60 protein-coding genes and 1 tRNA gene (2 of these 61 running past the window's edge) are annotated in these 57671 nt (G+C 35.2%); 35 read left to right on the top strand and 26 right to left on the bottom strand.

Going from position 1 to position 57671, the window contains the following annotated elements; all coding sequences use genetic code 11:
- Window positions 1-367, top strand: partial view of a xylulokinase gene (locus tag MJQ71_RS17760; protein WP_238808173.1) — the 3' portion only. It extends 1112 nt beyond the left edge of the window; the window shows 367 of its 1479 coding nt (coding positions 1113-1479); its start codon lies beyond the left edge, outside the window; it ends in the stop codon at window positions 365-367.
- Between the two features lie 87 nt (window positions 368-454).
- On the opposite strand, the gene MJQ71_RS17755 is transcribed toward MJQ71_RS17760, so the two are convergent.
- Window positions 455-1030, bottom strand: coding sequence for a thymidine kinase (locus MJQ71_RS17755; RefSeq protein WP_238808171.1), 576 nt, complete (start codon window positions 1028-1030; stop codon window positions 455-457).
- Window positions 1031-1194: 164 nt separating this feature from the next.
- Between MJQ71_RS17755 and MJQ71_RS17750 the strand changes: the two genes are divergently transcribed.
- The 6 genes from MJQ71_RS17750 (at window position 1195) to MJQ71_RS17725 (ending at window position 6576) form a co-directional block, all read left to right on the top strand.
- Complete coding sequence (locus tag MJQ71_RS17750) at window positions 1195-2454, top strand: DUF8457 domain-containing protein (RefSeq protein WP_238808169.1); 1260 nt, start codon at window positions 1195-1197, stop codon at window positions 2452-2454.
- 106 nt (window positions 2455-2560) lie between these two features.
- Entirely contained in the window at window positions 2561-3415 is an 855-nt protein-coding gene (locus tag MJQ71_RS17745; RefSeq protein WP_238808167.1) for a PorV/PorQ family protein, read from the top strand.
- Window positions 3416-3467: 52 nt separating this feature from the next.
- On the top strand, window positions 3468-4448 hold the full coding sequence (locus tag MJQ71_RS17740) for a 2-hydroxyacid dehydrogenase (protein WP_238808165.1): 981 nt from the start codon (window positions 3468-3470) through the stop codon (window positions 4446-4448).
- Between the two features lie 104 nt (window positions 4449-4552).
- On the top strand, window positions 4553-5224 hold the full coding sequence (locus MJQ71_RS17735) for a DUF2461 domain-containing protein (protein ID WP_238808163.1): 672 nt from the start codon (window positions 4553-4555) through the stop codon (window positions 5222-5224).
- Between the two features lie 78 nt (window positions 5225-5302).
- On the top strand, window positions 5303-6019 hold the full coding sequence (locus tag MJQ71_RS17730) for a pirin family protein (protein ID WP_238808162.1): 717 nt from the start codon (window positions 5303-5305) through the stop codon (window positions 6017-6019).
- Window positions 6020-6027: 8 nt separating this feature from the next.
- Window positions 6028-6576: an NADPH-dependent FMN reductase gene (locus MJQ71_RS17725; protein WP_238808160.1), complete on the top strand. Its 549-nt coding sequence runs from the start codon at window positions 6028-6030 to the stop codon at window positions 6574-6576.
- A 45-nt stretch (window positions 6577-6621) separates the two neighbouring features.
- Here MJQ71_RS17725 and MJQ71_RS17720 read toward each other — a convergent pair whose 3' ends face one another.
- The 11 genes from MJQ71_RS17720 to MJQ71_RS17670 form a co-directional block, all read right to left on the bottom strand.
- Window positions 6622-7104, bottom strand: a complete 483-nt coding sequence (locus tag MJQ71_RS17720) for a DinB family protein (RefSeq protein ID WP_238808158.1) — start codon at window positions 7102-7104, stop codon at window positions 6622-6624.
- 11 nt (window positions 7105-7115) lie between these two features.
- Window positions 7116-7571, bottom strand: a complete 456-nt coding sequence (locus tag MJQ71_RS17715) for a YdeI/OmpD-associated family protein (RefSeq protein ID WP_238808156.1) — start codon at window positions 7569-7571, stop codon at window positions 7116-7118.
- 15 nt (window positions 7572-7586) lie between these two features.
- Window positions 7587-8282: a YjjG family noncanonical pyrimidine nucleotidase gene (locus MJQ71_RS17710; RefSeq protein ID WP_238808153.1), complete on the bottom strand. Its 696-nt coding sequence runs from the start codon at window positions 8280-8282 to the stop codon at window positions 7587-7589.
- A gap of 4 nt (window positions 8283-8286) precedes the next feature.
- Complete coding sequence (locus MJQ71_RS17705) at window positions 8287-8607, bottom strand: (2Fe-2S) ferredoxin domain-containing protein (RefSeq protein WP_238808151.1); 321 nt, start codon at window positions 8605-8607, stop codon at window positions 8287-8289.
- Window positions 8608-8695: 88 nt separating this feature from the next.
- The gene (locus tag MJQ71_RS17700; protein WP_238808149.1) at window positions 8696-9121 is read right to left on the bottom strand and encodes a hypothetical protein; all 426 of its coding nucleotides are present in this window, start codon (window positions 9119-9121) and stop codon (window positions 8696-8698) included.
- Window positions 9122-9246: 125 nt separating this feature from the next.
- Window positions 9247-9996, bottom strand: a complete 750-nt coding sequence (locus tag MJQ71_RS17695) for a shikimate dehydrogenase family protein (protein WP_238808147.1) — start codon at window positions 9994-9996, stop codon at window positions 9247-9249.
- A 65-nt stretch (window positions 9997-10061) separates the two neighbouring features.
- Window positions 10062-10502 (bottom strand): PPC domain-containing DNA-binding protein, encoded by a 441-nt coding sequence (locus tag MJQ71_RS17690; RefSeq protein ID WP_238808145.1) that lies wholly within the window; start codon window positions 10500-10502, stop codon window positions 10062-10064.
- 43 nt (window positions 10503-10545) lie between these two features.
- Entirely contained in the window at window positions 10546-11190 is a 645-nt protein-coding gene (locus tag MJQ71_RS17685) for a VTT domain-containing protein (RefSeq protein WP_238808143.1), read from the bottom strand.
- A gap of 77 nt (window positions 11191-11267) precedes the next feature.
- Entirely contained in the window at window positions 11268-12092 is an 825-nt protein-coding gene (locus tag MJQ71_RS17680) for a phosphosulfolactate synthase (protein ID WP_238808263.1), read from the bottom strand.
- A 245-nt stretch (window positions 12093-12337) separates the two neighbouring features.
- A complete protein-coding gene (locus MJQ71_RS17675) occupies window positions 12338-13864 on the bottom strand; it encodes a pseudouridine synthase (protein ID WP_238808141.1) in 1527 nt (508 codons plus the stop codon).
- Window positions 13865-14010: 146 nt separating this feature from the next.
- Window positions 14011-14628, bottom strand: a complete 618-nt coding sequence (locus MJQ71_RS17670; RefSeq protein ID WP_238808140.1) for an inorganic pyrophosphatase — start codon at window positions 14626-14628, stop codon at window positions 14011-14013.
- A 261-nt stretch (window positions 14629-14889) separates the two neighbouring features.
- Here MJQ71_RS17670 and MJQ71_RS17665 point away from each other — a divergent pair, with 261 nt between their 5' ends.
- On the top strand, window positions 14890-16176 hold the full coding sequence (locus tag MJQ71_RS17665) for an amidohydrolase (protein WP_238808139.1): 1287 nt from the start codon (window positions 14890-14892) through the stop codon (window positions 16174-16176).
- A gap of 107 nt (window positions 16177-16283) precedes the next feature.
- On the opposite strand, the gene MJQ71_RS17660 is transcribed toward MJQ71_RS17665, so the two are convergent.
- From MJQ71_RS17660 to MJQ71_RS17650, 3 genes are all read right to left on the bottom strand, one after another.
- Window positions 16284-16667: a hypothetical protein gene (locus MJQ71_RS17660; protein ID WP_238808138.1), complete on the bottom strand. Its 384-nt coding sequence runs from the start codon at window positions 16665-16667 to the stop codon at window positions 16284-16286.
- 10 nt (window positions 16668-16677) lie between these two features.
- Window positions 16678-17904, bottom strand: a complete 1227-nt coding sequence (locus MJQ71_RS17655) for a tail fiber domain-containing protein (protein ID WP_238808137.1) — start codon at window positions 17902-17904, stop codon at window positions 16678-16680.
- An 86-nt stretch (window positions 17905-17990) separates the two neighbouring features.
- Window positions 17991-19508 (bottom strand): glycoside hydrolase, encoded by a 1518-nt coding sequence (locus MJQ71_RS17650; protein ID WP_238808136.1) that lies wholly within the window; start codon window positions 19506-19508, stop codon window positions 17991-17993.
- Window positions 19509-19682: 174 nt separating this feature from the next.
- Here MJQ71_RS17650 and uvrB point away from each other — a divergent pair, with 174 nt between their 5' ends.
- Complete coding sequence (uvrB, locus tag MJQ71_RS17645) at window positions 19683-21707, top strand: excinuclease ABC subunit UvrB (RefSeq protein WP_238808135.1); 2025 nt, start codon at window positions 19683-19685, stop codon at window positions 21705-21707.
- 58 nt (window positions 21708-21765) lie between these two features.
- On the opposite strand, the gene ssb is transcribed toward uvrB, so the two are convergent.
- Together ssb and mutY are read right to left on the bottom strand one after the other, a co-directional pair.
- A complete protein-coding gene (gene ssb, locus MJQ71_RS17640) occupies window positions 21766-22239 on the bottom strand; it encodes a single-stranded DNA-binding protein (protein ID WP_238808134.1) in 474 nt (157 codons plus the stop codon).
- Window positions 22240-22309: 70 nt separating this feature from the next.
- On the bottom strand, window positions 22310-23374 hold the full coding sequence (gene mutY / locus MJQ71_RS17635; protein WP_238808132.1) for an A/G-specific adenine glycosylase: 1065 nt from the start codon (window positions 23372-23374) through the stop codon (window positions 22310-22312).
- 293 nt (window positions 23375-23667) lie between these two features.
- Here mutY and MJQ71_RS17630 point away from each other — a divergent pair, with 293 nt between their 5' ends.
- From MJQ71_RS17630 to MJQ71_RS17615, 4 genes are all read left to right on the top strand, one after another.
- Window positions 23668-23952, top strand: a complete 285-nt coding sequence (locus tag MJQ71_RS17630; protein WP_238808131.1) for an HU family DNA-binding protein — start codon at window positions 23668-23670, stop codon at window positions 23950-23952.
- 92 nt (window positions 23953-24044) lie between these two features.
- Complete coding sequence (locus tag MJQ71_RS17625) at window positions 24045-24869, top strand: tetratricopeptide repeat protein (protein WP_238808129.1); 825 nt, start codon at window positions 24045-24047, stop codon at window positions 24867-24869.
- Window positions 24870-25211: 342 nt separating this feature from the next.
- Window positions 25212-26762 (top strand): Rne/Rng family ribonuclease, encoded by a 1551-nt coding sequence (locus MJQ71_RS17620; RefSeq protein WP_238808128.1) that lies wholly within the window; start codon window positions 25212-25214, stop codon window positions 26760-26762.
- Window positions 26763-26932: 170 nt separating this feature from the next.
- On the top strand, window positions 26933-27793 hold the full coding sequence (locus MJQ71_RS17615) for a 3-keto-disaccharide hydrolase (RefSeq protein ID WP_238808127.1): 861 nt from the start codon (window positions 26933-26935) through the stop codon (window positions 27791-27793).
- A 63-nt stretch (window positions 27794-27856) separates the two neighbouring features.
- Here the strand turns inward: MJQ71_RS17615 and MJQ71_RS17610 are convergent, their stop codons facing one another.
- Window positions 27857-29779: a c-type cytochrome gene (locus MJQ71_RS17610; protein ID WP_238808126.1), complete on the bottom strand. Its 1923-nt coding sequence runs from the start codon at window positions 29777-29779 to the stop codon at window positions 27857-27859.
- A gap of 86 nt (window positions 29780-29865) precedes the next feature.
- Window positions 29866-31689, bottom strand: a complete 1824-nt coding sequence (locus MJQ71_RS17605; protein WP_238808125.1) for a 3-keto-alpha-glucoside-1,2-lyase-like domain-containing protein — start codon at window positions 31687-31689, stop codon at window positions 29866-29868.
- Between the two features lie 197 nt (window positions 31690-31886).
- On the opposite strand from MJQ71_RS17605, the gene MJQ71_RS17600 reads away from it, so the two are divergent.
- Window positions 31887-32945, top strand: coding sequence for a DNA/RNA non-specific endonuclease (locus tag MJQ71_RS17600; RefSeq protein WP_238808124.1), 1059 nt, complete (start codon window positions 31887-31889; stop codon window positions 32943-32945).
- Window positions 32946-33003: 58 nt separating this feature from the next.
- Here MJQ71_RS17600 and MJQ71_RS17595 read toward each other — a convergent pair whose 3' ends face one another.
- Window positions 33004-34272: an aspartyl protease family protein gene (locus MJQ71_RS17595; RefSeq protein ID WP_238808123.1), complete on the bottom strand. Its 1269-nt coding sequence runs from the start codon at window positions 34270-34272 to the stop codon at window positions 33004-33006.
- Between the two features lie 303 nt (window positions 34273-34575).
- On the opposite strand from MJQ71_RS17595, the gene MJQ71_RS17590 reads away from it, so the two are divergent.
- The 15 genes from MJQ71_RS17590 to MJQ71_RS17520 all read left to right on the top strand — a co-directional run bounded on the left by MJQ71_RS17590 (window position 34576) and on the right by MJQ71_RS17520 (window position 47831).
- Window positions 34576-35565 carry an NAD-dependent epimerase/dehydratase family protein gene (locus tag MJQ71_RS17590; protein ID WP_238808122.1) on the top strand — a complete coding sequence of 330 codons (990 nt, stop codon included), beginning with the start codon at window positions 34576-34578 and terminating at the stop codon, window positions 35563-35565.
- A complete protein-coding gene (locus MJQ71_RS17585) occupies window positions 35552-36400 on the top strand; it encodes an MBL fold metallo-hydrolase (protein ID WP_238808121.1) in 849 nt (282 codons plus the stop codon). Before MJQ71_RS17590 ends, MJQ71_RS17585 begins: the two co-directional genes overlap by 14 nt.
- Window positions 36390-37682 carry a F390 synthetase-related protein gene (locus MJQ71_RS17580; protein WP_310587542.1) on the top strand — a complete coding sequence of 431 codons (1293 nt, stop codon included), beginning with the start codon at window positions 36390-36392 and terminating at the stop codon, window positions 37680-37682. The genes MJQ71_RS17585 and MJQ71_RS17580 overlap by 11 nt, the downstream gene beginning before the upstream one ends.
- Window positions 37660-38655: a 3-oxoacyl-[acyl-carrier-protein] synthase III C-terminal domain-containing protein gene (locus tag MJQ71_RS17575; protein ID WP_238808119.1), complete on the top strand. Its 996-nt coding sequence runs from the start codon at window positions 37660-37662 to the stop codon at window positions 38653-38655. The genes MJQ71_RS17580 and MJQ71_RS17575 overlap by 23 nt, the downstream gene beginning before the upstream one ends.
- 46 nt (window positions 38656-38701) lie before the next feature.
- Window positions 38702-39739, top strand: coding sequence for a Rieske 2Fe-2S domain-containing protein (locus MJQ71_RS17570; RefSeq protein WP_238808118.1), 1038 nt, complete (start codon window positions 38702-38704; stop codon window positions 39737-39739).
- A gap of 22 nt (window positions 39740-39761) precedes the next feature.
- Window positions 39762-40850 carry a DUF3419 family protein gene (locus MJQ71_RS17565; protein ID WP_238808117.1) on the top strand — a complete coding sequence of 363 codons (1089 nt, stop codon included), beginning with the start codon at window positions 39762-39764 and terminating at the stop codon, window positions 40848-40850.
- Window positions 40851-41105: 255 nt separating this feature from the next.
- Window positions 41106-42443 (top strand): site-specific integrase, encoded by a 1338-nt coding sequence (locus MJQ71_RS17560; protein WP_238808116.1) that lies wholly within the window; start codon window positions 41106-41108, stop codon window positions 42441-42443.
- An 11-nt stretch (window positions 42444-42454) separates the two neighbouring features.
- Window positions 42455-42919: a DUF6932 family protein gene (locus MJQ71_RS17555; protein WP_238808115.1), complete on the top strand. Its 465-nt coding sequence runs from the start codon at window positions 42455-42457 to the stop codon at window positions 42917-42919.
- A gap of 5 nt (window positions 42920-42924) precedes the next feature.
- Window positions 42925-43161 (top strand): hypothetical protein, encoded by a 237-nt coding sequence (locus MJQ71_RS17550; protein WP_238808113.1) that lies wholly within the window; start codon window positions 42925-42927, stop codon window positions 43159-43161.
- Between the two features lie 11 nt (window positions 43162-43172).
- Window positions 43173-43415, top strand: a complete 243-nt coding sequence (locus MJQ71_RS17545; RefSeq protein WP_238808111.1) for a hypothetical protein — start codon at window positions 43173-43175, stop codon at window positions 43413-43415.
- Between the two features lie 199 nt (window positions 43416-43614).
- Complete coding sequence (locus MJQ71_RS17540) at window positions 43615-45120, top strand: hypothetical protein (RefSeq protein ID WP_238808110.1); 1506 nt, start codon at window positions 43615-43617, stop codon at window positions 45118-45120.
- Window positions 45121-45243: 123 nt separating this feature from the next.
- Window positions 45244-45564 (top strand): helix-turn-helix domain-containing protein, encoded by a 321-nt coding sequence (locus tag MJQ71_RS17535; protein WP_238808109.1) that lies wholly within the window; start codon window positions 45244-45246, stop codon window positions 45562-45564.
- Complete coding sequence (locus tag MJQ71_RS17530; protein ID WP_238808108.1) at window positions 45561-45962, top strand: hypothetical protein; 402 nt, start codon at window positions 45561-45563, stop codon at window positions 45960-45962. The genes MJQ71_RS17535 and MJQ71_RS17530 overlap by 4 nt, the downstream gene beginning before the upstream one ends.
- Window positions 45963-46129: 167 nt before the next feature.
- On the top strand, window positions 46130-47392 hold the full coding sequence (locus MJQ71_RS17525; protein ID WP_238808107.1) for a hypothetical protein: 1263 nt from the start codon (window positions 46130-46132) through the stop codon (window positions 47390-47392).
- Between the two features lie 13 nt (window positions 47393-47405).
- Complete coding sequence (locus tag MJQ71_RS17520) at window positions 47406-47831, top strand: hypothetical protein (RefSeq protein ID WP_238808106.1); 426 nt, start codon at window positions 47406-47408, stop codon at window positions 47829-47831.
- Window positions 47832-48094: 263 nt separating this feature from the next.
- Here MJQ71_RS17520 and MJQ71_RS17515 read toward each other — a convergent pair.
- Window positions 48095-48169 (bottom strand) — tRNA-Arg (locus tag MJQ71_RS17515).
- 112 nt (window positions 48170-48281) lie between these two features.
- Here MJQ71_RS17515 and MJQ71_RS17510 point away from each other — a divergent pair.
- The gene (locus tag MJQ71_RS17510; protein ID WP_238808105.1) at window positions 48282-48584 is read left to right on the top strand and encodes a hypothetical protein; all 303 of its coding nucleotides are present in this window, start codon (window positions 48282-48284) and stop codon (window positions 48582-48584) included.
- A gap of 79 nt (window positions 48585-48663) precedes the next feature.
- On the opposite strand, the gene MJQ71_RS17505 is transcribed toward MJQ71_RS17510, so the two are convergent.
- From MJQ71_RS17505 to MJQ71_RS17495, 3 genes are all read right to left on the bottom strand, one after another.
- Window positions 48664-49179: an acyl-CoA thioesterase gene (locus MJQ71_RS17505; RefSeq protein WP_238808104.1), complete on the bottom strand. Its 516-nt coding sequence runs from the start codon at window positions 49177-49179 to the stop codon at window positions 48664-48666.
- A gap of 22 nt (window positions 49180-49201) precedes the next feature.
- Entirely contained in the window at window positions 49202-49813 is a 612-nt protein-coding gene (locus MJQ71_RS17500; RefSeq protein WP_238808103.1) for a methyltransferase, read from the bottom strand.
- Window positions 49814-49887: 74 nt separating this feature from the next.
- A complete protein-coding gene (locus MJQ71_RS17495) occupies window positions 49888-50385 on the bottom strand; it encodes a rhodanese-like domain-containing protein (RefSeq protein ID WP_238808101.1) in 498 nt (165 codons plus the stop codon).
- Window positions 50386-50514: 129 nt separating this feature from the next.
- Here MJQ71_RS17495 and MJQ71_RS17490 point away from each other — a divergent pair, with 129 nt between their 5' ends.
- From MJQ71_RS17490 to tatC, 4 genes are all read left to right on the top strand, one after another.
- Entirely contained in the window at window positions 50515-52977 is a 2463-nt protein-coding gene (locus MJQ71_RS17490) for a penicillin acylase family protein (protein ID WP_238808100.1), read from the top strand.
- Window positions 52978-52988: 11 nt separating this feature from the next.
- Complete coding sequence (locus tag MJQ71_RS17485) at window positions 52989-53345, top strand: hypothetical protein (protein ID WP_238808098.1); 357 nt, start codon at window positions 52989-52991, stop codon at window positions 53343-53345.
- A 152-nt stretch (window positions 53346-53497) separates the two neighbouring features.
- Window positions 53498-54100 carry an OmpH/Skp family outer membrane protein gene (locus MJQ71_RS17480; RefSeq protein WP_238808096.1) on the top strand — a complete coding sequence of 201 codons (603 nt, stop codon included), beginning with the start codon at window positions 53498-53500 and terminating at the stop codon, window positions 54098-54100.
- A 69-nt stretch (window positions 54101-54169) separates the two neighbouring features.
- A complete protein-coding gene (tatC, locus tag MJQ71_RS17475; protein ID WP_238808094.1) occupies window positions 54170-55033 on the top strand; it encodes a twin-arginine translocase subunit TatC in 864 nt (287 codons plus the stop codon).
- Between the two features lie 31 nt (window positions 55034-55064).
- On the opposite strand, the gene MJQ71_RS17470 is transcribed toward tatC, so the two are convergent.
- Window positions 55065-55493, bottom strand: coding sequence for a (4Fe-4S)-binding protein (locus tag MJQ71_RS17470; RefSeq protein ID WP_238808092.1), 429 nt, complete (start codon window positions 55491-55493; stop codon window positions 55065-55067).
- A 153-nt stretch (window positions 55494-55646) separates the two neighbouring features.
- On the opposite strand from MJQ71_RS17470, the gene MJQ71_RS17465 reads away from it, so the two are divergent.
- Window positions 55647-56876, top strand: a complete 1230-nt coding sequence (locus tag MJQ71_RS17465) for a carboxypeptidase-like regulatory domain-containing protein (protein WP_238808090.1) — start codon at window positions 55647-55649, stop codon at window positions 56874-56876.
- 1 nt (window position 56877) lies between these two features.
- Here MJQ71_RS17465 and MJQ71_RS17460 read toward each other — a convergent pair whose 3' ends face one another.
- Window positions 56878-57671, bottom strand: the 3' portion of a protein-coding gene (locus MJQ71_RS17460) for a 3-coathanger stack domain-containing protein (RefSeq protein WP_238808088.1). Its footprint extends 2194 nt past the window's final position; 794 of the gene's 2988 nt are visible here — the last part of the coding sequence; the start codon falls outside the window, past its right edge; the stop codon is at window positions 56878-56880.

The following is a 57671-nucleotide window of genomic DNA, read 5'->3' as shown; positions in this document are numbered from 1 at the left end:
TCATTCAAGAAATCATATTTTCCGTGCAGCCCAAGAAGGAATTGCATTTTCGTTGCAATATGGATTTGAAATCATGCAAGCTAATGGTGTTCAACCAAAAGTAATTCGTGCAGGATATGCAAACATGTTTTTGAGTGATATTTTCAGCAATGCTTTGGTCAATGTAACCAATACTCCTGTTGAATTATACGACACAGACGGAGCGAAAGGAGCTGCACTCGGAGCAGGTTTTGGTGTAGGATTTTATAATTCTCCAAAAGAAGCAATGAGCAAATTAACCAAACTAAAAGTAATCGAGCCAAACACTTCACAAGTGGCTGATTATCAAGTAGTTTATGAGAAGTGGAAAAAGATTTTAGAAGCCTAAAACCAACAGTTTCACTCATAAAAAGGCATCTAAAAGAACAAAATATTGTACTTCTAGATGCCTTTTTTAATCAATATAAATCATCTTTTATCCTGCAATAAAACACTTACGGCAGCGAGCTTCATACGTATCGGATTCTCCGAGCATAACTTGCTGCTCATTTGGTACTTTTCTGTATGAATAATGAGCAATATCGCCACAAACTACACAAATTGCATGTACTTTGGTTACATACTCGGCAATAGCCATCAAAGCTGGCATTGGTCCGAAAGGCACACCTTTTGAATCCATATCCAAACCAGCAATAATGACTCTTTTCCCATTTTCAGCCAATTTATTAGCCACTTCCACAATTCCTGCGTCAAAGAACTGAGCTTCGTCAATACCTACTACTTCACAATCAGAAGTCATTAGTAAAATTTCATCGGAAGCATTGACTGGAGTAGAACGAATAGAAGTCTGGTTATGCGAAACAATATCAATATCGTGGTAACGCACATCAATCGAAGGTTTGAAAATTTCTACTTGTTGCTTTGCAATTTTTGCTCGATTAAGCCGACGAATCAATTCTTCCGTTTTTCCCGAAAACATTGACCCACACACTACCTCTATCCAGCCAGTTTTTTGCCCTTGTCCCCTTCCTCTTTTTGGTTCGATAAACATTATTTTATTATTTTTTTCGTTCTAGTAAAAACTGGCAACAAAGTTGCGTTAGTTTTGCAGTAGTAATTAGGGCTTATTTTTTAAGATATTTTTCTAAAATTTACCTATCTAATTCCTGAAAAATAGCCAACCGCTAATAAAATACAAAAAAAACGAATTTACTAATGTCGAACAAATTGAATTTGTCCGCTGTCGAAAGGTACAGTAAGGCGTATGCAGCAAAGGTATGTGATGATTTTTTCGCCGTAAACAGTAGTATTACGGGGAAGCAAATTCTTTCTTTAAGTACAATCCAACAAGTAAACATGCTGACTATCAAAGCTTTATTTGAGAAATGGCAAGCTGATACGCAACGTCTTCGAAGTCCATATTTTGATTTTAGTGCCAATGAAGTTCAAACGGCTCTAAAAACTTTTATGAATACGGTTTCTCAACATATTTCCGTAAAAAGAGAGCATTTTGAGCCACTTTTTATTGATTCGGTGGGTGAAACCCTAGTTTTGATTCTCGAACCGCAAACCTTTTATAAAGAATTGATGAGAGATTTGCCAAGCTTTAAATTTAGTCAAGAAAATATCAAACCGCTCACAAAATATATTTTGATTAATAAAGATTTTTTGCCAAAAATAGCTCAAAAACTGAATGGTCAAGAATTTGTTTTTGCGAACCAAGCTATGCTTTGGCTTGATGAAACACCGCTTGCCGCAGAAAGTCCAGATAATTATTTGGCTCAATTTGGCGAAATAGTTGCGATTCCTGAAGAATTATTATCTACCAAAACACAAGAACAAGCAACTGATTCAAATAAATCTTTCTTTGATTTTGAAATGCCCGCTCAAACGCCACAGCGTAGAGTTGAGGCACCACAGCCACCACCGAAAGTTGAACCTGTTGTGGAGCGTATCGTGGAAGTTACACCGCCAATAATTGAAAAAACTTTCGAGCCAACACCAGTGATTGAAAAACCCGTCGAGGTAATTCCAGTTGTACAAAAACCAGAGCCAATGCCTGTTTACGAGCAGAAAGTTGAAGCACTTGCTCCTAAAATTTCTGAAGCAATAGCAGAAAAAAATGCTCCGAAAGACCCTGAAAATATCAGACTTAATGAAAAGCTAGCGAGCGAACAAAAGTCTGTAAATGACCAGGCACAATCGAGCAAAACTGTTTTGGATTTTCATCAAAATTCACGAATTGAAGGTATTACTGGAGTAATTTCGTTGAATCAACGCTTTTTATTTACAAATAACCTTTTTGGTGGTAATATTCAGGCATTTTCGCACGCCCTCGAAGAACTCGAACTTTGTAAAGATTTTGGCGAAGCAAAAGAGTTAATTCTGAAAAAGTACGTTCCACGCTATTTATGGGACATTACTGGTGCAGAAGCCGAAGAATTTATTGACATTGTAAAACGTAGATTTAATTGATATAAAACTTGAGTTTTAGCAAAAAGGAGAAGGTCAGCCGACCTTCTCCTTTTTTATTTGCCATTTTCATAATAATTCACCTATTTTACTCCAAATCCCCACACAAATGCTAAAATTAATCCCTATAGATTCATCTCAGTGGAAATATGTTGTTTTCTGCTTCACAATCAACATTTTTCGTCCAAATTTAATTTTCGCATCAAGCGAGCCATTTCCAATTGGTGCAAGAAGCTGGGGAATCGCCAATGCTAATGTTGCTATTTCTGACCAAAATTCGGTTTCAAATAACCCTGCAAGTTTGGGTTTTCTTAAAGACAATTATGTAAGTACGTCTTATCATGCACGATATAGCATTTCTGGTCTACAAACACTTTCATTTTCAGGCAATTATAACGGAAAATATTGCAATTTTGGATTTAATTCCGAACGTTTTGGCGATAAACTTTATAACGAACAAAAGTTTGGAATTGCTCTTGCAAAAAATACCAACCGAGTTTCACTAGGCATAAAGGTTAGCTATTTTCAAGCAGCAATTGAGCATTTTATTTCTAAAAAAACTGCCTTAACCGAATTCGGAATCGTGGCAAAATTGAATTCAAAACTAAACATCGGCTTTCATGCGTATAACCTCACTGGAGCAAAATTATTTGCTTCGCAATACATCCCAACTGTGTTACGATTGGGTTTCGCATTTACACCAACCAAACAAATATTAATAGTTGCTGAAGCTGAAAAAAACCTCAATTTTCCGTTGTTCATCAAAATAGGCTTAGAATACCAAATTGTGAAAAACTTTTATTGTCGAACTGGCATTACGTCCAAGATAAATAATGCCCATTTTGGTTTTGGTTTACGGTCAAAACAGTTTATTTTTGACTATGCCGTTAGTAGTCATTCGGCCTTGGGATTTTCGCATTATTTAACAATTAGCTATCAAATCAGTAAAAGTAAAGCCCAGTAATTATTCGTACCTTCACAGATTCATTTAATTAGCATAGAAAATAAATTTTAGCATGAAAATAGCCTTTTTTAGCACAAAACCTTATGACAAAGAGTTTTTTGAAAAAAATAAACAAACCCATGAATTAGCATTTTATGACGTTTCACTCAATGAATCTTCGGTTCGTTTAGCCGAAGGATTTGACGCAATTTGCGTATTTGTTAATGATATTGTCAATGCTACAATTCTTGAAAAACTCGCACAATTAGGCATCAAACTCATTGCTCTTCGGTGTGCTGGTTTCAATAATGTAGATTTTGAAGTAGCAAAAAAATTGAATATAAGTGTCGTACGTGTACCTGCTTACTCTCCTCACGCTGTAGCCGAACACGCCGTATCGTTGATAATGACGCTCAATCGTAAAACACATAAAGCCTACAATAGGGTGAGAGAAGGAAATTTTTCACTCGAAAAACTCATTGGTTTTGACTTATTCCAAAAAACAATTGGTGTAATAGGCACTGGAAAAATCGGCGAAGCATTTGCCAAAATTATGCTCGGATTTGGCTGTAAAGTTATTGCTTATGATATTTTTAAAAACCAAAACTTAATAGATTTGGGCGTTACATACAGCTCCCTTGATGATGTTCTGAGTCAATCTGATATCATTTCTCTACACTGTCCATTAACAGATAAAACGATACATTTGATTGATAATGAGGCTCTTGAAAAAATGAAAACGGGTGTAATGCTCATCAACACGAGTCGTGGTGCGTTGATTGATACGCAAGCGGTAGTAGAAGCTTTAAAAAATAAAAAAATAGGTTATTTGGGCTTAGACGTTTACGAGCAGGAAAGTAATATTTTTTTCAACGACCTTTCTGAAGAAATTTTGATTGATGACACACTCGCTCGATTGATGACATTTCCGAATGTACTCATAACCTCGCATCAAGGCTTTTTAACCGAAGAAGCACTAACTCAAATTGCTATCATTACGCTCAATAATATTTCGGCATTTGAAGAAGGAAAAAAATCAGGAAACGAAGTGTAATTATCCCAAAAAGCTATCTTTTGATAAATATTTTGGCATTATTGACCTTTTATACGCTGAAAATAGTTTGTAAGTTGTCATTCATCACTAAGAATTTAATTAAAATGCTTCAATCTCAAACCCTCCAATTTCTCAAAGACCTCAAGGAAAACAATAATAAACCTTGGTTTGATGCCAATCGTAAAACATATGAGGCTGCCAAAAAAAATTTTGGTGAAATAGTTGAAACAGTTATCAAAGGCATCGGTCAATTCGACCAAAGTATTGATGAAGCTCATTTGCAAGCAAAAGATTGTACTTTTAGAATTAATCGGGATGTTCGTTTTTCTAAAAACAAAGACCCTTACAAAACCAATTTTGGAGCGTCGTTTAGTAAGGGTGGCAAAAAAGCTCATTCTGCGGGTTATTATCTCCACATAGATCCCTCAGAATGTTTCTTGGCAGGTGGAATTTGGATGCCAGAATCGGAAGATTTAAAGAAGATTCGCACTGAAATCGACTATAATTTTGCGGAATTCAGCCAAATTTTAACTGAAGAAAGTTTTAAAAAACAGTTCCCAAATGGACTTGATAGAGAAGCCTTCACGGTTCGTCCACCCAAAGGTTATGAAGAATCAAATCCTGCCATTGAGTTAATTAAACTCAAAAGTTTTACTGTTTCTAACCATATTGATTCAAAAATAATTTTGGAACCAAATTTCATCAACTACATTTTAGACGGTTTCAAAGCCTTGCTGCCTTATATTCAATTTATGAATCGAGCAATTGATAGTTGATTTTTAACAATCAATATGATTTTTGAACTTTCTAAGTAATAAATATGTATATACATTAAATGTAAATGTATTATAATTATGAAAACAATATTGCACAAAGCCGACAAACGTGGACATGCCAATCATGGTTGGTTAAATAGCTATCATTCATTTAGTTTTGCGGGTTTCCACGACCCTTCAAAAATTCATTTTGGGGCATTAAGGGTCTTAAATGATGATACCGTTTCAGGTGGAATGGGATTCGGTACACATCCTCACGACAATATGGAGATTATCTCAATACCGCTTTCAGGCGATTTGGAACACAAAGACAGCATGGGAAACACTGCTGTTATCAAAAAAGGTGAAGTACAAATAATGTCGGCTGGAACTGGCATTTATCATTCCGAAAAAAACAAAAATCATGGAGAAGCCGTGAAGTTTTTGCAAATTTGGGTATTTCCAAAATTACGAAATATTGAGCCTCGTTACGACCAAAAAGCTTTTTCGGTTGAAGAGCGAAAAAATACTTTTCAGACCGTTGTATCTCCATTAGGAACACAAGATGGCGGTGTAGGAATTAACCAAGATGCGTGGTTTTCGCTTGGAAACTTGGATAGTGGTATTGAAACTTCCTATCAAATTAAACATAAAAATAATGGTGTTTATGCTTTTGTTTTGGAAGGTGAAATTGAAATAAATGGACAAAAATTAGGTCGTCGTGACGCATTAGGCATCAGCGAAGTGGATGCTATTCAAATCAAAGCAAGCAGCGATGCAGAAGTTTTATTGATGGATATACCAATGAGTTTTTAATTAATATTATGAAAATTGAAATTATTTCGGGAAGCCCCCGACACGAAAGTGTGACAGTGAGAGTGGCAAAGTTTTTACGTAAATATTTATCAGAAACCACCACGCATGAAGTTAACTTATTGGATGTAAGAGATTTCCCATTACAAAATATTCAAAAAGTGTGGACTTCACTCGAAGCTGTTCCAGAAGAATGGAAACATTTAGGTGAAAGAATGTTTTCAGCAGATGCGTTCATCCTTGTTACACCAGAGTTTAATGGTGGATATTCGCCTGCAATGAAAAATTTACTCGACCATTTCCCCAAACAAAGTCATAAACCATTTGGTATTGCAACAGCATCCACTGGTGCTATGGGCGGTATGAGGGCAAGTCTTCAAATGCAATTATTAGTTGCAGCGTTGTTTGGCATTGCATCACCACAAATGTTAATTACGCCACTTGTTGACAAAAAATTTGATGCCGAAGGTAATTTGTTAGATGAGTCTTTTCAGAAACAAGTTGAGGTATTTGTAAAGGAATATTTGTGGTTGGCTGATAGATTGGTTGTATCTCATTAATTGAAAGGGGGAATTTTTACAAAATTTCCCCTTTCAATATTATATTTAAGCATTATAAATATTTTGGAACTTACTTTCTAAACCAATTTCGGGTAAAATAGCTTTTAAATGATGCTTTAAATGCTCGGTGTAATCTTGCATAATAAATTCTAACGTAAATAGGCCCGTTCCTTCAATTGTAATTGTATTTTGTAAATAATCTGGATTTACGTGTTCGATTATATGAGCAATATGGGTATTATAGGCATACCAAAAACTAATCAACTCTTGCCACTTAGTTTTGGTATAATGTTGTTCATTTACCCAAAAATCCTGAGCATAACCAACAAAATCTAGGTGTTCCTTTTCCATCATTCTAACAAATTTTTGCTGATTATTACAAGCTGAATCAATCAAATGACCTAAAACTTCTTTCTTCGACCATTTGTTTGGCAATGGTTTTATTGTAGCTTCTTCTTCTGTTATTTGCTGTAAAAAAGGCAATACTTGGTCTATTATTTGAAGTAAACTTTGAGCAATAATTTTCATTTTAAAAACATTTATCTCGTTTTTACCTTATTCTGCATCATTTCGATGGCTTTTATCAAGCGATTTTGACGAGTTTCTTCTCTTTTAGCATCCAAAATCCATTGAACATACTCTTTTTGATGTGTAAACGATAAACTATCAAAAAATACTTTTACATCGGCCGCCAACATTGCTTCGAGCAAATCTTGTGGCACTTCAACAACTCTTGGCTCAGTATCTTCTTCGATTGAAATATGTACCGAATCACCATAAGTTTTACCAACTTTATCACGAATTTCTTTATTCATAAAAAGACCATATTTACCACCCATAGGCGTAAGTAGTCCACGATACTCAACAGCATCAATGATTGCCTTTATTTTTACCCTTTTCTTGCCGAAAGTTTCAAGTACATTGAAAGGAATATCGCAATAAGAACCATTGTGTTCTTCGTCTTTTTGGATAATTGCTTCGTATTCAATTTTCATGGATTTGGCGTTTTTTTACAAAATATTCTTCAATTCAACCAGTCTTTTTATGTCAAATGTGGGTTTTTCGGTTGTTGGAATCCCATCGGGATTATAAAAAACGGTATCCATATTTGCATTAATAGCACCTAAAATATCCGCTTCATAATTATCTCCAATCATTAAACTTTCAGCAATATTTGCATTCGTGATTTCAATGGCATAATCAAAAATTCGGCGATTCGGTTTGCGAGTTCCTGCCAATTCGTTGGTAATTACTTCTCCGAAATAATGGTGTATTTCGGAGCTTTTCATTTTATTTACCTGAATATCCTGCCAACCATTACTAATGATATGAAGTTCGTAATTGGGTAATAAGTACTCTAATACTTCAACAGCCCCTTCGATTAAATGAGCTTTCTGAGGTAAAAGTCCGAGAAAATATTCGTTTATCTTCAACCCAAATGAATCATCCGCCACTACCCCTAAATTATTCAAGGTATCACGAAACCTACGTCTGCGAAGCTCTTCGTGGGTAATTTCGTTATTCTCAAGCATTGTCCAATAGCGTTTATTGACTATCGAAAACTCGCTTTGAAATTCGGCTAAAGTACTAATATTCAAAGATTTAAACTCGAAAACATCATAAATATCGGCCAAACATTCGGAAGAATTTTTCTCAAAATCCCAAAGTGTATGGTCAAGGTCAAAAAACAGGTGTTTGTACGCCATATATTTATGCTTCTTTAGGAGCAAATTTTAATTGCAAACGCTCCACTGGTTGGTTATTTACCAAATGACTTTCTACGATTTCTTTAATATCCGATGGTTGTACATTTCCGTACCAAATCCCTTCTGGATAAACTACCACCGATGGCCCAAACGCACAAACGTCTAAACAGCCAGATTTTTGAGCCCTAATTTCGGTTAACAAATTTCGGTCTTTCAATTCTTCCTTAAAAGCCTCAACTAATACCATTCCTCGCTCACTTCCACAACATTTTTTAGGAGCATCTTTATCATTTGTACAAACAAATACGTGTTTTTTGAATTTCATTATCACTATTTTTTAAAATCAATTATAAAAAAGAAACGCCACAAAGTTAAGAAAACTTCGTGGCGTTTACGTCTTTTTTTTAATAGTATCACCATCCAAACGGATTCCAGAAACCTCCAACACCCCAAACAATTGTGGCGATTACGCAACCCCAAAATGCTTTACGTACTTGGTCTTTGTCGTGGTCGGTAATAAAATATACCAATGCCAAGCCTACTACACCGAGGCAACATCCCCACCAAAAACCACCAACTAAAGGCATATCTTTTGTTGGAGCAAAGTTAGTGTTTGTGCTTGAAATCAAATCAATGCCTTCTAAAAGTTCGGGTTTGGCCTGTTTTACTTGCTCCAAAGTCATGTTTGGATGGGTAGCAAGGTATTCTTCTAGCTTATTTACCTTAGCAAATTCATCCTCAACGGTTACGGTTTTAAAATCCAAATCAGGATTGGCAGCAAAAGATGTACTGACAATTAATGACATTAAAAAGAGCAAAAAAGTTACTTTAGTCTTCATAAGAAATTTAAAATTGATTAGTGGTTTATAATTTAATGGATATTTACAAGATGCTATTATTTGTCAAAACGTTGCATAACTTATTCCCACATATATGACATTTAAGTCAGGCAAATCCCCTATTTTTATTGTGGTGTATTCCAAATTTCCCAAGCTTTTTCGGCTTGCAAATGAAGCATCGGAAGTCCATTATGCGTTTTTGCTCCTTTTTCTTTGCCTTTTTGCAAAAAAAGTGTTTCTAAAGGATTATAAACCAAATCGTACAAATAATGATTTTCTGTCAAAGATTCGTAAGGAATATTAGGACATTGGTCAGATTTTGGATAGGTACCAACAGGTGAACAATTAATAATCAACTGATAATCAGCAATTAACGCTGGTATTTCATCATAACAAATATTTTCCTCAGATTTTGTACGAGAAACCGTTTTGTAAGAAATCCCCAAATCTTTTAAAGCTGCAACAACAGCTTTTCCTGCACCGCCATTACCCAAAACAAGTGATTTGATATTGTTAAGATTTAGGTTTGTCAAAAAAGTCTCCAATGAGGTTTTAAAACCATAATAATCTGAATTATAACCTATTAGCTTTCCATTTTCAGCAAATTTGATAACATTTACCGCTCCAACTTTTTCGGCCGAAGCATCCAATCCATCCAAAAAAGGCATAATGGCTTGTTTGTGAGGAATTGTTACATTAATTCCTTTCAGATTTGGCTCAGATTTTAATAATTCAGGAAATTTTTGAATGTCAGACAATTCAAATAATTTATAAATATGACTTTCAGAAAGCCCCATTTGTTCAAATTTTTCAGTAAAATATTTTTTCGAGAACGAATGTCCAAGCGGAAAACCGATGAGTCCGAAGCAGTTCATTATTGAGTTTTATAGGGTTGAATAAATTTAAACTTTTACTTTATTAGTATGTATTTAAGGCAGATTTACTCATTTTTTTTAGGATACACAATCAATTCTTTATAGCCGAATGTTGGGTCGGGTTCACGCACAAAATCGTAGTTTGGCATAATTCCAAGTACAATTTCAGCCGTTGTATAAATCAAACTTTCATCGCCCAAATGGCCACCAATTGTTTTTCCTGTCGAATCGCTCACAGAAATATGAATATGTGAACCATTTTTCGACAAAATGCCAACCAAAGAAACTATTTCAAAATGTCCTTTAAGCATTTCGTATTTTTCTTGGTTGGCAAATCTAATATTTACTGTTGTCAAACTGCCAACACAAGTAATTATACTAGCAGCTGAAATGTGTTTTTCGTCAATAAAACGTTGAAGTTCTTTCTTTAAATCTTGGTTTGGTCGCAAGCGAAAAGCATAGCTTTGGGTAGCTGAAGTCAATAAATTTTGGGCGTTTACTTGCATAGCCAAAAGACTGATTAACAATATTTTACAGAAAAACTTCATGTTAAGCTTTCGCAAATCTTGCTTTCAATATTCCCACAATCATTGGAAGAATCGAAATGAAAACAATGCCTAAAACTACTTTCTCAAAATTGTGTTTTACCCATTCATTTGAGCCTAAAAAATATCCCAAAAGCGTAATACTTGTTACCCACAAAACCGCACCTACTACGCAGAAAGTAATATATTTACCATATTTCATACTACCCGCACCCGCTACAAATGGAGCGATTGTGCGAATAATTGGCATAAAACGAGCAATAATTACCGCTTTTCCACCATGTTTTTCGTAGAACTCTTCTGTTTTAGTGATATATTCTCGCTTCAAGAACAAGATTTTATCACGAGATTTGATGAAATTACTAAAGTTTTTCCCAACAAAATAATTAACATTATCGCCTAAAAGAGCCGCTAAAATTAATAAAGGAATCACAAAAGCAATATCTATTTTTCCAGTTGTTGAGGCCAACAATCCAACTGCAAAAAGCAATGAATCGCCAGGTAGAAGAGGCATGATAATTAGGCCTGTTTCTACAAAAATAATCAAAAACAAAATAGCATAAGTAAGCGTATCAAATTCCGACAAAAACCATTGAAGTGTAGTCAATGGGTCTTTCAAAAAATCTAAAATAAAATGTATAATTTCCATTTTTTAAGCATAAGATGTGGAAAAATGTGGTTTTATCAAGCAAAAAATATGAGGTAGAAACATACCTCATTTGTTCATTATTCGTCTTGTGTGATGCGTTTATCACCACTATATTTACCGAGTTTGAAGCGTTTTTTTGTTTTTTCTGGCAAGAAATGAGCAAAAGTATCACCACGTAAACCAATACGGATTGTTTCGAGTGGAATCACTTCGTTTGGAGCAATATTTCCTAGATTCACATTTGTTCCAACCAATTTTACGAAATAAACTTGTTGCGATTTTTGGGGTGCTTCCCAAATAATTTTTTCGGCAGGAATGGCATGAATAATTTCATCAACTAATCCTTGACGTACTTCTCCGCTGCTTCGGAAAAGCCCAACATTTCCTCCTTCACGGGCTTCGCCAATTACTTTCCAAGCACCTGCATCAAGCTCTGATTGCATCATTTCAATCCATTTGTAAGGAGCGAAAATCTTTTCTGCATCTTTTGACCCAACCTCCGAAAGCACTTTTACACGAGTAGCCAAACGACGAATATATTCACATTTTTCGTCACTAGGAATTTCAATAGAACCATCCGAAACTTCGGCATGTTCGAGTTTGTATTGGTCTAATACACGTAAATAATCTTCAAATTGGTCACGAGCTACAAAAGCTTCAAAAAGTGTTCCGCCAAAATAAATTGGAATACCAGCATCTTGGTAAACTTTTACTTTATCTTTGAGATTAGGGGTAACAAATGACGTTGCCCAGCCAAGTTTTACAATATCAATATGTGGGGCAGAAATAGACAACATATCTTCTACTTCTCTGATACTGAGACCTTTATCCATTACCATCGTTAGTCCAGACTCACGAGGTTTCGCTGTACGTTTCGGGACATGGTTTAAACTATAATTCATCATCTATTTATCTTTTATTTGAATCAAGGGCAAATATAATAAATTTTGGTCAGTGAGTTGTAATCGAAATCATGCAATGATAGATGATGAATATTAAATGACAAATAATGAATTCACAAGTTCCTTATTATCAATCAATTAAGAATATTTTTTTATACAAAAAACAAAAAAACCTGTGAGTGTCTCTCGCAGGTTTTTTTGCTAAATCATCATTTGAAATAATTATGGCTGATGATTGGCCGTTTTTATATCATAAATTTCAGACGAATTACTTCTTTTTCAGTCAAGAAACGCCATTTTCCACGTGGTAAATCTTTTTTATCAAGACCAGCGTAAGTAGTTCGGTCGAGTTTCAAAACTTCATACCCTAAACTTTCAAAAATACGTCTAACAATACGATTTTTACCACTATGAATCTTGATTCCTACTACTTCGGCATCGGGCGTTACAAGAGCTAATTCGTCAGGTTTAATAAAGCCATCTTCTAATTCTACACCATTCACGATTGCCTCAAAATCTTCGGTTGTGATTGGCTTATCCAACTCTACTTGATATATTTTTTTGATTTCGTGCGATGGATGCGAAAGTTTTTCGGCTAATTCTCCATCATTCGTCAAGAGTAATAAGCCTGTCGTATTTCTATCCAAACGACCAACTGGATAAATTCTTTCTTGACAAGCATTTTTCACCAAATCCATTACGGTTCTGCGTTCGTCTGGGTCTTCGGTTGTTGTGATAAAGTCTTTTGGTTTGTTCAATAATAAATAAACCAATTTTTCACGATTCAGGATTTTCTTACCATATTTTACTACGTCATTTGGCTTTACTTTGTAGCCCATTTCCGTAACTTCTTTACCATTTACAGTTATTTGTCCCGAAGCAATAAGTTCATCAGCATCACGACGTGACGCAATTCCTGCGTTAGAAATGTAGCGATTCAATCTTATTGTATCATCTTTCGACGATTCTTTCTCTTCTTTTATAACCTTTTTCTGAATTTTCTCAGGAAGTTTACTTTTCATTCGCTCCAAATCATAATTGGGAGCATCTACTCGTGAAGAATTGGCTTGATTTTCTTTCGGTTCAAATTTATTTTTTGGCTTTGAATCTCTGTCGAATGGTTTATATGTCTCGTTTTTTTGAAATCGAGGTTTGTCGGCTGAGTAAGCATTTTTTCTGTCGTTGGAAGTTGCTCTACCACTTTCATCTCTTTTTCGGAAAGGATGTGCTGGTCTTTCGTCAGAAAATGTTTTTGGCTTGTCCTCAAAAGATTTTGGGGCAAAACTTCTTTCACTTGCCTCTTCTCGCTTTTGGTAAGGACGGTCGCTGCTAAATGGTTTGCGTTCGCCAAAGGTTTTTCTATCGTTGCCTTCTTCTCGCTTTTGGTAAGGACGGTCGCTGCTAAATGGTTTGCGTTCGCCAAAGGTTTTTCTATCGTTGCCTTCTTCTCGCTTTTGGTAAGGACGGTCGCTGTTAAATGGTTTGCGTTCGCCAAATGGTTTTCTATCGTTGCTTTCTTCTCGCTTTTGGTAAGGACGGTCGCTGTTAAATGGCTTGCGTTCGCCAAAGGTTTTTTTGTCATCTGAGCGACGGTCGCCATAATTTTTAGTTTCGCTACTTGCTATTCGCTTTCTTTCTCCAAAACCACCAACGCCATTTTCTCTTTTCTTGAAAGCAGGCTTATCGCCAAATGGTTTGCATGCAGCATCTTGTTTTTTTTCGCCGAAACCACCACGGTTATCGTCTTTTTTTGGTCTATCTGTATTCCTCATTGGATTTGCAGCATCACTGCTGTAATTACTTAATTAATTGATTATCAAGCACAAAGGTAAAGTTTTTACAGGAAATAAAAAATGGATTTAGAAAATCAATATTTCATAAATCCATTTTTTACTCCTTCACAAATATTTTTTTCTATTTATATTGGCTTGAAAATCAAATCACGGTAGTCCATCATTGATTTACGGATTACTTCGTGGGCATCTTCTCTACCATAAACATTTGATATTTCGATAGCATTTTTTTCATCTGGCAAACTCTTATACGTCAAGAAATAATGTTTCAAACGAGTAAGAATTGCTTCTGGAAGCTCGCTAATATCTGCAAATTTTTGATAAATCGGGTCGTCAACTAAAACTGCAATAATTTTATCATCCGCTTCGCCTTTATCTAGCAAACAAAGACCACCAATCGGAATAGCTTGTAATAAAATATCTCCATGCGGAATATGATGACTCGAAAGTACGCAAATATCAAGTGGGTCGCCATCACCTTCTTGTACTTTATCAGAGCCACGCTCACGAGCTAATTTTGCTACTTCTTCGCCACAATATGTTTGTGGAATAAAACCATACAACGAAGGAATAATATTTGAATATTTTTGCGGGCGGTCGATTTTTAAATAACCCGATTCTTTATCTACTTCATATTTAATGGTATCCGAAGCTACAATTTCAATAAATACGGTTACTCTTTCTGGGGCTTTGTCTCCCACCGGAATTCCATGCCAAGGGTGTGCTTTGTAAACTGGTTTCATAATCAAAATTTATTTTTCAACAAAGAAACACAATTCAGAATGATTTGACAAGTACAAAAATGCGTAATAATCAACTGAAAAAAATAATAAATTAAATTTGATAAGTAGTTTTAAGGTATTCTTAGAATCGTTAAGTTTGAAGGTTCAAATTGTTCGAAATTTATACTTTTCATAAAGTACTATCTTCGAACGATTGAAACGCAATTATTTTATAAAATACACTTACATTAACAGCAAAAATTTATCAACAAAATTTATCCAATGAAAAGAACCCTGTTTTTACTCCTCTCATTATCAGCAACTTATGTTTTCGGGCAAAGTTCGTTGAAACCAAAAATCAATTTAAAAGCCGAATCTATCGACCAAAAAGTAGTAGCTTGGCGTAAAGATATTCATCAAAACCCCGAACTCGGGAATCGTGAGTTTAAAACTGCCGAAAAAATTGCAGCTCACCTAAAATCGCTCGGAATTGAAGTCCAAGAAAAAGTAGCTTACACAGGCGTTGTAGGAGTGTTGAAAGGTGGAAAACCAGGCCCTGTTGTATTATTAAGAGCTGATATGGACGCACTTCCAGTTACAGAAAGAGGCGAATTGGCTTTCAAATCGAATGTTGTGACCGAATATAATAACCAAAAAACTGGCGTTATGCACGCTTGCGGACACGATACGCACGTGGCGATTTTGATGGGCGTGGCCGAAGTGCTTTCGTCAATGAAAAATGATTTGGCAGGAACGGTGAAATTTTGTTTCCAACCAGCCGAAGAAGGAGCTCCAGCGGGCGAAGAAGGTGGTGCAGATTTAATGATAAAACAAGGTGTAATGGAAAACCCGAAAGTAGATGTAGCTTTTGGATTGCACATTAATTCACAGACAAATGTCGGACAAATAAGATACCGTTCTGGCCCAGAAATGGCCGCTGCCGATACTTATACGCTCAAAATCAAAGGAAAACAAACGCATGGAGCAAGCCCATGGAGCGGTGTTGACCCGATTGTGACTGGCTCACAAATCGTGATGGCGTACCAAACAATTATCAGCCGAAATGTGGACATTACAGAAAACCCAGCTATTGTAACGATTGGAGCTTTTAATGCGGGAATCAGAAGCAATATTATTCCCGAAGAAGCAACGATGATTGGCACAATCAGAACTTTCAGCGAAACGCAACAAAAACTCATTCACAAAAGAATGCAAGAAATTGCAACCAATATTGCCGAAAGTGCAGGTGCAACTGCCGATTTGAAAATCAATATTGGCGTTCCTGTCACTTATAATGACCCAACTTTGACCGAAAAAATGATTCCGACATTAACTGCTTTGGCGGGCAAAGAAAATCTTCTTCAAGCTCCGTTGGCTACTGGTGCTGAAGATTTTAGTTTTTTTGGAAAAAAAGTACCTGCATTTTTCTTCTTTTTGGGTGGAAAACCCATCGGAAGCACAGCGGCAGCTCCGCACCATACGCCTGATTTCTTTATAGATGATAGCGGTTTAGGTCTCGGCGTAAAAGCCCTTTGCCACTTGACTGTTGATTATTTTGAGAAGAAGTAAATCGTAATGGTGAATTTCTTTTATAAAGTCTCCCCTAATTTACAAAAATAAGAGGAGACTTTATATTGCTCTGACGTTTTGAAAGTCTCAATCAAATAAGTAAAGTCTTATTGGGAAATAGTCACTTTTGAGGTTTCTACTAAAATACCATCGGCATATAATCCAACAATAACTCCTTTAACAGTAAAATCAGTTGCTGAAAATTGCATCGAACCTTTACGTTGGCTTACTTTTACGCTTTTTAATTCCTCATCTTTGTTTGGATTAAAAAACTTAATTTCTCCACTATTTTTTCCTTCGGGAAGCGAAAAATTTAATGTGAAGGAAGTGAGCGATTTTATTGCTTTATTTTCAGTCAAATACGTCGCTGGCTCTGGTGGTGTTATTGTAGCATTTCTTTGATTTGGAGTTCTGCCATTTTCATCAATATTCTGCCCGAAAGAAACAAAGGCAATCATTGAAAATAAGAATGATGTAAATATATTTTTCATGAGGTAGCTTCTATTTTTTATCAGTTTGTTTTAATTTTTCGTCATTATTGAGCATCGCTTCAAGTTGGCTGAGGCGGGTGTTTAGAGACTCATATTCTCCGAGTTTTCGTTTCAAACTTTCTATTTCGGTTTGTTGTTCCTGCATAGCTTTTATTAGTATTGGAATCAAACCAGTGTAATTAACGCTTTTAAATGTTAACCCTGTTGGATGCGTATTATTTTCTACCAAATTTGGCAGAACATCCTCCAACTCTTGAGCAATTAGACCAAACTGCATTTTTTTTGGTAAACCAGCATTGGGATATTTTTCGATATCATACAAAAAAGTTTTCGGATATAATTGCTTTAGAATAGAAGTAGCTCCAGTAAGATTTTGGATATTTTTCTTTAGGTTTCTATCCGATGGCGAAGAAGCTCCTGGCAAAATAGCATTTGTGGCATAAATACTTCCAGAGAAAAAACCATCTCCCATAACATGGAGTTTTACTGTCGGCGATGCTATACCAATTCCCACATTTCCACTGGCGGCAATATCAATACTACTTGTTGGAGCTCCTGGTCTAATTCTGAAAGGTAATCGACTTCCGCCCGTTACATCTCTTATAAAAAAATTGGCTTCATTGCCTGCCATATCCCATGTTTGAGCTGTAAATCCGCCGCTTGCATTTTGTTCCAATCGTACTCCTGGTGTATCTCCTGTTGAAATGTTTACATCCATAACAGGGGTATTCGTTCCGATACCAATTTTACCACCACTTGATACATAAAGTGCGTTGGTTCGAGCTCCTGCTTCTATTCTAAAAGGAGTTTTACTGCCCGTTATATCTAATATCGAGAAGGCATTTTTTCCACCAGATGCACTTTCATTAGCTTCTATTTGCCAATCATTTGCAGGAAAAGTTCCAACACTTGTATCATCAAATGCAAATCTTGTATTATTTTCTTTGAGCCGAATCGTATCGAAACTAAAAGACTCGTTATCTACACAATCAAAGCCAAAGCAACCACTTCCTTGAACGATTAAATCATCAGGAATCACTTGGTCCATTACGCTCTTCTCATTGAGAATTTTCTGAACATCCCTATAAATTGACTTATCAAGCGTCGATTTAAGAAGGGTTTCTGTCTGCTTAGGCGGTATTGTTACGTTTTTTTTAGTTTGGGAAAAGCCATCCATCGACAATAAGATAATGCCAAACAGACACAAATACTTTTGAAGTTTTAATTTTATTTTCATAGCATATAGGGATAAATTTATTTACAAATACATGTAATTTTAAGGATTATTTATAAATAAATCAAAAAAAACAAAAGCTATATAAATTATTTTAACTTTATCACCAAAGTAACCACAGCATCAGTAGGTATTTCAATGCTTGTACCCTTGATTTTACTATGAGCTAAATTCTTGTCTTTTGATGTAGTGTAGGTGTTAATTACTTGATTTTCTGTAAGATTTGGCAGTTCGATTCGCTGATTTTGGGCAGGATTTACAATTACGACCACTAATTCTTTTGCACTTTTATAGGCCGAAACCATCAAATCTTTATTAGCGGTTTCGATTTTTATTCGCTGCATTTGTGGCCTTACGAATCTTGAAAAATTACCAAACGCCCAAAGAAGTTTTGAATCATAAATTTCAGCATCAAATTTATTATTGTCGTTTTCGCCTTTTACGCCATTATTGGAAACATAAATCAAGCCGTCTTTATAGTCATTGGCACTGACCGAAAGCCACCAATGCCACGCCGAAGCATTGGCATAAGTTAAATCGGCATGAATAACTTTAGCCACATATAAAGCGGTTTTCATGCCCAAATCTTGTCCGCCACCTTCAATTTCGCCAGCATTATCGCCCAAAACACAATATTCCGACTGCCAATAATTGATTTTTTGTTGCTGAATTTTTGCCGATAAATCTTGGCGTTTGCCAATTAGTTCGCTACTCGGCGAAGTTGTAAAATAGCTATGTCCACAAATCAGTTTTTCGACCGAATTTAAGTTGCCAACGTAGTTTTTACTCGATTCCGAAAAGAAACTTTCAATCTGATTATCTTGTCCAACTTCGCTACGGTTACTCTTCGATTTGTACAAATAATCAATCTGTGCGGCATCCGTAATTACAACCTTGGTGTTTAGCTTTCGTTCGGTCATTTTTGTGTCGAGCTTTCGCACTGCCCAAGCCAAATCTTCATCATTAATAGGAGTTCCTTCCTGCGAGCCAAACCCCGATTTTGATTTTGGCCCCCAATCCCACTGAGGTTCGTTAAATGGACTGATATAATCGAATTCCAATTTTGCCGAAACCTCCGCCAGAAAACCAGTAAAATCATCAATTTTGTTTTTATCGAAATTCCAGTCGCCCAGCTTTCCGCTACCAATCGCCAAACCATTTTTTGTCATTGAAACTGGGGCAGAATTCAAGAAACCCAACGTAAAATCTACGCCATTTCGTTTGGCTGCATCCAAAAACCATTGTTGACCACGTTGTTTATTCCAGTTGTATTTTCCATTCTCTAAAAAACATTCTGCTCTACGCCATTCGTTCATGATTTTGCTGTCAATTCCTTGTTCTGTACTTCCTGCACCGATGTTAAATCTCCACATCGAAAGCCCAATTCCTTTCGGATTTCCTGCTTTGTCGAGTTCTTTACTAAACAATAGGCTCGCAATTTTTTCTCGCTTTTCAATAGGATAATTTTCACCCACCATTTGCATCGACCAACAATCGGAAGCTCCAAAACTGTGAATAGTTTGGTAGGTAGTTTTTGTGTCTATTTTTAGTTTTTGAGAAAAACTTATTTGAGTAATCAACACAAGGAAGCATATTGTTTTTTTCATTTGAATAGCCTTATTTATAAAGAATTGAATCATACAATAAATTTACAATTATAAGTAAAATCTTAATACCAATCTTCTGTTCTTCAAACTTAACATTTCTTCAAACAAAAGAAACTCTCTTCCAAAAAGTTGTGTTTATATTCAGATAAGCTATTTCTATCTCTACCCAAAATTATGGCATACAAACTCGTTTCTGACTACAAACCAACTGGCGACCAGCCACAGGCAATCGCCAAACTCGTTGAAGGAATCAAGAAAGGTGAACAATCACAGGTTTTATTGGGCGTAACTGGCTCTGGTAAAACGTTTACGATTGCCAATATGATTGCCCAACTCGACCGCCCAGTTTTGATTTTGAGTCATAATAAAACTTTGGCTGCACAACTTTATGGCGAGTTTAAAAGTTTTTTTCCTGAAAATGCCGTCGAATATTTCATTTCATACTACGATTATTACCAACCCGAAGCGTACATCGCCACTACCAATACTTACATCGAAAAAGATTTGATGATTAATGAGGAAATTGACAAATTACGCCTTTCAACGGTTTCATCATTGATGTCGGGTCGTCGAGATGTAATTGTAATTGCCTCGGTTTCGTGCATTTATGGTGCAGGAAATCCGACCGAAATGAAACGAAGCATTATTCAAGTTGGTGTTGGACTCACAATCAGTCGCAATCAGTTTCTTTTTCGTTTGGTTGAAATTCTTTATTCACGAACAGAAGGTGAATTTATGCGAGGAAATTTTCGAGTAAAAGGCGATACCGTTGATTTATATCCAAGTTACGCCGACTTCGCTTTTCGCTTTATTTTCTTTGGTGACGAAATTGAAGAAATTCAACGCATTGACCCAAATAATGGCAAAAAACTAAGTTCGGAGAAACAAATTGCTATTTTCCCCGCTAACCTATTTGTAACTGGTCGAGATGTTATGACCAACGCCATGCACCAAATTCAGGATGAAATGGTGAAACAAATAAAATATTTTGAGTCAGATGGCAGAGTAATGGAAGCTCAACGAATCCAAGAACGAACCGAATTTGACCTTGAAATGATGCGAGAATTAGGTTATTGTTCAGGAATTGAAAACTATTCAAGGTATTTTGATAATCGTCAACCTGGGCAAAGACCATTCTGTTTATTAGACTATTTTCCCGAAGATTATTTAATGGTTGTTGATGAAAGCCATGCTTCAATGCCACAAATCAGGGCCATGTGGGGTGGCGACCGCTCTCGTAAAGAATCATTGGTTGAATACGGATTTCGCTTGCCTTCGGCGATGGATAATCGACCGTTGAAATTTCAAGAATTTGAAGAAATGGTTGGTCAAACGGTTTTCGTCAGTGCAACGCCCGCCGACTATGAAATTCGTTTGACAGATGGTGTAGTTATTGAGCAAATTATTCGTCCAACTGGCTTACTCGACCCCGAAATTGAGGTGCGACCCAGCATTAACCAAATTGATGATTTACTGGAAGAAATAAATATTCGGGTAAAACGTAAAGAGCGAGTTTTGATTACAACACTCACCAAGAGGATGGCCGAAGAATTGAGTAAATATTTAGATAAAGTAGGCATCAAAGGGCGTTACATTCACTCAGAAGTAAAAACTTTTGACCGTGTAGAGATTTTGCGTGAATTACGTTTGGGCGTTTTTGATGTGTTGGTTGGCGTAAACTTACTTCGAGAAGGCTTAGATTTACCTGAAGTTTCGCTTGTTGCTATTATGGATGCCGATAAAGAAGGTTTTTTACGTGATATTCGCTCATTAATCCAAACTATTGGGCGTGCCGCTCGTAACGAAAACGGCAAGGTTTTGATGTATGCCGATAGAATAACGGGTTCAATGGCAAAAGCAATTGATGAAACAAACCGTCGCCGAGCCATCCAGATGGAATATAATGCAGATAATGGTATTACGCCAAAAACTATTTTCAAATCAAGAGAAGCCATTATGGAACAAACTTCGATTGCTGATAGTAAGGCTACTACAAAAATGTATTATAATGAACCTGAACAAATTTCAATTGCTGCCGACCCAATTGTTGGATATATGTCCAAATCACAATTAGAAAAATTAATGGAAGAAACTCAACGAAAAATGGAACGTGCAGCCAAAGATTTGGACTTCTTGGAAGCAGCTCGTTTCCGAGATGAAATTGGGCAATTACGAGAAAAAATTGCCAAATTGGGATAAAACAAAACCCGCCCTGTAAACGAAGGCGGGTTTTGTTTTGAAATGAGGTATTGATTGCTCAAAAGGGCAAATCATCACTACCACTTCCAGCCATCTCGGCAGGAGGTGGCATCGGAATCGGAGCAGATTTAGGAGCATAGCCTCCACCGCTATTACCCGAATATGTAGATGAACTTTCCGTAGCTCCATCATTGCCAGCACCTCTTCCTCCAACTAATTGCAAGGCATTTCCACGAATTTTTACTGTGTTGCGTTCTATACCTTCTTTATCTGTCCATTTTTCAGTTCTGATTCTACCTTCCACATAAGCCATATCGCCTTTTTTTAGGTATTGTTCAGCAATATTTGCTAAACCTTCCCACAATTCGATGCGATGCCACTCAGTTTGCTCTACTTTTTCGCCATTTTTATTATTATAATTTTCCGAAGTAGCAATGCTAAAAGTCACCACTTTTCCGCCACTTGGCAAATTCCGAACTTCTGGGTCTGAACCTAATCTGCCCAACAAAATCACTTTATTTACTCCAGCCATTTTTGAAAATTGTTTTTTGTAATTGTTAAGTAAATCTAAAAAGAAACTGAAAAATAAACAATAAAAACACCTACTTTTTGATTGAAAATGTTGTATTTTTCAAGTATTTTTCAATTAATATTGGTTTTGGCAATGCTTCAATTTCTTCCAGAGAATAAAATTGATAGTTTTTGCTCAATGCTATTTTTTCATTCAACACAATATACCAAAATCTTGCCTCAATTCGCTGATGCGTCAAGATGTGTTTCATTGTTTCCGAAGAACCTTTAATGATTGACTTGGATAAGACTTCACGCAAAAAAGCATCTTCAATTTCATCCAATTCTAAAAGTTTTGTTTCACTTTCGACCAAATAAAAATCAAAAAGTCCAGCCCAAATATCTCCCTCGTTTCGTTGATGCATCAGAAAATTGCCATTCTGTTCAACCACAAAATAATCAAAAAAGCGATTTTTTACTTTTATTTTTTTCGATTTTATAGGTAAAATAGCTTGTTTCCCTTTGGCATTTGCTTCGCAGGAATCAGCAAATACACAAAACATACAATCTGGATTAGCAGGAGTACAATGAATTGCCCCAAACTCCATAATCGCCTGATTATAAACACTTGGGCTTTCTTCCGAAATCAAGTTATTGGCCAATTCACTAAAAATTTTCTTTGCTTCGTGGCTCGAAATATCAGTTTCTACACCAAAAACTCTAGCCAAAACCCGATACACATTGCCATCAACTACAGCTACTTTTTCATCAAATGCAAACGAAGCAATGGCCGCTGCTGTATAAGGCCCGATTCCTTTTAATTTCAATAAATCTACATAAGTATTCGGGAATTTTCCATCGAAATTTTCAACAATAATCTTGGCAGTTGCGTGCATGTTTCTAGCCCGAGAATAATAGCCTAGCCCTTGCCAAAGTCGCAAAACTTCCTGTTCGTCAGCTGCTGCTAAATCAATAATTGTAGGAAAATTTTCTACAAATTTTTCATAATAAGGCAATCCTTGAGCCACCCTTGTCTGCTGCAAAATTACTTCTGAAAGCCAAATTTGATAAGGAGACTTCGTTTTTCGCCAAGGTAAATCACGCTTTTTTATGTGATACCAATTTATTAGAACTTCGGAAAATGTTTCTCTTTCCAATTTTTATAACCGTTTTGTGTTGAATTATGACAAATTTATTACCCTAAAAGGCCCATTTAGCTATAAAAAATTTTGTAACTCACTAATTATTAAGCAATTACAAAAAAAATGTTTAAATCTTTTTGGCAGAATCTTTATAAAACACCTATCTTTGCAAACCCAAAAATAAACCAAAGAGTTTGAATATATCGAATTGAAATTTTAATGACCTTCTTTTAGGTGTAAAAGTAGCATCTCTTCTTTTGGTATTTTTTTTGAAAGTTAATTGATAATTTAAATAAACGTTTTAAATCGTGACTAAAGCAGAAGTAATCGTTGCAATTGCCGACAAAACTGGCGTGGACAAAGCAAGTGTATCCACAACACTAGAATCATTTTTTGATATTGTAAAAGACACATTGGCTCATGGAGATGCAGTTTATGTGAGAGGTTTCGGAAGTTTTGTAAATAAACACAGAGCCGCTAAAAAGGCTCGTAATATTTCGGCAAAAACTACCGTTATGGTTCCTGCTCACTCTGTTCCAGGCTTTAAACCAGCAAAAGAATTTACTGAACAAGTAAAAGAATCAGTAAAATAATCTTGAAAAAATTGTGGTTTTACTTGATAAATCATGGATAGCCAAAAAAAACTATCCATGATATTCTTTTAAAACTAACAATTAAAAAAAACATGAAAAAAAACTTCATAATTCTGATTGTCATTGCGGTAGCCCTCACGGGCTTTCTTTATTCTCGCCCAAAGGTAGTTGTGAAAGACGAAGCCAAGGCAAATAGAGACAAAGTTTCGGAAACAAAAACTGCAGCTAAAGATACCGAGCATCAAGAAAGCACCCAAGCTCCTAAGTTATCTGCCGAGCAAGAGAAACAGTTGAGCGACCTAAAGCAAAAACTAGCTTCAGCAAGCAACAAAAATGCGTTGTACGAACAAATAGCTCAAGTTTTTTTAGCTGCTAATCGTTTTGACAGTGCCGCTACGTATGCAGAAAAAATTGCTTTAGCCGACCCAAGTACAGCCAATTGGATGCAAGCGGGAGACACTTATTATCAAGCATTTACGTTGGCTTTTCGTCAAGAAAACGTAAGTAATTATGCCGAGAAAACCCGTGAATGTTATCAAAAAGTATTAGATAAAAACCCACATCAACTGCAAGCAAAAACCAATATTGCAATGACTTACGTACAATCAGATTCGCCAATGCAGGCCATCATGATGTTGCGAGAAGTCATTACAGAAGAACCAAGTTTTGAGCCAGCTTTAATGAATTTGGGCGTTCTTTCGATGCAATCAGGTCAATATGCAAAAGCGGCTGACCGCTTCAAACAAGTGGTTAGACTTAATCCAGCAAACCTCAACGCCTTGTTGGGTTTGGGTTATAGTTTAGTTGAAATGGGCGAAAAAGCACAAGCAAAAACAATCTTTGAAGACCTCAAGAAAAAAGTAAAAGAACCAACTTTATTAGAAGAAGTAAATAAGGCTTTGGAGAGTTTAAAATAATTTGTTATCTTTGCGGTTCGATTAAAAGGGAAAACGCTAAGTTAAATTTGCGTTTGTAATTAGAAAATAAATTTCAAAATACTCCTTCGGGAGAATAAATCATTTACTATCATGCCTTGCGGAAAGAAAAGAAAAGGACACAAGATGTCAACGCACAAAAGAAAGAAGCGTCTTAGAAAGAATCGTCACAAGAAAAAATAATTTTTCTTAGGGGTAGCAGTTAGAATGAATCCAAACATTTATATAAAATATTAATTTTAGTTTTTGTATAAATCCCTAACTGCTAACCCACCCTTTTTCATCTAAAAATTAGTCACTAACCCCTTTGATTCTATCTCAACTTTGAGTAACGAATTATATATCAGTACCACACAGAAAGGTGATAGAATAGCCCTTGTTCAAGACAAGAGGCTTATTGAGTATCACTTTGACGAGACGGAACATCAGTTCTCCGTCGGGGATATTTATTTGGGGGTAGTCAAAAAAGTTGTGCAAGGAAATAACGCAGCTTTTGTAGATGTTGGCTACGACAAAGATGGATTTCTTCACTACAACGAAATCATTTCGTACAATTCTCTCAATAAGTTTGTAAAAGACGTTATTGCCAAACGCCCAGTGAATCTCCGATTGAAAGGTTTTCAATTAGAGAAAGACATTGAAAAATTTGGGAAAATCAATGATGTCATTACCAAAAATACGCCTGTACTTGTACAAGTTGTAAAAGAACCTATTTCAACTAAAGGCCCAAGACTTTCTTGCGATATTTCTATTGCAGGACGAAATGTCGTTTTAGTTCCTTTCGGAAATTCGGTCAATATTTCTAAGAAAATCACTAATAAGCAAGAACGTCAAAGATTACACAAAATGGTGTCATCGGTGAAACCAGAAAACTTTGCAGTGATTGTTAGAACAGTTGCCGAAGGAAAAGATATGGAAGAATTGAGCCGTGATATTGAGTTTTGCGTTGAGAAGTGGGAAGAAGGAATGAAAACTTTGCGTGAGGCCAAACCTCGTGACCGCATTATTAGTGAAATGGGCCGTGCATCATCTATTTTACGTGACATGCTCAATGACGATTTCGACAATATTTATGTTGATTCGAAAGAAAACTTTGAGAGCGTAAAAACTTTCTTGCATACCATTGCACCCGATAAAGAGAAAATCCTTAAACTCCATACGGGCAAAAATAAACTTTTTGAGCAATTTGGTATCGAAAAACAAATCAAATCGTTGTTTGGGCGTTCGGTAAGTTTACCAAATGGCGGTTACTTGATTATTGAGCATACAGAGGCTTTACATGTAATTGATGTAAACAGCGGTAATAAATCAACGCAGGAAGACGACCAAGAGTCAACAGCTTTAGCAGTAAATTTAGAAGCAGCCAAAGAGCTTTGTCGCCAGCTACGAATGCGAGATATGGGCGGAATAATTGTAGTCGATTTCATTGATATGAAGAAAAACGAAAATCGTCGTTTGATTCAAGAAGCAATGAAAGAAGAGATGAAAGGCGATAGGTCGAAATATACCATTTTACCTATTTCTAAATTTGGTTTACTCCAAATTACCCGACAACGTGTTCGTCCAGAAATGAATATCGTAACCCGTGAAACTTGTCCAACTTGTAGCGGAACGGGTACAATTCAGGCAAGTATCGTTGTTACAGATTTAATTGAAAACAACTTAGACTATATCCTTTCAAAACAAAATGAAAGCGGTATGAGTATTGTACTTCATCCTTTTATTTACGCATACTACCGTGAAGGAATTATTTCAAAACAAATGAAATGGTTCTTCAAATACCGTGTTTGGGTAAAACTCATCAAAGATTCTTCAATCGGTATCACCGAGTTTCATTTCCTCAATAAATTGGGCGATGAAATTGAAATTGGATAATTATCCGTTTGTTTAAACTTCATTTCTAAGGATAAATAATTATACTTAGGTAAAATCTTCACGCGTTTCTATTGATAGTATTTCTTCATTTTACTTTTCTTTTGTATCTTTCCAGTCAAAAAAAATCTTAATTAAGTCTAGATTATCAACTCTAATAAAAAACATCTTCTATGAAAAAACTCCTTGTTTTTCTGTTATTTCCATTATTAACATTCGCTCAAGAAATTGACAAAAAAGAATGGAAACAGCTTTTTAATGGCAAAAATTTAGATGGATGGAAAGTAAAAATAAGAAATTATGAGCTAAACAATAATTATGGTCATACGTTTCGAGTAGAAGATGGATTAATGAAAGTACGATATGATGCCGATGCTTATCAGAAATATGATGAACGTTTCGGTCATATTTTTTATAAAGATAAATTTTCCTATTACACAGTTGCAGTGGAATATAGATTTATGGGCAACCAAGCAATTGAAGGACCAGATTGGGCAACTCGAAATAGTGGCATTATGCTTCATTGTCAAAGTCCAGAAAGTATGGGCAAAGACCAAGATTTTCCAATTTCTATTGAAGTTCAGTTATTGGGTGGTTTAGGAAAAGGTTCTCGCTCGACTTGTAATGTATGCACGCCTGGAACAAATATTGTTTATGAGAATAAACTTGACAAGCGTCATTGTATCAATTCGACTTCAAAAACTTATGATGGCGACCAATGGGTAAGAGCAGAAGTGACTGTTTTGGGAGATTCGGTGGTTCGTCATTATGTGAATGGTGAAAAAGTTCTAGAATACCAAAAACCGCAAATTGGTGGTGGCAATGTTAGCGGACATGACGAGAAATTGATGGCAGAAGTAAAACTTTTAAAAGAAGGTTACATTTCGTTACAAAGTGAAAGTCACCCTGTAGATTTTCGTAAAGTTGAGATTGTAAATCTTTGCGGCTGTACCGATAAAAAAGCAAGTAATTATAAACCTTACTTTGTTAAATCTGATAATACTACTTGTATTTATAAGAAGAAAAAGAAGTAAATTATCAAATGAATCAACGAAAAAAGCTCTTTTATTATTAAAAGAGCTTTTTTCGTTAGTTACTTATTTCTTTAAAGAATTTATCCAAGCAGCAATTTTAAGTGCATCAGCTTGCGGAACTTGCGGCATTGGAGCCATTTCGGTAGCGTATTCTGGCCAGTTTTTAGGCTGTGGTTTGTAAATCAATGATACAATTTTTGCATCCGAATAACCTCTTTTAGCAACATCTTTATAGGCTGGCCCAACTTGACGTTTATCAACTTGGTGACACGCCAAACAAGTGTGTTTTTGTAAAAGTGGCTTAACTTCTTCAAAAGTTGGTGCTTTTGCTACCACTTTCTTTGCCGAAACATCATCAGGAGTGGTGAGTTTTACTTCGGCTGTTGCAGTAGCATTTACTTTCAAATTTGCTGGTCGTGGCGTATAATTTGTCATTTTTTCGCCACTCGGAATATTATTGAGTGTATAATAAGCTGTATTATGCAAAAGGGTTTTGTTATCAATATCTTTCACACCATCCGCTTTTAATTCATGAATATAATGTTCTCTTAAACCATCAACTAATAATCTTACTTTTAAGCCATCATCTGAAAGTTTCAAGCCTTTTATGTTCAAAAATTTCTCATCAACCGTTGGGCTGCCATAAACAGGTTGATATTTATAAATAAAGCTACGAATTTGGTAGTTTTTAAAATCTGCCGCCGTTGCTTTATTGACAGGCTTAGTAAATTCTACTTCAAAACCATCGGGAGTAGCTTTAACCGTTTTCATTTCAAAAGGCATTTTTCCAGTCCAAACTAAACGCTCAACGCCAGCGGTAGTAGTTCCTGCCGAACCCCAACCACGATTCGTTTCACCAACGAACATTGACCCATCATTGCCAAAAACCATGCGAAGTGTACCAGATTGAAAGCCTTCTTTAAATGGAAAAGCTGCACCTTGATATTGACCGTTTATTTTTTCAATAAAAACCCTTGTAAGATTACTTTTTCCTTCATCACCAACGAAAAGTTGTCCAGTAAATGGGCCGAAAGCTCCGTTAGTTTCATCTTTAATAATCTCTGAAGTTGAAATTCCCAAAACGCCATGAGGCAACCAAACAGCAGGTAATTTTAGTTCTGGAATGTCTTTTTTCATTTCAAAAAGATATTTACCTCGCTCGCTTTCAATATTTTCTGGCTTTATATAATAACCATTCGCATCCTTAGTTTTGCGAGGGTCAATCTTAGCATATAATTGTTCTGTTGTTAACTTCACTGGTGAATTTGGCTCGCCAGTCCAACGCAAACCCGCTGGATGACCCATAAAATCTCCTTTATTTACTTGAGCGATAAAGCCAGACCCCATCCAATCGCCTTGATTATCACCGTACCAAAACTCGCCATCAATTGCTCCAATTCCGCATGGCGAACGCATACCCGTTGCATAAGGTTCAAGTTTTCCATCTTCTGTTATTTTCACGGCCCAACCTCTCCATGGTCGGCGGCTTTCGCCTCTCCACCATTCTTCATCACCAAAAGCAACATTTCCTGTAACAATCATTGAGCCATCAGGCATTAATTTAGGACCAAAAGTATATTCATGGTAATGTCCTGAAATTGGTAAATTACAAACAGTTTCATACGAATCTGCTTTTCCGTCGCCATTTTTATCTGTCAATTTTGTTAATTCACCACGTTGAGCACAATAAAACGAACCATTTTTGTAGATAAGTCCCAAAATTTCGTGCAAACCACTTGCAAATTTCCGATAATATGGTGCAGAGCCACCATTCATATAAGCATTGTTAATCACCCAAATATCGCCTCGACGAGTAGCCAATGCAACATCGCCGTTTGGCAAGGTTGTTATTCCTCCAACTTCCAAAAGCATTCCTTCAGCCACAGGTAAAGTGATGATACGGTAATAGTCATTTTCGGCAGCATTTTGAGCAAAAACACTCGAAAATGTCAATAATGAAATGAATATTTTTATTATGTTTTTCATTTTTTTTGATTTTAGAAATTTAGAATAGATTTTAAGATTCAGGCTTGAGCAGTTTTTAACTGAAACCATTTACTTAACTCTACTTCCTAAAAAATAATTGAATACGTAATTTTTTCGCTCAACGGAGCGATTAGTTCCTTTTGCCCATTTGATTCTCGGATACTTGGAGTCCCTTCGATTACTTTCAAATAATAAGCGTTATCACCAATGATATACAGTCCTTCAGGAGTTTTAGTAATATTTTTTGCAACAGCCAATCTTGCATAAAGATTAGTAACTGAGCCTTTCACTGCGATTTCACGTTTAAATAATTTTCCGTCTTCGCTTGGTGTGATTTTATCAGAAATAAACCCTCCTGCGAAATCATATTTAAAAGTTGGCTGACCATTTTCATCCAATTCATAACCTCTTGGACGATAAGATTCATCTAAATTTCCCCACGAGTTGGTTGGTGATGCAAGCACATTTAGTAAAGGAGAATCACTCAATGAAATAACACTTCCCATTGGCTTTGAACTACCATCTCCCCTATCATTCCACATTGGCGTTGTGTTCAAAAATCCACCTTTCCAAATCTGGAATAATGCTCCATTATCTAAATCATAAGTAAAATGGATATTTTCTTTGTTTCCCACTGAAACGGCATGAACTATACGTTTAGCTTTTCCATCTTCTTTTATATCCATGAATGAACGCAAAATAACTGGTTCAATAGCAGACGTCAATAAAATTGGTGACGTAGGATTAGCCACTAAGGCCGAATTGGCATAGTGAAGTGCATGTTTACGAATCGTTTCAGACTCAGCATAAAGGCCCAAAGACGGTTGTAACCAACCATCGGCTTTCCAATAATACATTTCAAAATCAACATCGCCTGCTGGTAAATCAATTGTCATTTGGCGGTCTTCTCCAGAGTTTAGCCAGCCATTTTTGAAAGCTTCTTGTCCATTGATTTTCATTTGCGAATTTCCACCATGAACTGTTGTGAAAGTATATTTTCCTGCTACTGGTACTTTTATTTTTCCTACATATTTTACGGCAAACTCATTTTCGGCATTGCTTACATTCCAGTTCAAAAGAGCAACATTGCCACTTGTTTCAGGCTTTATTTTTTCAATATCAGCTACTGTACGAAAGTTCCCTTTGTAAACACCAAATTTCAAATCACTAAAAGCAAGTGTTTTTTGGTTAAAACTTTTATACTTGATGTTACGAAAAGCCACATTTCCGTGGTCACCTTGAAAACGCAATGGCCCTTGTGAAACTTCATTGTCAACCAATGCTCCACGCGTAGGCCCTGTGATTTCAACATTTTCGTGAATCAAAATATTGTTTAAAATGATTGATAAAATCTTAGCATTGCTAATTTTTTTGCCATTGGTATCAAAGCGTGGAGCTTGGAACGAAATTTTGATATTTTGCCATAAACCTGGTGCTTTTGCTACGTTTATTCTTGGAGCTATTCCTTCATAACCTTTTGAACCTTCTGGTTTTGATTCGTCCCAACGCTCATAAATTCCACCTAAATCATTGTATTTAGCCATTTTTTTGCCCCAACTATCAAATAATTGAATTTCATAACGACCTTGTAGGTAAATCCCTGAATTTGAGCCTTTTGCCATCATAAAGTCAAGTTCGATATCTAAATCGCCATGCTCCATGAGCGTCAATAAATCCTTTTCAATACCATATTTGCCAATTTCGTTTTTGCAAACCAATATTCCAGAACCACTTTCAGTAGTCATGGCATTTAATTGGTCAATATTCGATACAACACTTCCAACGATGCTCCAATTCTCTTTGATTGGTCTAAAAGCCGACATATCGTTGAGAGGAAGGGTTTGTTGGGCATAAGCGGCACTTGCCCAAAGACCACAAAAAATGAGGTTTTTAATGAAGTTTTTCGTCATTATTAATAAATTAAGATTTAGAAAACAAAGATAGATGCAAAAGAGTAAATTGAAATGGACTTTTTAAAAAAATTTAATATTTCAAGAAAAGGCATATTATCAAGTATAGTTTTTCGTTTTGTTGTAAACTTGCAGGAAAGTAACCCTATTTGCTGAATTATACCACAAAATATATTTATTCGTTCAAAACAATTTTCATGAAATCAAACCGTATTATTCTAATTTTAATTTTTTTTGGTATTGGCTATATTCTCTATTATAAAGACAAAGCTGGGCCAATTGGCAGTTTTTGGCAAACAGTTAGTGGCGTTTTCAAGTCAAAGGAATCAGTTTCAGATAAAAACCCATATAAAGCTCCCGAACCCGATGTAGAAGCAACAGCTACTAAAGGTGATGAAAAATATGACGATATTGCGACCGCTACAAATAAAAAAAATTCCCCAAACAACGATAAACAGGAAACTACAAAAGAAGAATCTTCTATTTTTGATAAAATAAAAGACAAGGTTTTTAATACTGACCCCGAAACAGAAACTTCTGATAATGGAGAAATTCCAGATTTTGCACTGCCAGCTATCAATCGAGGAGATGAAATTATTGAACATAAAAATTATACACTCCGCTACGAAGAAGACTATGAAATTCCTGCATGGGTTGTGCATAAATTAAGAGGTGAATATACCCAAGGGCGAGCAAGTAGAGCAGGAAATCAGTTTATTCCAGACAAAAAAGTAAAGAATAATTCGGCTCTTTCAGGTGATTATAGCAATACTGGTTTCGACCGCGGACACATGGTTCCAGCAGGTGATTTTAAATGTTGTCAAGATTTGATGAATGAAACATTTTATATGAGTAATATTTCTCCGCAAGCACCTGATTTTAATCGTGGAATTTGGGAAAATATCGAAGAGCGAGTACGTGGCTGGGCAGTGAGAGACGAAGAATTATACATCGTAACGGGGCCTGTTCTACGAAAAGGATTACCAACCATTGGCAGATACAATAATGTAGCTGTTCCTGAATTTTTCTATAAAATTGCTTTATTTTACCAACCAAAATCAGGGAAAACGCCACGTGCGATTGCCTTTTTGCTGCCAAATGAACCACTTTTTGGCAAAAGAATGAACAGCTATGTTGTTTCAATTGATGAAGTTGAAAAGGCAACGGGTTTAGATTTTTTTGCAAAATTACCGAATGACATTCAAACCAAACTGGAAGCAAAAAGTAGCTGGACAGACTGGACAAAAATACAGTAAAAGCAAAAAAATGGCATGGTTTCTATAAACCATGCCACAAAACTTAATCATTTACGTTTCAAATCATTCTTTTCAAACTAAAACTTGTAAACTTTAATTCTCCTTGTCTTCTGAAGAAAAACTCAACTTCTTTTCCTTCTTTCCGAGATAAAATTTTGTAAATTTCACTGATTGTCAAATCCTTTACGTTTTGGTTATTAACAAAAATCAGTTCATCGCCTTCTTGCAAACCAGCTTGGTCTGCAGGCGAGTTTTCAATCACTCTATTGATAAAATATTGATTATAATTGTTGCCTTTTGCACGTACATCTAAGCCACTCATATCATGCTCAAATGATTCCTTCAATCGGTTTTTTAACGGTTTCAAAATCATGTATCCTTCTCGATAATTGAGCGTAACCGTAAATCTTCTCAATAATTCACAACCAATGCTCCCTTGTCTTTTGTCATCGTCGGTTGTAAATTTCATACTAAACGAAAGACTATCTGGGAATGAAGCCAAAATATTTTTCATTTCTACACTTCCCATTCGTATTTTATCGACCCGACCGATATTGCCATTGATTTCACCGTTGAGCCCTCGCCCTAAATTGGCTCTCATCACTTTATCAGGTAGATGAATTGGCTCTTTTTCGCCTGCATTCAGCAACAGAGCATGTCCAGCCCCCGTATCAATAACCAATCTCATTGGTATCACTTTTTCATTACTCACCATCGCAATTGCATCCGTATAAGGCTTTGAAGCAGTCAAAACAATCGGATATTGTGTTCCCATTGATTTTTTATATTTAAATTTCTTGGGTTCGGTGAGCGTGAGCATTTTATTTTCAAAATCAATCGTTACGACAAAATTGTTGAAAATATCATGCCCAAAAATACCATGAATCGGAACGCCCAAAAACTCTGAAAGTTGCAATACATCTTCGTCTAAAACAACTAAGCTTTGCTGTCTGGCTACCATGTCGCCAATTCTGATTGTATGTCCAACCGACACATTTGCCATAAGAGCCGCTCCTTCGCCTGCCCCCGAAATTTTTACGCGTCGAACATATCTTACACCAAGAGTCAAAGCTCGTTTCGGGTCTGTAACAATGGTTGAAGTTACACCTGTATCTAAAATAAAACGCAAAGTATCTGAGTCATCAAGAGTTGCTTTCAGTACAATAAGATTAGCGTGAAGGTCAAAAGAAAATTTGGCAGATTTCTGATGTTTACCTTGGAAGTGATAACCATAACGGTCATCTTTTTTTCTGTCTTTTTGGGCAAAAGCTATTTGGCTTACTACCAATAAGATAGCTATCAAACGGAGTTTGTATAAATTTTCCATAGCTATTTTTTTGTAACACGACTATAATAATACAATATTCATAAAAAATATTACTTTTCCACGAATAACAACACTAAATTATAAAAAATAGTTTATTAAATTCTTACTTATTTTGATTTATTTTCATCAAAAATGCTTTCAAAATTATATTTTTAGAGCATTCTTGATGAAAACCAAAGAACGATTGAATTTTAGTGGTCGATTTGGTAAAATAAAAGTATATTTTTGTGTTTCATTCTGAAAAAACAAGGTTTTTAGCTAAAAAATTGGTTCAATTAAATTGAATTGGCACTTAACATTATTATGAAAATTCTTCTTACAGGAGCAACTGGAGGCTTGGGTTATCGAACGTTAGAGCAGTTGATTTCGAATGTTCAAATAGAGAAAATTATTGCAACTGGACGAATTATTAGACCAACACATTTTGTTGAACATTCCAAAGTAAGCTATGAACTTGGAGAATTAGAAGAGGAGAATTTTGTTTCAGAATTAGTCAAACAAGTAGATTGTATTGTTCATGCAGCGGCACTTTCATCGCCTTGGGGAAAGTATTCGGCCTTTGAAAAAGCTAATTTATTTACCATGAAAAACCTTATAAAGGCAGCAAAGAAACATCATATCAAGCGTTTTGTATATGTTTCGACGCCAAGTTTATATTTTAATGGTAAAGATAGATTTGATGTGAGCGAATCGGACGAATTGCCAAAAAAATTCATTAACGCTTATTCCAAAACAAAATACGAAGCCGAAATAGAAATAGAAAATTCGGGCATTCCATTCATTATTTTACGACCACGAGCATTGATTGGTCGAGGAGATACCATCATTATGCCTCGATTAATTCGGGCATTTCAAGAAGGAAAACTAAAAATAATTGGCGATGGAAAAAATATTGTAGATTTGACTTCGCTCGCCAATGTGGCAGATGCAATTGAGTTATCATTATTTGTGGGTTTTGAAGGTATTAATCAAACATATAATATCACAAATGGTCAACCTGTGAAACTTTGGGAGACAATTGATAAAGTACTTTCGCTTTTGGGCTACAGAATGTCTAACCAAAGAGTCCCTTATTCAATTGTGAAATTGGTTTCTCAAATAATGGAATTAAAAGCAAAATTGACAAACTATGCTGAACCCGCTCTTACAACTTACGGTGTAGGCATTTTAGCAAAATCATTTACGATGGATATTTCAAAGGCACAAAAATTATTAGGTTATACGCCTAAAATATCAACTAATGAAGCAATCGAAGAATTTGTAAACTGGTATATTCAAAATGAAAGAAGTTAAATTATATCTTGGTTATGCTGGTTTCTGCACATCAAAAGAAAGTCATACCATAAGAAATGGAGCAAATAAAGAAATAAAATTTCAAGCATTATTCGGTCTTATTCAACACCCAGAATATGGCTGGATATTATACGATACTGGTTATACAACAAGATTTTATGACTGCACAAAAACTTATCCCAATAAAATTTACGCTAATCTCACCAAAGTATTTGTAACGGAAAAAGACGAAATTAAAGCTCAATTGAAACAATTTAATTTAGAGCCTTCCGACATAAAACACGTAATTATTACTCACTTTCATGCTGACCACGTAGGTGGTTTAAAAGATTTTAATGACGCAACATTCTACTGTTCGCAGGCAGCGTATAAACAGTATAAAGAAATTAGTTCGTTTTGGGGCTTTACAAAAGCTATTTTGAAAGACCTTATTCCGCAAAATTTTGAGGAAAAACTAAAAATCATTGAGACATTTTCTTCGCCAATCAATGATGATATATTTGGAAAAAAATATGACTTGTTTGGCGATGATTCGTTATTTATTTATGATTTACCTGGCCATGCCGCAGGACAAATTGGCGTAGAATTGAAGACTCAAAAACAACAATACTTTTTGATTGCAGATGCTTGTTGGAACAAAAAAACTTATATTGATTTATTGCTTCCGCCATCAATCGTGCGATTATTCTTTGATTCTTGGAAAGATTTCAAGGATAGTCTTCTGAAAGTAAACCTTTTTCATAAAAAATTTCCTGAGGTAATTATTGTACCGACGCATTGCTCGGCAACAACTACTGCTCTGGTTTCAAATAATTACGACCTCAATGCTCTTTAAGCTATCCATTTTATATTATTTAGCAGAAATAAAACTTTCGAAATGGCTTTATCTCCATAACGTGAGTTTTGTCAGGAATAACATGATAAAAAAGCTTATCAGACATTGTTCGACCACTTTATTTTACAAACCATTTGCACAAAAAAACTGTAGTTTTGAAGATTTCCCCGTCATCAATAAAGCTATATTTATGGCCAATTTTGATGCGATTAATATGGTTAATATTCAACTAAAAAAAGCCTTAGAAGTAGCTATAAAATCGGAGGAAACACGAAATTTTTCACCAAAAGTTTCGGGCATTACAGTTGGTTTATCGTCGGGAACAAGCGGAAATAGAGGCGTTTTTTTAGCAAGTGAAAAAGAAAGAGCCTATTGGGTTGCATTGATATTGGATAGAGTGCTTGGGTTTTCACTAAAAAAACGAAGTATTGCGTTTTTTTTACGAGCCAACAGCAACCTTTATGACTCGGTAAAATCAAAATTCTTACAATTTTATTTTTTTGATTTACTCAATCCTGTGGATGAGCATATAAAGCGTTTAAATGCCTTACAGCCAAGTATTTTGGTAGCACAACCAAGTATGTTAATTGAGCTAGCAAATGCGATTGAAACGAATAAATTAGTAATAAAACCCAACAAAGTGATTTCGGTAGCTGAAGTTTTAACGCCCGAAGACAAAGACTATTTAAGCCGCATTTTTAAACAAACCATTCACCAAGTTTATCAATGCACAGAAGGTTTTTTGGCTAGTTCGTGTAAAAACGGCACACTTCACTTCAATGAGGATTTTCTGATAATTGAAAAAAAATATATTGACCAAGAACAAAAGAGATTTCATCCTATTATTACTGATTTAAAAAGACAATCTCAGCCAATTGTTAGGTACGAATTAAATGATATTATTCAAGCAAAGGAAAACTGTTTGTGTGGCAGTAAATTTATTGCCATTGAAGCCATTGAAGGTCGGTCTGATGATATTTTGGTATTTAAAAACACTAAAAATGAGACTGTTAAAATTTTCCCTGATTTTTTTAGGCGAGCAATTATTCTGTCAGATGATGCTATCAATGATTATGCTTTAATTCAAACTGAACTCAACCATTTGCTACTTTATATCAAAAGTCAGCATGAAAAATCGTATCAATTGGCTCTGGCTTCGGTACATTATTTACTCAATCAAAACGATGTTTTTGGAGTAAAAATAACGCAATCCACTCATAATCATACCATTAAAGGAAATAAACTTAGACGAATAAAGAATGATGTTAGGAAAACCAATTAAAATAGTAGGTTTCGGGAAATATCTCCCTCAAGAAGTTTTATCAGCTGATTTAGAACAAAAATATGGCCTCCCGTTGGGTTGGTCTGAAAAATATTCTGGTGTTCAATCAAGGCATCATATAACATTTGAGACGATTGGTTATATGGGAGCTCAGGCCATTGAACGAGCATTAGAAAAATGCCAAATGAAGTTAGAAAACATTGATTTGCTCATTTCGGCAAGTGCAGGCTTTGACTATCCGTTGCCGAGTCAATCGAGCATCATTAAAAGTGAACTCAAAGATGGAATGTCGGTCAATATTCCTGCGTTAGATGTTGATTCAAGTTGTTTGAGTTTTGTGAGTGCTTTTGAAATTGCTTCGAGTTTGCTTGATGGTAAAAAATATAAGAATATTATTATTGTCAGCAGTGAAATTGCTTCAACTGGCTTAAACCCAAGCAATTGGGAAACTTTAACGCTTTTTGGCGATGGAGCAGTTGCGGCAATCTTACAGTTCGACTCAGATTCGGATTCTGCGTACATCAAAGGAAACATGAAAACGTATTCGGAAGGGGTTTATGATTCGACATTTAAAGGTGGCGGCATGAAACTTTTTTTTAAAGATAATCCGTATGACCCTGAGCTGCATTCATTTGCCATGAATGGTCGAAAACTCTTGCGTTTGGCTAAAAATAAATTGCCCGAATTTATCGATAACTTTTTCGAAGATTTACCTATTTCAATGGAAGAAACCGATGCTATTATTCCACATCAAGCTTCCAAATTGGGCGTTTCAATTTTGTCAAGTTTATATCATGTGAAAGAAAATCAAGTGTTAGGAAATCTTTCAACTTATGGCAATTGTATTGCGGCATCAATTCCGCTTGTTTTTCATGATGCAGTTGAATCAGGTGCAATAAAAAGAGGCGATATCTGCTTTATTGTTGGCACCGCCGCAGGATTTTCAATTGGTGGACTTTTGTTGAAATTTTAGAGTTTTTGTATAAAAATCATTTTAAAACACCTTCTTTGATAAGATAATGTTTAATAAAATCGGGGGATTAATAAAATATTGGCATGTAATAGCTTTGTCGAGCGAGCTAAAAAAAGGCAAATCTTTGAAGCGAAACCTTTACCAAATTCCTTTACTTATTTGGCGAGATGAGCATTTACAAATACACGCCTTGTTGGATGTTTGCTCGCACAAAAAAGCACCTCTAGAAGTATGTGATTTTGATAAAAACCATGTATTATGTCAATATCATGGATGGAAATATAATGAAAATGGCCATTTAATTGATATTCCGAGTTCGCAACATTTGGTTCAAAAAATGAAATGTAAAGTTGACACTTACCCAATTATTGAACAAAATGGTTTCATTTGGATATATTTAGACACTAAAAATGAAAGTTTTCATTCTCCCGAACCATTATTACAAGTTGCTGGCAAAAATTGGAAACATTACCAAACTTCCATGATTTTCGAGACTAATGAAGAACTTTTAGTAGAAAATTTCATGGATGCCACCCATACGCCTATGGTTCATGATAAATTGATTAGAGATAATGATAAAAAAGTAAAGCACTCGATTACGATTTTACAAACCAGCGAAACTGTGCATGTGTCTTATGCGGAAACCAACGAAAAAGTGGGCTTAGGGCTTGATTGGATGTTAGGGGGAAATCTGTCGGTTTCACACACCGATGAGTTTTTACTTCCAAACCTAGTGCGAGTAAATTATTATATCAATAAAATTCATCGTTTTCAAGCATTTATTGCTTGTACACCTTTAAAAGATGAGCAAACGATTGCTTTTGTTAGGCTTTCTTTTCAGTTCAAATGGTTCAATAATTTGATAAAAATGCTTATTCCTTTTCTGGCAAAAAAAGTTTTAATACAAGATTATATTATCACTCAAAAACAGTTCGCAAATCAACAATTATTCAGAGCGAAACCCGACCAGAATATAGATTATGATGCGATGCACAATAAGGTAAAAAAAATAAGAAACAATAAGATTAATAATATAGAATCACGTGAAGAATCTTCTACTCAAAAAATTGATTTGACACTATAAATTATAAAATTTAACACTACACTTGGCAAATTCATTTTTTGAAAAAATAAATTATTCGGCCTGTAATGAAGACAGCGAATCGGAAAGAAAAGCTTTATGCTTGACCTCCGATGACACTGTTTTGTGTATTACGGGCAGCGGTGCAAGACCCCTCGATTTACTCATTGATAGCCCAAAAAAAATACTAAGTGTCGATTTTAATGCTACACAAAATTATCTTTTGCTATTGAAAATCGCCGCATATAAATCGCTTAATTATGCAGAATTCAAGTCTTTTATTGGCTTAGAAAGCAATTTTACACGAAAAGAATTATACAATAAATTAAATAATTTGTTGTCAATAGAAGCTAAATCATACTGGGATAAGCATTTTAATTTGATTGAAAATGGCCTTTTATATTGCGGAACTTGGGAGTTATTTCTCAGAACAATAGCAAAAGCCGCTTTCTTCAGAGGAAAAGCAACAAAAAAATTGATGGCATCCGAAACATTGAAAGACCAACAAGTATTTTGGACAAATCATTGGAATAATGCGGTATGGCGTTTCTTTTTAAAACTCATTTCTAATCGATTTCTATGGACAAAAATAGTAAAAGAGCCAGGAGCATTATTAATTCCACAAGAATTTGATGTGTATGAATATATGAGTTCTCGAATGAATCATTTGGCAAATACTCATTTATTGAGAAAAAATCATTTTGCCAATCTTTTGTTTTATGGAGAATATCAACCTGATTGTCTTTTGCCAATTCATCTCCGAGAAGAAAACTTTGAAGGTATAAAGAATCAAGTACATAAAATTGAAATTATCACCGATTCATTACTCAATGTACTCGATGACAAAACAATTTCTGAATCAATAACCGCCTACTCATTATCTGATTTTTCGTCGTATGCCGATACGCAAATCTATGATGAAATTTGGACAAAAATCATCAATAACGCCAACCAAGAAATAAAGTTTTGTGAGCGGTTTTTCTTAGTAAAAAGAAACCCAGAAACACTAAACAAGCGGATAGAAAGAGAAAATATTTTAGAGCAACAACTGTGCGACGAAGATCTTTCGGCTATTTATACTTTTTGTGTGGGAAAAGTGAAAGCAGGTTTATAAAATCAAAAGCCCTCAAAAGTTAAATTTTGAAGGCTTTTTGTGTTCCCGAAGGGAACATAACTATCTATTTCTTACTTTCTTGAAATTTACATAAAATACTAATAATCAATAACTTATGAAAAATACCTAATTGTACTTTACCAAGAATAATTAAACAAAATAAAGATATAACGACCCCCAGCACGACCCCCGTAATTGTAGGGGTCATTTTTTTTATTAACTTTGCTATTGACCAAACCAACCAAATCAAAACCAATGGCAAAGAACAAAAACGAGGTACGTTTCAACCTCAAAGATTCCTCCGCAACCTCCGAAACACTTATTAATTTAGTTTATAGGCTGCAAAATGGTGAACGCCTTAAATACACTACGGGCGAAAAAATTAAAACCGAACATTGGGATAATAAAAATATGCGTGCCTTAGAGTCAGGCATAGATAACAATGGTAATAAAATCAATACCAAACAAAAAGGTATTGCTAAAAGTATAAACCTCCAATTAGGAAAATTTAATAGCAGTATCTCAAAAATCATTTCTTATGTAGAGCGTGAAAATCTCAATGCTAATTTAGAATTTTTCCGCAAAGAACTCGACAAAGAATTTAACCCCGAAAAAGTAACGAAAAAGAGCAAAAAAGAAACCGATTTGGTCGAATATGCAAAACGATACATTGACGAATGCAAAAACGGTATTAGACTCAGTAAGAGCAACGACCGTTATACTTTAGGAACTTGTAAACAATACGAAACATCGTACAAACTACTGCAAGGTTTTTCAAAGGTTTATAAACGCACCAAGTTCGACCAATTAGATATTGATTTTTATAAAAAATTCATAACTTTTCTTACTACCAAGAGAAACTACGCAAAAAATAGCATAGGCACAGCCATAAAAAACACTAAGATATTTATCAAAGAGTCGTATAATGATGGTTTGCACTCTAATTTGATATTTCGCCACCCCGATTTCAAAAAGACCTCCGAGGAGGTTGTTAATATTTACCTCAACGATGAGGAACTCCAAACGCTATTCGATTACGACTTTAGTAATAACCCACGTCTCGACCGAACAAGAGATTTATTTTTGATAGGCTGTTATACAGGTTTGAGGTTTTCGGACTTTTCGCATTTAACACCCGACAATATTACGCATGACGGGCGTATCTTGACAGTATTTACTCAAAAAACGGGCGTACAAGTCTCTATTCCTATTAACCCGCAATTACAGGCTATTCTAAATAAATACGGTGGCGTACCTCCACGGGCAATAAGTAACCAGCGAATGAACGATTATTTAAAGGAAATCGGGCAATTAATAGAACTAACCGACTCCGTACAGATAGCCAAAACAGTTGGAGGGCTAAAAGTTAAAAAGACCTTCGAGAAATGGCAGAAACTTTGTACGCATACAGCACGAAGGAGTTTTGCTACAAATGCGTATTTGGCGGGTATCTCAACGATTGATATTATGCGTATTACCTCGCACAAAACCGAAAGTTCGTTTTTGAAATATATCAAAATTACGGGTGAAGAAACCGCCCAAAGATTGCTGGAGCATGACCATTTCAGAAAACCAATTATGAGAGTAGCCTAAACAACCAACCTATGATTGAATTTGATGAAAACGGTTTCTTGAAACCCTATGAAATTATAAAGACTAATTTAACAACGATTGAAAAAATATTTGTTGAAGAAATGCAATTATCATCCACCCGAAAGGCTATTTTTGAGAGTTATTTGAGTTATAACGAAGAACTCCGAAAGATTATACCAACGGGGTTTATACAATGGATTGACGGTAGTTTTGTAACCAAAAAACGAAATCCAAAAGATATTGATTTGGTAACTTTTATTGATTTTGAGCAATATAATGCCAAAGAACTTGAAATTGATAAACTACGTGCCGAACGCTCAAAACGTGGTAGTTTAGTTGATGGTTATTTTGTTGCTATTTACCCAAAAGAGCATCCTTTGGGCAGTATTTACGAAATAGAATGTAAAAAATGGTTATTTCAGTTTAGTACAGATAGACTCACAAAAAACAAAGGGATTTTACAGATAAACTCTTAATGACAATGGAAAGACCTAAAAACGTGGAGGAAAGGGGTATAAGAATTGCCCGTTTACTTGAATTGATTGAGAGTACCGAAAATATTCTAAAACTACATCAGAGCCAAGAAAAACCAAGTTTTTTGGCAGTCAACCAATACACCGATTTACTAGCCGAACACCGTGCCGAATTAGGAAAATTGTTGAAACCCTATGGTTTTACGCTAAGATTACCAAAAACAAAGGCGAATAAAGTTGCCTAATAACATTAAATTTGGCTGCGATGGAAGAAAAAGAATTTTTAAGTTACTACCAATGGAGCATTAGCGTTTCGAGACTTATGGAACTAATTGCCATGACCAACCGCACTATTCAGATACACAAAGAGGGGAACGACTCGCTACTTTACATAAAACAGTACGAAGAACTTTTTGAAGGATATAAAGTAGAACTTAACAAACTGATGCAAATAATGGGTTTATCAGTACACTTATCTACTTTGAAAAATACAGGATAGTAAAAACCCAACCAATACCGTTCGGATACCCCCAAACACATAAATAGATACCTTTTATTAGTAGCCGAGAGGGTTACAAATTTTTAAAATTATTTTGTAATAAATCATTACTACAAAATGAATAATTAATGATAAATTTTCAATAAAAAACATTGAAGAACTAAACCACCTTCATTCATTCTAAATCGACCAAACCAAAATGAATTTATTAAATCAACTCAAAATTGATAAAACTTTTCAGGTAGTTAACTTTCTTACAGAAACTACTAATCTACTTAAACCAAATACCAATAAAAGTTTCAAAGAACTCTTTTTGATTGTAACAAAATCTAAACACTATGTAAGTACAGATGAGAATGAAAGAAATTTAATAAGTTCTTTCATAATTAATTTAGATATAAAATTTGAATCTGAAATTTTAGAAAATATAGCCTCTTTTGATTTTTTTGAGCATAAAAGAACCTATTACTATCAATTCTTGAATACTCAATTAAAAAAGTATATTGAGCCAATAAGATTGATTATCAATGATTTCGACAAGTTTGAATTTGTAGATAAACTTAGAAGGGAATTATGGTTAGATTTTTTATTATTAGAGCAAAATCGTTTTTTCAAGAAAGAGACTTTACTTAGGAAAAAGGTTGACGCCGAAAAAGACTCTTATGAAAGACAATTAAATGATGAAGAACGTGCCTTCTTTCAAGGCGTATTTGAAAATTATTTTAAAGAATGGGAATCCTTGTTAATAAAACATTTTGATTTATTTAAACGAATTGAAGAAATCTATAAAATATATGTAATATCTGCAACTCCTATTTCAAAAAAAGAAAAAACATCAGAAACATCATTTCCATATAAACAGGATAGTATTTATCACATTGAGTATTTTTTTAAAGAACTCAGAAATCTTTATGAACCCCGAAACTTTGTAGTTTTTAGAACGTTGTATAACATTGTAGAAAAAAATAGCTATGAGGTTAAGTTTACAGTCAATGGTGAGAAAAAAGAGTATGCCTATAATGAGCGTTTACATTTGCAATTAGAAGAAGAAATACTTTTAAATATTTATGATTTAGATAAAGTAAAAATTGAGCAATACTATTTGTTTTTAAAAAACAAGTTACAATTTGACTTTGACAAAATAGATACTGAAATACTTAAAGAGTTTGACGAATTAAGATATAATTCCGAAAGTTATAATGATAGTAAAGAATTTTTAAAAGATGGATTCAATTATGAAATTAGTGAAGGTTTTTTAAGATATACGGGCGAATTTGATTTAAACGATAAAAGTGAAAATGAAGAAAAATTTGAAAAATATTTTAATTTTTGGTTTTCACGATTGCAGCTATATGTTGATTTATACAAAAACATTAAAAATATTTACCAAAAATATGTAACCTCTATAAATCAATCAATTACAAAAAATGACAATCTATTAAAACAATTTACTTGGAGCGATTCTAAAACAGATTTAGCCGAACTTGTTTATGCACTTGCAAAAACTGAAAGAATTAAATCAATCTCCACAGGAAAACCAGCATCCAAAGAAGAACTTTTAAAGTATTTTACTGAACAATTTGGTATAAAAATTACTGACCAAAGTTTGTTATCAAATAGTAAAAAGACTTTTAAACGTAGAGAAGATTCAAAAACATTTACCCGAAAATTAGCAGATTTTTTTGATGACTATCTAAAAGAGTAAAGTTTAGCAAATATTTCATTCAAGTTGTATTCAAGTTGAATTTATTACCTTAATCGTTCTTTTCGGAGCGATTTTTTTTTATATTCATTTGTGTCGTCAAATTTTTAACTAAATAAAAACGACATGAACCAACTCATTCTTTCACCATTGACCCCAACAGAATTGGCGGCATTGGTACGTGCAGAAATGCAATCAGTCCTTCAGGCGTGGACGCCTCCACCCGCTGACTTTGGGGCAAATATCCCCGAATTACCTACCCGCAAACAGACCTCCGAGATTTTACAAATTTCGCTAGTTTCGCTCAATCAGTGGAGTAAATCGGGTGTATTACCTACCATCAAGATTGGCACCCGTGTTCGCTACAAAAAATCAGACGTTTTGAACGCCCTAAAAGAGGTACGCAATTTACGCTACAAACGCACAGGGAGGGGCGAATCAAAATGACAGCGACCAAACCAACCAGCACCGAGCAAAAAGTATTGAAGTACGAACTCCAAGAAAACGGCTACTATCAATTAATTGAATGTCCGATCGGGTTTAATAAACTCCCAAAAGAGTTGAAAATCGAACCAACGCAACGCCCCGACCTCATCTTAAACGGAGCAAAAGAGGTACTACGGGGGCGAATCAAAGGGGGCAATTATACTTTCTTTACAGGTTTAAGGCATTTACACGACCGTAAATTTTACGGAAACAAAGAGGTACAAATTAAGGGTAAAAAATGGCGTATGCTGATAGTTGCCGAAGTTTCGAGCGATAACCAAGAGTTAACTCTTACATGGACAAATCGGGCGTATTTAACAACTTCACAAATTGTAGAAGAACTAAAAAAATTTATGTAAATGTTAATATTTATGAAGTTTTGAAACTTTTAAACGAGCAAAAAGTAAGATTTTGTAAGGTTTTGTAAGGTTTTGGTCATAAAAAAGGGGGTGCAGAACCACCCGCACCCCTGACCAAACCAAACAGCCAAAGGCGATTTGATTAATACACAAAAATAACAAAAATAATGATAGACTATATTAAAATTCTAAATTTGGCGGTTTCCTCCACCGATTTAGAGAATAACAAATATTTACAAGATGGTTGGATAATTGGCAGCAAAAACGGTGAAGTACTGACACAGCAAACAAACTATTTTGGTCTTACTTTCTCAATAAAAAACACAAACGTTCGTCTAACTGGCAGTATCCATAAATACGAAAACAACGGGTTGCATAATCATAACGATTTTACGAAAACACAAGTGCATGAGGTTATCAATGAGTTATCGAAAAAGTTTGAAATTGACCTCCAAAACAGCCGTTTAAATAACTTAGAATTTGGCGTTAATGTAGTTTTACCATTCGAGCCAAAGATATTATTAAACAGCCTAATAACACACAAGGGCGAGCCATTTACGAGAGAGATTGAAGAGGGTAAAATTTATTATCAATGCAAACGGAGTCAGTTTATAATTAAAATTTATGATAAGGGTTTACAATACCACCAAGTAGCCAATATTTTGAGATTTGAATTGAAGGTTTTGAAAATGCAGTTTTTTAAGACCAAAGGCATAGAGGTATCTGTTTTAGCTGACCTACTCAATGACGGTATTTATGCAAAGTTTGGGGGCGTATTGAAGGCGTATTTTGATGAGATACTCTTCGATGAGGAAAGTATAAACCTCAAAGATTTGAACGCCACCGAACGAGATATTTACCTCCGAGGGCAAAACCCTAAAACTTGGATAACTGACAACCGAACCGCAAACCAACAAAAAGAACTCCAAAGATTGAAAGAAAGTTTTTTGAAGGTTTTAGATAAATACCGAACGGGCGAAAACTTCGTAAAGATTGTTTCTGATAGAATAGAATTTAAGTGTTTTGTGTTGTCCGAAATTTACCAAGTTTCGGAGGAGGAAATAACGACCGTAAAAAAGGCAAATGTCCGAGATTTACATTTTAAGTATAATGTAAGTTTCGGACACCTAATTAATCAACAAAGACGGGGGTCTAAATTCCTATCAGAAAAAACCATTGAACAAAACCCCGAACTTATAAATGAGTTGTCGGCTACACGAAGAAAGAACAAAAGACGAACTACCAAAAACGAATCTTACTTTGTTTCTCATAACCTCCGCAACGATGAGAGCAACCCCCGTAATAATCTAAGGCGTAAAATATTGAAAAATAAACCTTCATTGTTTACTATTGACTTTGTAGTACTAAATGAAGACCAAAAGAAAGTTTTGAGTTTTTGGAGTGAAACGGGGTTTAGTATTTTTCAATAAAAATTAACAAAAAATGAAACAGGAAAACCAAATTGAAAAATTCATTGAATTAAGAATAGAGGGCAAAAGTTTTGACTTCATAGCAAAAGAGCTGCACACTTCAAAACAAACATTACTCGAATGGAATAAAGAAGTAAAAACAAGAAATGCAGTGCAAGAAGGTAAAACGCTCAAAACCAACAGCATTGTAAAATCCTTTGGTTTTGATTTACAAAACAGATTGAACGGTTATTTAGAGTTATCCCAACGAATTAAAGACGAATTAGCCAAAAGAGATTTGACAACAGTAAATACTGAAACTTTATTGAAAATGAGTATTGCTAACGATGAAAGAATAAAATCTTTGGTTAATAAGAATTTTGAGTTTGGAAAAAACAAAAGTGTTTGGGAGTTTGGAGTAAATGAAAATGGTTTCTTTAACATGAATTTAGATGAATAAAATAACTAAAATCTTACTAAAACTTTACCAAAAAATGAAAATTAAAAAATATGAAATAATCGAACTCGTTTTAGATATTATATTTTTAATAATAGTGTTCTTTTATTTATAAAGAACTACAAAAATATTTTTCAGAAAGTAAAAGTTTTATTCACAAATTACACATAACGACCCCTAATCCGACCCCTAGTCTAAATCAATAAACAAAAATGCCTGATAACATATTGACTATCAGGCATTTAAACTAAAAAATAAGTATTTAGTGGTGTTCCCGAAGGGATTCGAACCCCCATCGTCAGAACCGGAATCTAAAATTCTATCCATTGAACTACGGGAACATTATTTTGCAAATTTACAAAAAAATCTTCATCGTTTTAAACCTTTTCTATTCTTCTGTATCAAACCGACATAAAGCAGTGAAAAACTAATCAATATAAAACAAAATTAGCCATGAAAACTACTCTCAAATTATTCGGATTTGCTCTTGTAATAACAGCCTTATCAACACTTGATTCTAACGCTCAGGTTCGCCGTGACCGTCGTGAAGATATTCGTGACAGAAAAGAGGACATCAGAGATGCACGCCATGATGGTGGACGTAAAGACCATCTGGAAGATATTCGTGACAGAAAAGAAGACGTCAGAGATGCAAAGGAAGATGTGAGAGATAGAAAAGAAAATCGAAAAGATAAAGCAGAAGACATCCGTGACAGAAAAGAAGACCGCCGTGATAAACGTCACGGCTCTTGGTAAAATTGCAATTTTAAGGTTTAAAATGCAAAAAAGACGAGTAATACTCGTCTTTTTTCTTTATAATCTCTTTAATCGCTTTTCAAACCATAAATATTTCTCTTAGTTCAACAGCTTCCGAAGGCTTCATTCTTCCCGCAAGTACTAATCTTAATTGACGGCGACGCAAAGCTCCATCAAAAAACTCTTTTTCTTCGTCGGTTTCTGGTTCAACTGGTGGCACTTCAATTGGACGACCTGTTTGGTCAACGGCTACGAAAGTCAAAAATGCTTTATTGGTATGGATTTTTGTTCCTGCGGGAATATTTTCGGCCCAAACTTCAACTACAACTTCCAAGGAAGAATTGAACGCACGTGTTACTTTTGCTTGTAGCGTAACCACACTCCCAAGCGGAATGGCTTCTTTGAATTGTACATTATCAACCGACGCCGTTACTACAATTCGATTACAATGTTTTTGAGCAGCAATCGCTCCCGCTATGTCCAACAATCGCATTAGGTTTCCTCCCATCAAATTTCCAAGTGTGTTGGTATCATTCGGGAAAACCATTTCAGTCATTACTGTCAGTGATTCTTTGGCTTTCTTTGGTTTTGGCATATAACTATTTTATTGATGAAATTTAGTTTTTTAGGCTTTGTAAATTTATAAATAACTCATTTCCTGCTCGTGGAGTAATAGAATTAGTGCATTTTTCAAAAATTTTGAATCGAAAATAAGGTTTAAAAAAAGCTTCATACACTTCTTTTGAACCGCCAAAAGGTGGCCCTCCAACAAAATCACAATCGAACAGCAGTCCAACTAATTTTCCGTTCGGCTTCAGCAATTCGTTCATTTTAATTGCATAAGAAGTCCTCAACGTTGGGTCAATGGCACAGAAAAAAGTTTGTTCTATAATTAAATCGTATCTATTTGAATGAGTAAAAAAATCTTGATGAATAACACGACAAAAGCCTTTTTCGATATAGTTTGTAAATTTTTCTTGGAGTGTTTTTACTAATATTTCTGAAATATCAATCAACGTAACATTGGTAAAACCTTGTTGTAGAAGATAAGCTGCTTCGTGGGCATTGCCACAGCCAGGAATCAGAATGGCAATATTTTTATCGATTAATTGGTCAAAATATTGTTTCAGTGCTAGAGCAACTTGCCCAATATCCCAGCGGGTTTGATTACTTTGATAACGTTCACTCCAATATTGGTCATTGAGCATAATTTCTTGATTTTCCTGCAAAACAACTAAATTTTCCGCAGAAAAATACTTTTTTATGAAACTTTAGGGTAAAAAGCGGAATTCCAAATAAAACATTATTCATAGACTTTCTCACCTTTATTGCACCAAACGCCCCATTTCCAGTTATAGCCATGTATTTTGTTGGTTGGTTTTCCTGCCATATCATATACTGGATTTCCTTGATTGACCCATTCAAAAATACTTCCATAAAAATTATGTACGTTTTTAAAACCTGCTTGCATGAGTTTTTCGCCTATTTTTCCACTTCTGACACCAATCGAGCAATAAACAACAATATTTGCATCTTTCGGAACGGAGGCAACGTTTTTTAGGTTAAAAGTTTCAAAACCAATCCATTTCGCATCTTTTAAATGGCTCACTTCATATTCACGTTTTTCACGGGTATCGAGCAGAACTATATTTTTCATTTTTTTAATATCTTCACAGCCAACCAGCGGAACAGCTTTTGTAACCATTACATTGAGTAAGCTATCAAAAGCTTTACTTTTCACTTGAGCATTTGTTATTTTCGAAGAAAACATAAGTAAAATCAAGAAATATAGTTTATTCATTTTGATAATCATTTTTAATACAACACTTGCTCTTCACAATAAAATCCTAAAAACTCACGAAATAATAAAACATTCACACTTTTTTTCTACTTTCGTAGTTCTTAAACTTCAAACATCTAACCAAAACTAATGAAATTTGTTAAATTTATTGTGAGTCTCATAGCTGCTCTTGGCTTGACTCTCCTACTTAATGGGCCTTTGGGTTCAATTCCAGCACTCGGACGTTTGTTTAGTCCATTCGAGGGTTTCTGGCAAAATGGAGAAGACAAAACTACGCTTCCTCCTGCTAATCTCCAATTGGAAGGTGTCAATGACGAAGTAAATATTGTTTTTGACGACAACCGTGTTCCGCATGTTTTTGCCAAAAATGACCATGATGTTTATTTTGCACAAGGATATTTGGTTGCTCGTGACCGCCTGTGGCAAATGGAATTTTACACGCTCGCAGCATCAGGCCGATTGAGTGAAGTTGTTGGCGAACGAGCTTTGGAACTTGACCGTTACAACCGCCGTATGGGAATGGCTGATGCAGCAAAAAAAGTATATGAAAATGGCAAAACTAACAAAATTTTTGACGAAGTTTTGAACGCTTATTCTGCAGGTGTAAATGCTTATATCAAGCAATTAAAATACAAAGACTTGCCTGTTGAATACAAAATTATTGGTTATCAGCCTGAAGAATGGTCGCCTTACAAAACCATATTGATGATGATGAATATGCGAAATGTTTTGAACGGCGGCAGTGATGATTTTCGGATGACTAACGCCCTTTCAAAATATGGAATGGATGTGGTGAAAGATTTATTTCCCGATTATCCAAGCAATGAGTCGCCAATTATTCCGACTGGTACTAAGTGGAATTTTACTCCTGTGTCAGTTCCACAAACACCTGCACAAATAACGGCCAATCTTTCAACAAGCGAATCAGTTGCATTTAATATACCTTCTCATTCGCCCGAAATTGGCAGTAATAACTGGGCAGTTGGTGGTGAGAAATCGGCTACAGGTCTGCCAATTTTAGCCAATGACCCACATTTACAACTTACCTTACCTTCAATTTGGTATCAAATGCAACTTTCTACGCCAACCATGAATGTCTATGGAGCATGTTTACCTGGAGCTCCTGGAGTTGTCATTGGATTTAATAAAGATGTCGCTTGGGGAGTGACCAACGTTGGCTCTGACGTGATGGATTTTTACCAAATTAAGTTTAAAAATAACTCCAAAAAGGAATATTGGTATAATGGTGCATGGAAACCAACCACTATGCGAGTAGAAGAATTTGTGGTTAAAGGTAAGAAAGAGCCACTAAAAGATACTGTTTACAGCACCCATCACGGACCGATTGTGTATAACATTGCTTCAGAAAAAAACCTTAATCAAAACGTACCAGTTAGTCACGCCATGCGTTGGGTGGCTCTCGAAAAAGATGGCACCGATTTGATGGCTTTTTATTATTTGAATCGTGCAAAAAATTACGACGATTACCGCAAAGCACTTACTTATTATATAGCTCCCGCTCAAAATTTTATTTTTGCGAGTAACTCCAATGACATTGCTATTACTCCTAACGGGAAGTTACCTTTGAAATGGAAAGAACAAGGAAAGTTTATTATGGACGGCTCAAATCCTGCCCATGATTGGCAAGGTTGGATTCCAACTGAGCAAAATCCGACTGTAAAAAACCCTTCGAGAGGTTTTGTCAGTTCGGCTAATCAATTTTCGGCTGACCCAACTTATCCTTATTATTTAGGTTGGAAATTTGCTCCAAGTGAACGAGCTATTCGTATCAATGAACGCTTAGAGAAAATGCAAAAAGCAACAATTGATAGCTTGAGAATGCTCCAAAATGATAATTTCAACGTAGAAGCAAGACGTATTTTGCCCGAATTAATCAAAATATTAAACACTGATGCTTCTCTCAAAAATAGCAGTGCTTACCAAACTTTGGCAAAATGGAATATGAAAAACGATGCCAATGAAATAGGAGCAACAATTTTTGAGCGTTGGGTGAGAGAAATCCGTTATGCAATTTGGGAAGATGATTTCTCAATGAAAAATGACAAATCACCAATGAATTATCCATCACGTGACCGAACTTGGGAATTGATTGTCAAACAACCAACTGCCCAATGGTTTGATAATACCACAACCAAAGACAAACATGAAACGATGCAAGACATCGTAAAAAGCAGTTTTCAAGCATCGATTGATTCATTAACAAAGAAATTTGGGCCAATGAATGCTTCAACTTGGGCTTGGACAAACGTAAAAAGTACTGACATCAATCACTTAGGTCGTCTTGCAGGTTTTGGTCGCCAAGATATTCCTAATGGAGGAGGCTCTGGCATTGTGAATGCAACTACCGAACTAAACGGCCCTTCTTGGAGAATGGTTGTACAACTTGATAAAGGCTGGCCAAAAGCTTATGGGCTTTATCCAGGTGGCCAATCTGGAAACCCAGCGAGCCATTTTTATGACAATATGATTGATAAATGGGCAAAAGGCGAATTGAACGAACTACTTTTCATGAAATCAAAAGATGAAAAAAGCAGCCGTATTTCTGCAACAATGACGATTCTTAAAAAATAATAATTAAAAAAATGAACTACATTATCATATTAATCATAAGTGCTATTGCACAATATTTTTTGCCTTGGTGGGTTATTGCTCCAATTTCTTTTCTGATAGGTGCCTGGAAATCCGCTTCAGCTCTGAAAGCTTATGCTGCGGCTGCGGGAGCAATTGCGACACTTTGGTTAGGCTACGCTACATTTCTAAATATGAGTAACGACGGGATTATGGTTCAAAAAATTGGCGGTTTATTTTCAGAAAATCTTAAATTTTTAAAAAATATGCCAATCACGCCAACTTTTTTGGCAATTATGACCATCATTGGCTCACAAGTAGCAGGGCTTTCAGCTACGGCTGGTTATCATTTCAAGGCTTTATTCAAATAAAACTAATGAAAACCCCTCCTTTTCGGGGGGATTTTTTTATATTTGCGAACTTAATTTTATTCAAAACCATTTAAAAACAATAACGGCATAGCGAAGAGAAGTTGATATTCATAACTAACACCTACTCAAGCTCATTCTCTAATTTATTACTCATGAAAAATTTCTCAATTGTAGTTCTTTTACTTTCGACAATCATCTGGGGTTGTGACAAATCAGCTTCAACTGCAACATCAGGTGGCAAACAAGTGGCTGGTCGCATTGTTTTTGTAAATACTGATACGCTTTTAAGTCAATATGATTATTATAAAGATGTGATAAAATCTTCTGAAAATAAGCGTTTTCGTTTAGAAACTGACATTTCAAATAAAGCCAAAAACTTTCAAAATAAAGTTGCTTTCTTTCAACAAAAAGTTCAACAAGGCGGGTTGACACAAGAACAAGGACAAACAGCTCAAGCTCAATTACAGCAAGAAGAACAAGCTATTATGGCTTTCCGTGATAAATCGGCTCAAGATTTAGCAAAGGAAGATGCGAAAAAAACTGAAGATATTTTGAATAATATTCAAGCATTTTTGAAAGAATTTAATGCTGGAGATAAATACGACATGGTTATTGGCTACTCAAAAGGTGGCGGTGTGTTGTTTGCCAAAGAAGATTTAGATATTACAAATGCAGTACTTGAAGGACTGAATAAGAAATACGCTGAAGACAAAAAATCAGGTAAAGTAGCAACTGATACAACAGCAAAAAAATAAACTTTTGATGGTTCAGAAGAAACATAATTGATTCTTCTGAACCATTTTATATTCTACATTACTATCAAAATGCCTTTAGACCAAACACCCTATTTTGATTACGATGACGACGAGCAGGAAAAGGAAGGCAAAGAAATGGGTTTTCTTGACCACCTCGAAGAGCTTCGTTGGCACTTGATTCGTGCAGCTATTTCGATAGTTTTCTTCATGGTTTTCGCCTTTATTTTCATCGGAGATATTTACAATAAAGTCATTTTAGCTCCCGCTAAACCAGATTTTTGGACTTATCGTATGATGTGTAAGTTGGGAAATCTCGTAGGAGCTCCTGGACTTTGTGTGGATAAACTTAATTTTGAATTGATGAGTCGGGAAGTTTCAGGGCAATTTGTAATGGCCTTAACCTCCGCTGCAATTATCGGTTTAGTATTTGCATTTCCATACGTTTTTTGGGAAATATGGCGATTCGTAAAACCAGGTTTAAAACCTTCTGAAAGTAAATCAGCTCGTGGAGCAGTATTTTATGTAACTTTCTTGTTCTTTTCAGGTGTTTTCTTTGGTTATTACATCGTTTCGCCTTTAGCTATCAATTTCTTAGTCAATTTCCAAATTGACCCAAGTATCAAAAATCAATTTGATATTGGTTCGTATATTTCAATTTTAGCGACATTAACGCTTGCTTGTGGAGTAGCATTTCAATTGCCAGTTGCCATTTTTGTTTTGACAAAAATTGGTGTTATTGGGCCTGCTTTCATGCGAACTTATCGCAAACACGCAGTTGTTGTTATCTTGATTGTGGCAGCCGTTATTACGCCGTCACCTGATGTAACGAGTCAATTATTGGTTGCATTCCCACTCTATATTTTATACGAAATAAGTATTATTATTTCGGCAAGAGAAGAAAAACGAAAACTCGCAGAAGAGCAATTAGCATAATAAAATAGAGATGATTTCTTGAAAATCATCTCTATGCTTCAAAACCAATCTTTACATGAGACCCATCACAGAAAGGTTTATTACTCGAAGCACCACAACGACACAAGGCAGTAGTCTTGTGTTTTTTTGTGAGGTTTCCGTCAGAATCTTTGATAGTAATATTACCATAAACCAATAATGGGCCATTTTGGAGCGGCTCAACGATGGTTTCTACTTCCAAATTCTGTGGTTCTTCGGCGTGCTTAATATATGCCAATGCCCCCGACGGACAAGCATCAATTTGCTTCATAATAACCTCACTATCAGCATTTTCCAAGGTAATCCATGGGCGTTTTTGTGGATTAAAAACCTGTGACAATCCTTTAAAACAAATTGCAGAATGAATACAAACGTGTGGTTGCCAAACAACTGTTATGTCGTCATTTTTATACTTCTTGGTTATTTTCTTTTGCTCTTCCATATATCAAATGTTTACATCCAAAGTTGAGAAAAGTTTTACAATTTCAAAAATGAAACAATTAAAAAATTACTTACAACTTTCAATCGACTCACTAAAATATATCATTAAATAGTGATTAATTTGTACTTAACTAGACGACAGTACTTATTTTATATGAATATTCAACGAATTGTATTCTTAATCACAATTGTGTTTTTTCCTATTCTTACCTTTTCTCAAAGAAATATTGAAGGCAAAGTTATTGGAGGAGACGACCGAAAAGCTTTACAATTTGCCAATGTTTTTATCAGTAATTCGACGAAAGGCCAACAAACTGACGAAAAAGGCAAATTTAAACTCGTAAATGTTCCTTCGGGTGTACTTGATTTAGTGATTAGCTACATTGGCTACGAAACGCTTTCCATCAAAATAAAAGCTGATACACTCAAAAAACCATTGTTGATTTTACTTTCTCCTGACGCAATTGCTTTACAAGGCATAACCGTAAAAAGATTGAGAAATGGTTTTGAGTTATATTATCCACTTTTTAGGGAGTATTTTATTGGAAAAACTGAATTTTCGGCTTCTTGTAAATTAAAAAACCCAAAAGCTCTTTGGTTTTCGATGAATGATGACCATTCTGAATTAACCATCAAAGCTGATGAGCCTTTAGAAATTGAAAACAAAGCATTGGGTTATATCATTAAATATAATTTAGAAGAGTTTAAGTACAACTTTACCCAAAATTATGTTTCATTTTACGGTTATCCATTTTTTCAGGAAATGACAACTAATAATGAAAAAAAGCAAAAAAAATGGCATGAAAACCGAGAAAAAGCATACTTTGGGTCGCCACAACATTTTTTTAAATCGCTTATCAACTACGATTTATCCAATGCAGGATTCACTGTTTATAGTTTGATACGTGAAGAAAAAAGGTTTTTTCTCGTTCCTGTAATTCCCGAATTAAAAGACAGTTTAGGAAATATCATTCAACACGCATCTAGAGCAAAAAAAGAAATTGATTCGACTGATATTATATTGAATGCCAATCCTTTTTTACACAAAGTTCCAAATCCAAAACAATCTTCTTTTGTACAATATTTGGTAAAAATGCCATTGGATGAAAATTGTATTTTTGAAGTAAAAGAACAACTTCCTTACTTAAATTTTGACCATCTTTTGTACGTCTTTTATGACCGAGAATTTGAAGAGCCACAATTTGCCGATTTAGGTAAAAAGGATTCTCCACAAATTTCAATTTTGACACTTTTAGAACCACTAACTTTAATTGAACCTAACGGACATTTAGTGAATCCACTAGGAGTTTTGTTTGAAGGACGCTGGGGCAATGAAAAAATGGGCGAGTTTCTACCGATTGATTACGAGCCAGAGTCATTCTAAATCAATAGCCACACCCACCAATATATGCTTTGAAAACACTGCCACTTTGGGCTTCAAAACCTGCGTGAAGTGTAACCGAATTTCCACCATTCAAAATTACATTTGTTCCTGTTAAAACTTTCGTTTGTACAGCATTTTGGGTTGTAATGGTTGTAGCAACATCGTATTTTCCTGCTGTAATATTTCCAGAAAAATTTTGAGCATTGGGGCAAGGTGGAGAACCGCCCACTTCTTGAACCAAAATATTGTCTAAAAAAAGTCGATTGCCCCAACCTCCAATATTCTCAAATATTAATTCAATGGTTTTCCCTGCAAAGGCCGACAAGTTTATACTTTCCGTTCTCCACTGGCTACAATCCGACGGCGTAAAAAGAGCGGTTTGGTCGGGTACAGTTGCCAAAGCACTACCCGCTTTATCATAAACCAATTGTTGGTTTCCATCGCAAGAAATAGCCCAAACTTTTAATCGGTCAAACTTTGCGGCATCAAAACGAGCATAGGCTACATCAAAAGTAAGTTTTGCAACATCCATATTTGACAGGTCAACAAAGCGTCTTAGTCGGTCTATTTTACCTGTATTATCTAAAGCTCGATTATTAATAACTGCTGAGTTGGCATGACAAGTATTACTTAGAGTAGTCCACGTAACAGCATCATTATCAAGGTTTTGATTTATCCAATTCACTAAATTGGAAACAAATTTTTCGTTTACTGGTTCGGCAATATACTTTGAAGGGTCATTAGGAAATGCATCATAAATATCTTTGATTCCATCATTATCGCTATCGATTACTT

Source organism: Emticicia aquatica, assembly GCF_923079645.1.
Classification (GTDB): domain Bacteria; phylum Bacteroidota; class Bacteroidia; order Cytophagales; family Spirosomataceae; genus Emticicia; species Emticicia aquatica.
Note: the sequence above shows the minus strand (reverse complement) of the source record. Positions and strands in the feature narration are given on the sequence as shown.

Bases quoted from the DNA above. Each gene is read 5' to 3' on its own strand.
- tatC (WP_238808094.1), top strand. From the start codon at position 54,170: ATGCCTTTAGACCAAACACCCTATTTTGATTACGATGACGACGAGCAG.
- MJQ71_RS17710 (WP_238808153.1), bottom strand. From the start codon at position 8,282: ATGGCGTACAAACACCTGTTTTTTGACCTTGACCATACACTTTGGGAT.
- ssb (WP_238808134.1), bottom strand. From the start codon at position 22,239: ATGGCTGGAGTAAATAAAGTGATTTTGTTGGGCAGATTAGGTTCAGAC.
- MJQ71_RS17555 (WP_238808115.1), top strand. From the start codon at position 42,455: ATGATTGAATTTGATGAAAACGGTTTCTTGAAACCCTATGAAATTATA.
- MJQ71_RS17655 (WP_238808137.1), bottom strand. From the start codon at position 17,904: ATGAAAATAAAATTAAAACTTCAAAAGTATTTGTGTCTGTTTGGCATT.
- MJQ71_RS17470 (WP_238808092.1), bottom strand. From the start codon at position 55,493: ATGGAAGAGCAAAAGAAAATAACCAAGAAGTATAAAAATGACGACATA.
- MJQ71_RS17480 (WP_238808096.1), top strand. From the start codon at position 53,498: ATGAAAAATTTCTCAATTGTAGTTCTTTTACTTTCGACAATCATCTGG.
- MJQ71_RS17745 (WP_238808167.1), top strand. From the start codon at position 2,561: ATGCTAAAATTAATCCCTATAGATTCATCTCAGTGGAAATATGTTGTT.
- MJQ71_RS17570 (WP_238808118.1), top strand. From the start codon at position 38,702: ATGTTTAATAAAATCGGGGGATTAATAAAATATTGGCATGTAATAGCT.
- MJQ71_RS17495 (WP_238808101.1), bottom strand. From the start codon at position 50,385: ATGAATAAACTATATTTCTTGATTTTACTTATGTTTTCTTCGAAAATA.
- MJQ71_RS17575 (WP_238808119.1), top strand. From the start codon at position 37,660: ATGATGTTAGGAAAACCAATTAAAATAGTAGGTTTCGGGAAATATCTC.
- MJQ71_RS17490 (WP_238808100.1), top strand. From the start codon at position 50,515: ATGAAATTTGTTAAATTTATTGTGAGTCTCATAGCTGCTCTTGGCTTG.
- MJQ71_RS17670 (WP_238808140.1), bottom strand. From the start codon at position 14,628: ATGAAACCAGTTTACAAAGCACACCCTTGGCATGGAATTCCGGTGGGA.
- MJQ71_RS17605 (WP_238808125.1), bottom strand. From the start codon at position 31,689: ATGACGAAAAACTTCATTAAAAACCTCATTTTTTGTGGTCTTTGGGCA.
- MJQ71_RS17530 (WP_238808108.1), top strand. From the start codon at position 45,561: ATGACAGCGACCAAACCAACCAGCACCGAGCAAAAAGTATTGAAGTAC.
- MJQ71_RS17720 (WP_238808158.1), bottom strand. From the start codon at position 7,104: ATGAAAATTATTGCTCAAAGTTTACTTCAAATAATAGACCAAGTATTG.
- MJQ71_RS17625 (WP_238808129.1), top strand. From the start codon at position 24,045: ATGAAAAAAAACTTCATAATTCTGATTGTCATTGCGGTAGCCCTCACG.
- MJQ71_RS17665 (WP_238808139.1), top strand. From the start codon at position 14,890: ATGAAAAGAACCCTGTTTTTACTCCTCTCATTATCAGCAACTTATGTT.
- MJQ71_RS17735 (WP_238808163.1), top strand. From the start codon at position 4,553: ATGCTTCAATCTCAAACCCTCCAATTTCTCAAAGACCTCAAGGAAAAC.
- MJQ71_RS17580 (WP_310587542.1), top strand. From the start codon at position 36,390: ATGCTCTTTAAGCTATCCATTTTATATTATTTAGCAGAAATAAAACTT.
- MJQ71_RS17505 (WP_238808104.1), bottom strand. From the start codon at position 49,179: ATGCCAAAACCAAAGAAAGCCAAAGAATCACTGACAGTAATGACTGAA.
- MJQ71_RS17560 (WP_238808116.1), top strand. From the start codon at position 41,106: ATGGCAAAGAACAAAAACGAGGTACGTTTCAACCTCAAAGATTCCTCC.
- MJQ71_RS17585 (WP_238808121.1), top strand. From the start codon at position 35,552: ATGAAAGAAGTTAAATTATATCTTGGTTATGCTGGTTTCTGCACATCA.
- MJQ71_RS17660 (WP_238808138.1), bottom strand. From the start codon at position 16,667: ATGAAAAATATATTTACATCATTCTTATTTTCAATGATTGCCTTTGTT.
- MJQ71_RS17705 (WP_238808151.1), bottom strand. From the start codon at position 8,607: ATGAAATTCAAAAAACACGTATTTGTTTGTACAAATGATAAAGATGCT.
- MJQ71_RS17750 (WP_238808169.1), top strand. From the start codon at position 1,195: ATGTCGAACAAATTGAATTTGTCCGCTGTCGAAAGGTACAGTAAGGCG.
- MJQ71_RS17535 (WP_238808109.1), top strand. From the start codon at position 45,244: ATGAACCAACTCATTCTTTCACCATTGACCCCAACAGAATTGGCGGCA.
- MJQ71_RS17680 (WP_238808263.1), bottom strand. From the start codon at position 12,092: ATGAATTATAGTTTAAACCATGTCCCGAAACGTACAGCGAAACCTCGT.
- MJQ71_RS17510 (WP_238808105.1), top strand. From the start codon at position 48,282: ATGAAAACTACTCTCAAATTATTCGGATTTGCTCTTGTAATAACAGCC.
- MJQ71_RS17465 (WP_238808090.1), top strand. From the start codon at position 55,647: ATGAATATTCAACGAATTGTATTCTTAATCACAATTGTGTTTTTTCCT.
- MJQ71_RS17695 (WP_238808147.1), bottom strand. From the start codon at position 9,996: ATGAACTGCTTCGGACTCATCGGTTTTCCGCTTGGACATTCGTTCTCG.
- MJQ71_RS17730 (WP_238808162.1), top strand. From the start codon at position 5,303: ATGAAAACAATATTGCACAAAGCCGACAAACGTGGACATGCCAATCAT.
- MJQ71_RS17550 (WP_238808113.1), top strand. From the start codon at position 42,925: ATGGAAAGACCTAAAAACGTGGAGGAAAGGGGTATAAGAATTGCCCGT.
- MJQ71_RS17615 (WP_238808127.1), top strand. From the start codon at position 26,933: ATGAAAAAACTCCTTGTTTTTCTGTTATTTCCATTATTAACATTCGCT.
- MJQ71_RS17755 (WP_238808171.1), bottom strand. From the start codon at position 1,030: ATGTTTATCGAACCAAAAAGAGGAAGGGGACAAGGGCAAAAAACTGGC.
- MJQ71_RS17740 (WP_238808165.1), top strand. From the start codon at position 3,468: ATGAAAATAGCCTTTTTTAGCACAAAACCTTATGACAAAGAGTTTTTT.
- MJQ71_RS17690 (WP_238808145.1), bottom strand. From the start codon at position 10,502: ATGCAAGTAAACGCCCAAAATTTATTGACTTCAGCTACCCAAAGCTAT.
- MJQ71_RS17650 (WP_238808136.1), bottom strand. From the start codon at position 19,508: ATGAAAAAAACAATATGCTTCCTTGTGTTGATTACTCAAATAAGTTTT.
- MJQ71_RS17520 (WP_238808106.1), top strand. From the start codon at position 47,406: ATGAAACAGGAAAACCAAATTGAAAAATTCATTGAATTAAGAATAGAG.
- MJQ71_RS17675 (WP_238808141.1), bottom strand. From the start codon at position 13,864: ATGAGGAATACAGATAGACCAAAAAAAGACGATAACCGTGGTGGTTTC.
- MJQ71_RS17700 (WP_238808149.1), bottom strand. From the start codon at position 9,121: ATGAAGACTAAAGTAACTTTTTTGCTCTTTTTAATGTCATTAATTGTC.
- MJQ71_RS17715 (WP_238808156.1), bottom strand. From the start codon at position 7,571: ATGAAAATTGAATACGAAGCAATTATCCAAAAAGACGAAGAACACAAT.
- MJQ71_RS17525 (WP_238808107.1), top strand. From the start codon at position 46,130: ATGATAGACTATATTAAAATTCTAAATTTGGCGGTTTCCTCCACCGAT.
- MJQ71_RS17600 (WP_238808124.1), top strand. From the start codon at position 31,887: ATGAAATCAAACCGTATTATTCTAATTTTAATTTTTTTTGGTATTGGC.
- MJQ71_RS17725 (WP_238808160.1), top strand. From the start codon at position 6,028: ATGAAAATTGAAATTATTTCGGGAAGCCCCCGACACGAAAGTGTGACA.
- MJQ71_RS17485 (WP_238808098.1), top strand. From the start codon at position 52,989: ATGAACTACATTATCATATTAATCATAAGTGCTATTGCACAATATTTT.
- MJQ71_RS17540 (WP_238808110.1), top strand. From the start codon at position 43,615: ATGAATTTATTAAATCAACTCAAAATTGATAAAACTTTTCAGGTAGTT.
- uvrB (WP_238808135.1), top strand. From the start codon at position 19,683: ATGGCATACAAACTCGTTTCTGACTACAAACCAACTGGCGACCAGCCA.
- MJQ71_RS17590 (WP_238808122.1), top strand. From the start codon at position 34,576: ATGAAAATTCTTCTTACAGGAGCAACTGGAGGCTTGGGTTATCGAACG.
- MJQ71_RS17610 (WP_238808126.1), bottom strand. From the start codon at position 29,779: ATGAAAAACATAATAAAAATATTCATTTCATTATTGACATTTTCGAGT.
- MJQ71_RS17685 (WP_238808143.1), bottom strand. From the start codon at position 11,190: ATGGAAATTATACATTTTATTTTAGATTTTTTGAAAGACCCATTGACT.
- MJQ71_RS17595 (WP_238808123.1), bottom strand. From the start codon at position 34,272: ATGGAAAATTTATACAAACTCCGTTTGATAGCTATCTTATTGGTAGTA.